Source organism: Mucilaginibacter sp. P5_A4 (genome assembly GCF_056400605.1).
The window spans coordinates 1-57,671 of the sequence record NZ_JBFUKX010000037.1 but is presented as its reverse complement, the minus strand read 5'-3'; the positions used below and the strand labels follow the sequence as shown (position 1 = coordinate 57,671).

Here is a 57,671-nt window from a genome sequence, read left to right as displayed (position 1 = left end):
GGCAGCATATGCGTTCCATTACCTATGGCCATAAACGAACTACGGAATTGCTGCCCGTCAACAGTTCCTTTAACTTTTACAAGTCCACGTGTTTTGAAAAACTCAACAGATTCGGGCCATACTACATAAGTCCAGCCACCTTTACCCGGGCTTTTTTGCAATACCGCGGTAAATTGAATGTTTAACATGGTTAAATGATAGTTTAAAATTGGTTATTCTAAAAATATGGTGTTTATGACACTTAATACCTATATCACAACGTTTTTTAAACCACTTAGCGGTATATTTGTTTATCTATTATGCTTATTAAAATATATCCCGAAAACCCGAACCCGAAAGCTATAGAACAGGTTGTTGAAGTATTGCGCAAAGGCGGATTAATCATCTATCCAACTGATACTATTTATGGCCTCGGTTGCGATATTACCAACCACAAAGCTATCGAAGCTATTTGCAGGATCAGGAATATCAAACCCGAAAAGGCAAATTTTTCCTTTATCTGTTACGACCTGAGCCATATATCCGACTATATAAAGCCGATTGATAACACCACCTTCAGGGTGCTTAAAAAAGCTTTGCCCGGGCCGTTCACTTTTATATTTAACGCCAGCCACAAAGTGCCAAAGCTATTAAGCTCCAATAAAAAAACGGTTGGGATCAGGGTGCCCGATAATGATATTGCCCGCGAAATTGTACGTGTTTTGGGTAACCCGATACTTTCAACCTCCATCCGCGATGATGACGATATTATAGAATACTCTACCGACCCCGAGCTGATCTACGAAAAATACCAGGACCTGGTTGATATAGTAATCGACGGCGGCTATGGCGATAACGTAGCCTCCACAGTGGTTGACTGCACAGCCGGCGACTTTGAGGTGATACGTGAAGGCAAAGGGGATTTGGAGTTGTATTTGTAAGCTACAATAATTAAAATATACTTAAGAAGCTGTTTAAAAACAGATAGAAGAAAAGTGTATGTGTTAAGTGGATAAAAGGCCATCGCTTTATGGCTGAATAAATACTAATTGAGAATAACCACAAACGCAATTAGTATGACAAATTATCTAAGCAATTTAAGCGATAGCCAATGGCAAGTTATGTCAAAATATTTCGATTCACAACGCAGCCGGAGATATGAATTACGGGAGATTGTAAACGCGATCTTATATTTAGCAAAGAAGGGGTATCAGTGGCGGATGCTTCCGAAAGATTTCGCGCCATGACAACTGGTATATTATTACTTCAATACATGGAAAAAGCAAGAGGTTTTTGAGTTAATTCAGGAAAGCCTTGTTTCAAACTGAGCCTTGGTATCAGCTATCTTTTTCAGACTACCGTCATCTGTGGCCAACCGTTATATAAATCCGTTATTGGCTAATAAAAACATATCGCCCATTTTGGAGATGAGTAGTATCGGTTAATATCGGGTGGTAACCAATGCCAACTATGTATCAGATCGCTATAGTCAATGTATGAAATATTGATAGTAAGATCGTCTAAGAGTAGATTCATGTTTTATTGTTAATCCCCAACCATCAAGAAACCATCTTTAGAAACATTAAATTTCGACAACAACCCTTGCCGTATAAGTTTTCCGTTTTTATCCCATATGTCACCTAAACTAGTTTTGATGAGAGACAATAGTAATTCAATATGATCCCGGTGGAGCTTAAGGTCTTCAATAAATATTTATACAAAGGCCGGTAGCTTTTTTAAACGTTGATAATTCTGCTATCTCGTCAAGTTCATTTTCTTCTATCTGAAATAGTAGGTGTTGCTTACGCAATATCTGTTAAGTGATAACAATCTAAGGGCATGATCTACAGATTTAAACGACACTTCAGTTCATATTATCTAATTAAAATAGCGAAATAAAATCAACACTGCTACTGTATGGCCATTTTATTCACAACGTAAAAATATTCATAAAGATGACTGTAATAACTAAACTTTCCTACTTCACTCCCATCGCCAAATATCCCGCCAACGCATTGATCCTCCCGGCCACAACCTCTATCTGCTGCTTAGCCTCATCCCAGCTACGTTGCTCAATAGCTTCGCGGATACCAGGAAGGGTTTTAACACCGTAACCTGTGTAAAAGCCTGGCGCGTATATGGTATGCCTGTACCAGCCTCGGCGTGGCAGACCGTCAACAGTAAGCAATTGCTGCTCGGCCTGGTAAAGGAGTTTGTTTAGTTTATCGTGGTCGCCATCTTTAAGTACGGCGGTGGCCCAATAGGTGGCAAGCTTATCCGCGCTTTTCTTTAATGAATCCAGCGCGCCGGTTAATGGTTTAAAATCTATTTGTGGCACTTCGCTTTTAGCTGCAGGGGCCTTGTACACACGGGTTGGGTCGGCAGCGAGGGTGTAGTTATTGGCTTTTATTAGCTGGTTATCTATTTTAGTGGCTTCGCGGGTATCGTCTACCAGCTTGGTAAGTTCGGTAGCATATTTGCTGATGGTAGTCTGCAGGCTGCGGAAATCAAAGGGCAGCACATCGGCATCGGCCATCCGCAAAACCGAGTGACCAGCAGTTTGCGACAAGGCCACGCCATAAGCAAAATCAGGATCTTTAAAGCGTTTGTAATCATCAAACGAATCATAAATAGAATGGTATTCGCCACCGCCGTCTTCGCCGCCAAAACCAAAATCAAGCGTAGGGATACCCAAATGTTGCAGAAACGACGAAAAATCAGATCCGGAACCCAACGCTTCCAGCTTCTCGCCCTTTCGTTCCAGGATCTCCTTTTTATCACTGGTTGATTTGGCGTTAACCAGTTCCATGGCCTTTTTACGATCGAACACACTTACTTTGGTTTGCGGGTCGGTTATGCCCCGGGTTACCTCGTCAATAAAACTTTCTAAAGCCTGTGAACCGCCGGCACCTAAAAATCCACGGCCATTACTGTCCGAGTTGATGTAAACCACGGCCTTTTGCTGTAATTCTTTATCATGATCTTCTGCAAACTCGGTAGAGCCCAACAGACCGGGTTCTTCTCCATCCCATGAGCAGTAAATAATACTCCGTTTTGGTTTCCAGCCCGTTTTTAGCAGGTCGCCAAGGGCTTTTGCTTCTTCAATCATAGCTGCTTGTCCGCTTATCGGGTCATTGGCGCCATTTACCCAGGCATCGTGGTGGTTGCCGCGCATCACCCATTCATTGGGGTAGGTGGAACCCTTAATTTTGGCTATCACATCATAGGCTGGTACCATATCCCAGTTAAATTCCATTTTAAGGTGCACCAGGGCCTTTCCGCCACCAATATGGTAAGTTATAGGCAACGAACCGGCCCAGCCAGCCGGCACCACCGGGCCATCAAGCGCAGCCAGCAGTGGTTGCGCATCATGATAGCTTACAGGCAAAACAGGTATTTTCAATATCGTGGTGGCATCTTTCCTATCAAGCCGCTTGGCATCTTTGGTAGCGCCCACACCCGGTGTAAGCGGATCGCCGGGATAGATCACCATATCCATTACCGAACCGCGCTGTACACCAAACTCATTTTTGTAAGCACCCTTAGGGTACACATCCCCCGCAGAGTAACCATCATCAGCAGGATCTGAATAAATGATACAGCCTATAGCTCCATGCTCATAGGCTACCTTGGGTTTTATACCCCGCCACGAGCGGCCATATTTAGCTATTACTATTTTACCTTTCACGTCAATACCCATAGCGGCCAGCTTTTCGTAATCATCTGGTAGGCCATAGTTAACAAATACCAGCTGGCCGTTTACGTCCCCATCGGCGCTCCAGGCATTATAGGTAGGCAGCTGATTGGGCTGGCCCGATGTGGCATCCTCCGTTAGCGCAGGCTCCTTAAGCAAAGCCGTGAAACTTGTTGGCCCTGTAAGCTCCAGCACCCTTGTTTTAGGCGTGGGGAATAATACCGTGTAAGTTTCAATATGCGCATCAAGCCCGTAACTTTTATACATGGCCAATATTTTATCGGCAACAGCCTTGCTGCCCGGCGAACCTACATTATGCGGAAACGCCGAAAGGGTTTTAATGGTTTCGCCTATGCGTTGGGCGCTCAGGGCTTCGTCAAAGGTTTTTTCGGCAGCTATTTGTTTAGCCGACGATGCCGGTGTAAAGCCGATTAATGTTTTTTGCTGCGCGAAAGTTGCTGTTGATATTGCTAATAAGCCAAGGGTAAGGATTTTCTTCATGACAAATGTTATAGTGATGTGTGTAAGATAGTAAATTTTGGCATGGGTGATATTTGATGGAATGTAAAAATGATGATGGGTTATTTCTTCCCTTTTATTAACATAGACGCTCAAATCAAATTTCTAAAATCCGAAATCTCAATTCCCAATTCTCCAAAATAACCTTAATTTCGCTTTTTCAAGAAAAGAGGAAAAGATTTTGGATTATTTACAGGGCTTAAACCCCGAACAAAGGGCAGCGGTAGAACAAACCGAAGGGCCGGTGATGATCATCGCCGGTGCCGGATCGGGCAAAACAAGGGTTATTACCTACAGGGTGGCCCACCTTATTCGTAAGGGTGTGGATTCATTTAACATACTGGTTTTAACATTTACCAACAAAGCCGCCCGCGAAATGCGCGAACGTATTACCCACGTGGTTGGCGGTGAAGCTAAAAACATCTGGATGGGTACCTTCCACTCGGTTTTTGCCAAGTTACTGCGTGTGGAAGCCGAAAAAATTGGCTACCCCAGCAACTTTACCATTTACGATACCGATGATAGCAAGAGCGTACTAAGGGCAATTATAAAAGAATTGAACCTGGATGATAAGCTATACAATGTGAATTTTGTACTTAACCGCATATCGGCCTCAAAAAATAACCTGATATCGTTTAGGGAATATAATAAAAATGAGCAGATCCAGGCCGACGATATGTCGACAGGACGTGGACAGCTGGGTAAAATTTACGAGATGTATGCCACCCGCTGCTACCGTGCCGGCGCTATGGATTTTGATGATTTGCTTTACAAAACCAACGAGCTGCTTAAACTACACCCCGATGTACTGAACAAATACCAGCACAAGTTTAAATACCTGATGGTGGATGAGTACCAGGATACCAACTTTTCGCAATACCTTATTGTAAAAAAACTGGCGGCCGTTAACGAGAATTTATGTGTTGTAGGTGATGATGCTCAAAGTATCTACGCCTTCCGTGGGGCCAATATCCAAAACATTCTCAACTTTGAAAAGGATTACCCGGATTTGAAAGTATTTAAGCTGGAGCAGAACTACCGGTCGACACAAAACATTGTGAATGTGGCCAACAGCATCATCAGCAATAATAAAGAGCAGCTTAAAAAGAACGTTTTCAGCGAGAAGGAAGCGGGTGATAAAATAAAGATAATGCGCGCCTTCAGCGACAACGAAGAAGGCAAAATGGTGGCCGAAGCCATTATGCAGGACAGGAGCCTGAAGGGTAAAAAATGGCATGATTTTGCTATCCTGTACCGTACCAACGCCCAGTCGCGCTCTATGGAGGAGGCCCTGCGTAAGCTGGGTATCCCTTATAAAATTTATGGTGGTTTGTCTTTTTACCAGCGTAAAGAGATTAAAGATCTGATAGGCTACTTTCGCCTTACATTTAACCCTAATGATGAGGAAGCGCTGAAACGCATCATCAATTACCCTAAAAGGGGAATTGGCGATACCACGGTTGACAAGATCATTGTAAGCGCCGATCATCATAAGGTTACCCCATGGGAGGTAATAGTTGATCCGGTTCAATATTTTGATGGTAAACCGTCTCCGTCTCTCAGCAACTTTGCCACCATGATCCAAAGTTTCCAGGTGCTGTCAAAAACAAAGTCGGCCTATGAATCGGCATTGTATATTGCCCAGCATTCGGGCTTACTAAAAGATCTTTACGAGGATAAATCGGTAGAAGGATTAAACCGCTACGAAAACATACAGGAGTTGCTTAATGGGATTAAGGAGTTTAGCGAGCGTGAAGACATTGAAGAAAAAGGCCTGGATATATTTATGCAGGATATTGCTTTGCTTACCAACGATGATAAAGACAAAAACCAGGATGCCGATACGGTATCACTCATGACCATTCACTCCAGCAAAGGATTGGAGTTTTCGCAGGTACATGTTGTAGGTTTGGAAGAGAACCTGTTTCCATCGCAGATGTCACTCAACTCGCGCAGCGACCTGGAAGAAGAACGCCGCCTGTTTTACGTAGCTGTTACCCGTGCAGAAAGTAAGCTCACTATAAGCTATGCTACTTCACGCTTTAAATTTGGCACACTCATCAGCTGCGAGCCAAGCCGCTTCCTGGATGAGATAGATGCTAAATACCTTGAACTTGATTACAGCGCCAAAACAACTACTACCAGTAACAACCCATTTTTTGATGATGACCGTAAGGCATGGAGCGGTGGTAAACAAGCAGATGCTTTCTCAAAACCAAAACCGGCAACATCCGCGCCTGTAAAAACCACATCTATACTTGCAAAGGCGCATGTGGTATCGGCAAATTTTAAACCATCTGATACATCAAACCTGCAGGTAGGTATGGAAGTTGAGCACGAGCGCTTTGGATTTGGTAAGGTACTTAGCTTAGAGGGGCACAAACCTGATATTAAGGCTACCATATTTTTTAAAGAAATAGGCCAAAAGCAACTGCTACTTAAATTTGCTAAATTGTATATAATCAACAATATGAACTAATAGTTAATCCACATTTCGTGGAACAGATTCCCCGTTTTTACTTAAAATATGTCAAAATGAGTCGCATTTAAAGCTAATTTAACGATGGCATAACGTTTGGATGTACTGTATTAATTAATTTACAATTAAGTAGAATCCAAAATGAGCGACATTAGTAAAAAACAAACCAACAAATTTGTTGGTAAAAACATCAGAACCTTGCGTCATCAGCATGGCTGGAGCCAGGAAGATGTGGCAAACCGCTTAGGTATTTCTATCCCTGCATTTTCAAAAATTGAAACCGGTGTAACGGATATCAACCTATCGCGATTGGAGCAAATCGCAAATATTTTTGAACTCAACGTAGTGAACCTGCTTGCACTCGATGCCGGGGAAATTGACCTTACTCCGTCAAACTTGAGTGTTGCTCAAAAGAAACTGGTTGACCGCGAAAGCGAGATTGCAAATCTGCAGCGTAAAGTGATTTTACTTTATGAGGAACTGCGCAATAAAAGTGCTATAGCTGTGTAGGTTTACAAATGTGTGTTGTAAACCTTACACATACAGGTTCATAATACACTAATTACTACACTTTTAGTAAATTATATCAGTTATATTTATTAAATATTGATTAACAATATTTAATAAAAGGAAACATTTGTAAAAATTTAAAAGTAGTAAGAACTTTATAATTTAATACTGCTTTTATTTAAATTTTTGGAGTAAAAATTGTTGCATGATTTTCATCCAGAAAAACATGTACTTATGCCAAATTACCTGATATCCATTTCAAAAAACGAGGCTTTGATGGATGGTACAATTCACGATCCACACAGCAAGCTTAAAGTTAAAGCCTTTGATATGCTGAAATCAAAGTTTAAACCCTGCAAAGGCGAAGTAAGATTTTTTGTTACCGCCGGCGATGAAGCCATTGCCTTTGAAACCCAGGGCTACAAAAAACACCGACAGCTGCTTATTTTACAGATGATATCATGGTACTGCATTTACCTGGGTCTTTGCGAGGCCCAAATACACTCCTCTTTCCCTGTACCGTTTAATATGAATTAGTTTTGGGAGAAAGGACTTTCAGACGAAGGACTTTCGGACAATGGATTTTTGGAGTAAGGATTTTTGGACAAAAGATAAAAGATAAAAAAAACGGCTGGTGAATACCGGCCGTTTTCGTTTTAGGCATCCTATGCTAAAAGCATTCAAAGTATGCCGGCTTATCATCTTCATTGGACTCTGTAGTGTCCGAAACCACCATTTTGTGCTGCATCCGAAAGTCCTTTATCCTTTGTCCGAAAGTCCTTCGTCCAAAAGTCCTTTATCCTTTGTCCAAAAATCCTTATTCCAAAAAACTACGTAGTAGTAGTCCGCGATGGGTTATGCAGCATATCGCTCATATCAATGATTTTTTCGTCGATCTCCGATACACATTTGTCCATCATCGAAATACACTCCTCCTGATCTACCAGGCCTTCTTTTTCGAGGTTAATAAGGCCGCGCAGGGTGGCTATAGGGCCCCTTATCTGGTGCGACAGGTAGGATGAATGTTCGGATAGCTTCCTGTTCTTGATCTGAAGATCTTTGGTACGCTCGTCAATGATCTCTTCCAGGTGGTGATTAATACGGTCGAGGTTGTCCTTTTGCCGGGATACTTCTCCGTTAAGTAAAGTAAGCTGTACATTGGTTTTAGCCTTGCGCTTAACGTTGCCTACCAATAGTCCTATTACAACCAATAAAAGACCGGCAACTATAGTTACGGCCCAAAACTTGGTACGGTCATATGCCTGCCGTTCTGCCACGCGCTCGTTTTCCTTTATCTGCTCTTCCTGTTTGCGGGTAGCTTCTATCAGTTTCATTTGCACCGAGGTATTGGTTTTGAAAGTTGCGCTATCTACCCGGTAAATCTCGCGTAAATAAAACAGGGCCTCGTTATAATTTTTGCGGTTATAAGCCAATTCATAATTGGTGTGCTTGTAATCATATTCAAGCTTGGGATCATTAATCAACTGCGTGTATGCAACCCCCTCTTTAACTACCTTTTCTGCCTCATCAAACCTTTTCTGGTTCATGTATAATGAAGCCAGCGTTAAATCAATACTTGCTATCGGCTCATTTAAATCAAGGTGTTTGGCGGCGCTGTTGGCCTCAAGCAGCATTGCCAAAGCTTTATCATACTCCCCTAACTTAAAGTAAACCACCCCTGTATTCTGCACGCATTGAACCAGGTTTACAGAATCCTTTAGCGTAATGAACATAGCTTTGCTTTGACCATAATATTTTAAAGCCTGCGTATAACTGTTTCTGCGGGTATAAACGTTACCTATGTTTAAATTGAGCGATGCTACTAAACCTACATTATTAATCTTATTGGCAATGGCCAGCGATTTAAAAAAATAATCAAGCGAGCGGTTGGTATCATGGTCGCGGTAAATATTACCCATGTTATTGTACACTTTTGCCTCGCCGCCTAAATTATTGGCCCTGGTAAAAAAAACCACCGCATTTAAATAACTGCTGAATGCCTTTTCGGGCTGATCCATATAAAACATAGCCAAACCCGAAACCCGGTAAGCCTCGGCAATACCGTTGTTATAGTTCATTTTACGAGCCAGATCCATTGCCCGGGTAGCATCGGTAAGCGTTTGCTGAGGTTGGGTTAAGCGGTTGTCATAAGCTTGTTTATTAATGCGTATAACTTCGCTTGTATCTGCTGTAATCGCCTCATCTAAATCCTTCGCGTATATAGTAAATACTGTGAAAAAGAATAAAAGAAAAGTAAGGGCTTTTTTCATTAAAACACTTTTACGTGATATTGAATGGGAAAGTTATAAATTATACTGAAATATACATAAAAACAACATTAAAAAGATTGTTGAAAATTATTTCATATTTAGTAATTAAAAAACTAAAAAACATATATATATTTGTCTTATTAATTAATTGATATTCAGTTAATTAATTACATATCATTGTGCATTTTATAATATTTTGGGGCATAAAAACATGTTTCAGGCTACGATTTAAGTAGTGAAAATATTAAACTGTATTATATGTTACCAATACACTACCTGATAATGAAAATAATTAAAAAGTATAACAATGTTTTTTAATTAACAATTGGATATAGTGTTTAAAATTAACAATTTATTTTATAATAACGCAAAAAAACATAATAAAACTGTAAGGTATTTCCGGCAGTTTTTGAACAAAAAAGAAAGTAAATTATAATCTAAAAAAGCTTTTACATACCGGTAAAAATACCGGAAAGTATTATTTGGCACATATGGTTAATTATTACTTAATAAAATAGAATACTAATATAAAATATTAATATATATGAAAAAATTCATTCTCTTAGCGTTGCTTGTATCGGGCACGGGAGTTTTATCATCAACGGTCTTGGTATCGCCCCAAAAAGCAGATCAGCCAATGGCCACCAACATTATAATAAACAACAATGGGTTTAAAAAAGATCTGGGCGTTGCCGACTAATATCTTTATTAAGGCGTAGCAAGCATTCAAAATCAAGACAATCCGGTATTCAAAATATTATTTAACGATCATGAAAAAGTTAATCACAATCACCTTAGCAGTTTTATTCACAGGCGCCATCTCATCATGCAAAAAAGAAAGCGTGGTTCCTGAAACCGCCACACTGCACTCTTTTGCCACCAATGTCAAAAAAGACCTGGGTACAGCTGATTGATCTTAAACATGATTTATATAAAACATTTAAAAAATTAAAAACGACATGAAAAAATTTATCATCGTAACCATTGTAAGCTTAAGTGTAGCTACTGGTATTTTATCATCACAAACCACAACAAAACAAACTGTAAAACCAGAAGTGGCAACGCTTACTTCATCAACATCTGGATTTAGAAAAGATTTAGGCCAGGCCGACTAATTACCAAACATCAACCATTTATTAACAAAATATTTATACCACCACCCTACAATATACAACAATCATGAAAAAGTCATCAATCATAGCAATATTAGCATTAAGCACTTTCCTTACATCATTTACTTCTGATACAAAAACTGATCAAAATACGGCTTTCACCGGTGGTCCGAAAAAAGATCTAGGAACTGCAGATTTCGCTTTCACAGGCGGTCCGAAAAAAGACTTAGGTACTGCTGATTTCGCTTTCACAGGTGGTCCGAAAAAAGATTTAGGTACTGCTGATTTCGCTTTCACTGGTGGTCCGAAAAAAGACTTAGGTACTGCTGACTTCGCTTTCACCGGCGGTCCGAAAAAAGATTTAGGTACTGCTGACTTCGCTTTCACTGGCGGTCCGAAAAAAGACTTGGGCACTGCTGACTTTGCCTTCACTGGCGGTCCGAAAAAAGACTTAGGCACTGCTGATTTCGCCTTCACTGGTGGTCCGAAAAAAGATTTAGGTACTGCTGACTTCGCTTTCACTGGTGGTCCGAAAAAAGACTTGGGTACTGCTGATTTCGCTTTCACCGGCGGTCCGAAAAAAGATTTAGGTACTGCTGACTTTGCTTTCACTGGCGGTCCGAAAAAAGACTTAGGTACTGCTGACTTTGCTTTCACTGGCGGTCCGAAAAAAGATTTAGGTACTGCTGATTTCGCTTTCACAGGTGGTCCGAAAAAAGATTTAGGTACTGCAGACTTTGCTTTCACTGGCGGTCCGAAAAAAGACTTAGGTACTGCTGACTTCGCTTTCACTGGTGGTCCGAAAAAAGATTTAGGTACTGCTGACTTCGCTTTCACTGGTGGCCCGAAAAAAGATTTAGGTACTGCTGACTTCGCTTTCACTGGCGGTCCGAAAAAAGACTTAGGTACTGCTGACTTTGCTTTCACTGGTGGCCCGAAAAAAGATTTAGGTACTGCTGACTTTGCTTTCACCGGTGGTCCGAAAAAAGACTTAGGTACTGCTGACTTTGCTTTCACTGGTGGCCCGAAAAAAGATTTAGGTACTGCTGACTTTGCTTTCACTGGTGGCCCGAAAAAAGATTTAGGCACTGCTGACTTTGCTTTCACTGGTGGCCCGAAAAAAGATTTAGGCACTGCTGATTTCGCTTTCACCGGCGGGCCGAAAAAAGACTTGGGTACTGCCGATTTCGCAGCATAATCAAATTATCTGCTGCCAACAATTTCAACAAAGTACTAACGCAATAACATCATGAAAAAGATCATCATCGCAATAGTCATCATATTAACTTCGGGCATAACTGCTTATTCATTAAGCACTAAAGAAAATACCAATACAAACTCAAAGGTAAAAACCGAAGCCGAGTCATTTACGGCCAAAGCGGGCCACGGCCCCAAAGCTGACCTTGGCACAGCCGATTAATTTTTAGCATATAGTAACCTGCGGGTTGATGTGTTCTTCAACCTTTTACGGACACGGGTGCGCTATCCAAGCGTTAACACCTTTCTCTCTTAACAGCCGGCAAATAAATCAAGCTCCCCCCTTGGTTTATACGTTGTTACCTTTCATGATAGAAAAATAAAACAAGCCCGCCTTTAGGGCGTTGTTTACCTATTTGAAAATTTTGCCGGTTGGCATCGTGATATCTTTAATAGCTGCGCTCATACTTAAAAAAATCGAAACCAATTAACGTAAACGCATAGATCTAAACATAATTGATTAAATATGAAAAAAGTAACGGGCCTGGGAGGCGTATTTTTTAAATGCGATGACCCAAAAGGTATGAACGAATGGTACGCCAAAAACCTTGGATTGCCTGCCAGTGAATACGGAACTACATTTGAGTGGAAGCAAGCCGATGATCCGTCGAAAACAGGATCCACATCCTGGTGCACGTTTCCGCAGGATACCAAATATTTCAATCCCTCGACTAAGCCATTTATGATTAACTACCGGGTGGAAAATATCGCTGCGCTGGTAGATGAACTAAAAAAGGACAACGTGACCATTATTGATGAGATTGCAGAATACGACTATGGCAAATTCGTCCATGTGCTCGATCCGGAAGGGAACGTTATTGAGCTTTGGGAACCAAAAGATGATTTGGATCAGGATAACGTGGCAGGATAGACCATCGTTCACCTGTCGAATATAATGATGAATTTGAACCTGGAGTGTTAAATCAATAAACATCAATATATTTGCCGCAAACTTGATAATATGCAGCACATAAAGCAATATGTTGATGAGCACAGGCAACGATTACTCGACGAATTATTTGCCCTATTGCGTTTCCCATCGGTTAGCGCCGATCCTAAATACAAAAACGATGTATTAAATACTGCCGACTATGTTGCGCAAAAACTACGCGATGCCGGTGCCGATAATGTGGAGATATGCCAAACAGCAGGCTACCCTATAGTTTATGGCGAAAAAATAATTGACGCCGGCAAACCTACCGTGTTGGTTTACGGTCACTACGATGTGCAGCCTGCAGATCCGCTGGAACTATGGAAAACTCCCCCCTTTGAACCTACCATTCGCGATGGCAAAATTTATGCCCGTGGCGCTTGTGATGATAAGGGCCAGTTTTACATGCATGTAAAGGCATTTGAACTGATGATGCAAACCGATACCCTGCCTTGCAATATCAAATTCATGATTGAAGGAGAGGAAGAAGTTGGCTCATCTAACCTTGAAATTTTTGTAAAAGCAAATAAAGAAAAGCTAAAGGCCGATGTGGTGCTGATATCTGATACATCGATGATCAGTATGGAGCATCCATCCTTAGAAACCGGCTTACGTGGTTTATCATACCTTGAGGTTGAAGTAACCGGCCCCAACAGGGATCTGCACTCGGGCGTTTATGGCGGCGCTGTGGCCAACCCCATCACCATTTTATCAAAAATGATAGCCTCTCTTCATGATGAAAACAACCACATCACCATCCCTGGTTTTTATGATAGCGTAATTGAGCTTACATCTGCCGAACGTACCGCCCTTAACAATGCGCCATACGATGAAGCAGCATACAAAACCGACCTTGATGTGGCCGAACTTTGGGGCGAAAAAGGATATACCACCTTTGAACGCACCGGTACGCGTCCTACTCTTGAGGTTAACGGTATATGGGGTGGCTACATTGGCGAAGGCGCCAAAACAGTATTGCCATCAAAGGCCCATGCCAAAATCTCGATGCGCCTGGTGCCTAATCAAACATCAGATGCCATAACCGAACTATTTACCAAACATTTCCTAAGCATAGCGCCAGCCAACGTGAAGGTAAAAGTAACCCCGCACCACAGCGGCGAACCGGCGGTAACACCAACCGACAGCGTTGCTTACCGCGCGGCCCAAAAAGCCATTACCGAATCGTTTGGTAAAGAGCCAATCCCCACCCGCGGCGGGGGCAGTATCCCTATTGTTGCCCTGTTTGAGGCTGAGCTTGGCCTTAAAACTGTATTGATGGGTTTTGGCCTGGATAGCGATGCCCTGCACTCGCCCAATGAAAAGTATGACATTTTCAACTACTATAAAGGAATTGAAACAATACCGTTGTTTCATAAGTATTTTGCGGAGCTGAGCAAGTAGTTGGCTTTGGATAAAATTTTTTTATAGGCTGTTTAAATTTAATCCAATAATATTTTTATAGGTCCGAGAAACACATATCCAACCGTCATTGCGAGGTACGAAGCAATCCCCGAATTACAGAGTAACAGTGCAAATCCGATCTGTATTTTGGGGATTGCCTCTTCGTAAAACTACTAAAGTTATTTCACGCAAAGACGCCAGGACGCAAAAAAAATAAGCAAGTTGCTTTGCGTCTGTATGTCTTTGCGTGTAAGCCACCTGCTTTCAGCAGTTTAATCGCGCCACAAATAAGGAAAAAGCAATAATGCAGTTGCTATCACGATGGCGTTTATGGCAAATAAAACACCCATGTTACCATAGCTAAAACTCCTGTCGACCCCATCCATAGCGCTTTTGCTTAACCGGATAAGGATAAGTATTACAGGTATAATAACCGGGAAGCTTAGTATGGCCATCAAGGTTCCGTTATTGCCCGCCTTTGAAGCAATGGCCGATATCATGGTAAACACCGTAGAAAAGCTGATACTCCCTATAAAAACAGCAAGGAAGTAAAATAAAGGATCGCCAAGGGGCTTCACAAAAAATATTTTATATACCAGCAATGCGAGGAAGCTGATCAGCGACATCAGCAGGATGTTGTAAATAGTTTTTGACAAGATGATAGCCTGCGGACTGGCGATGGAGTAATAATACAGCAGTCGGTTCTTGCTTTCCTGCATAAAGCTTTTGGCAATGGCGTTAACCGATGCAAATAACATAATGATCCAGAAAAGCACGTTCCATACCAGCGGATAGCTGCTGCTGCCGCTGAAACCCGGCGACAGGTTAAAGGAGATGTAACAAACAAATACGGTTGATACAACGTAGAGCAAAATCCCGTTAAAAGCATATTTTGAACGCCATTCCAGCAAAATTTCCTTTTTGAGCAGATGAATGGTTTCGTTAACAAGCTTCATGCGGCAAAGGTAATAATTTGATGTTAGTGATGGATACGCATTTGGTTGAATGTATAACTTACCTTAAGTTTGAATACAATTAGAAACCAATGCCAATAGCTTATTACCGTACACCGGTTGGTATAACCCGAATTACCCAGGATGATGATTTTATTTCGGCAATCTCTATAAGGGATGAAGAATATGAAATTACCCCAGCTCCAACCCCGCTTTTACAAATGGCTATAAACCAGCTGGAAGAATATTTTGCAGGTAAAAGAAAAACATTCGATTTCCCGATAAGGCAACCGGGCACTGCTTTTCAACAGGAGGTATGGGAAAATTTATTGCAGATTGGTTACGGCGTAACCATGAGCTACGCACAGCTATCAAACCAAATGAAAAACCCGTTGGCCATAAGGGCTATTGCTGCCGCCAACGGAAAAAATAACTTATGGATAGTAGTTCCCTGCCACCGGGTTATAGGTTCTGATGGCAGTTTAACAGGCTATGCAGGAGGCCTTTGGCGCAAGCAATGGCTGCTTGAGCATGAGGCCCGCATTATGGGTGTTGGACAAACACGACTAAACTTTTAACCTATCGGAATGCTTATAAAGTAAGCGGCTCATTTTTTCGTGCAATTGGTCGGGCAGGAAAGGTTTTGAAAGCACATCATTCATCCCTGCGGTTAAGGCTTCCTGTTGCTCGGCCCCAAATGATGCTGCCGAAAGTGATATAATAGGTATGCTTCTTTTAGGTTCCACAAAATCAACGCGAATGTTTTTAGCTGCATCATAGCCATTCATTTCGGGCATGTGGGTATCCATCAAAATAATATCATAATGTTTGGTGGCCAATTTATCAAGCACTTTGCGGCCGTTATCTACCATATCTACATCAACCTTCCAATCCTTTAACATTTTGGATAGCATAAACTGGTTCACCATATTATCTTCGGCAACCAGTACACTAATATTCAGGAACGGACTGAGCGTCTTACCCGGTTTTGACGCGCTTTTATCAGCGGGTTTTGCAGCAACAGTATGCCAGTTTATAAAACTGAACGTGCTTCCTTTACCTACCTGGCTACTCACAGTAAGTTCGCCATCCTTAAGCTCTACCAGTTTTTTCACAATAGCCAGGCCAAGCCCGGTACCACCATATTTGCTTACAGTATCGGCTTCGGCCTGCTCAAATAACTCAAATACTTTGGTCAATTTATCTGATGGAATCCCTATACCGGTATCTTCAACGCTATATTTTATCTTCACCCTATCGTTATCCCTTTGCAATACCGATACTTTTAACTTCACATATCCTCTTTCGGTAAATTTAATGGCATTGCTCAAAAGGTTCATCAGAATCTGATTAAGCCTTAACGAATCCACGATCAAATTGGCGGGCACATCGGGGTCAATCTCTAATAAAAATTCAATATTGCCTTCATTAGCCCTAAACTGCAACAGGTCAAATACCGCCTTAACAATGTCATAAACATTATTTGCAGAACGGACAATGCTGAACTTGCCGGCCTCTATCTTTGAAATATCCAATACATCGTTTATAACCCCTAAAAGCGATTTTGACGATATTTCCAACAGGTCGAGCATGCCTTTCTGCTGTTCATCAATATTGGTTTTAAGCAACATGCCGGTTATGCCAATAATACCATTAACAGGTGTACGCAATTCATGGCTCATATTGGCTAAAAAGGTTTCTTTAACCTTTTTGGTATATTCTGCCTGTTCTTTTGATTTTATCAGCTGCTCCTGGTAACTCTTTTGAGGCGATATATCACTGATGTTGATAAAGATAGTTTTGTTGTGGTAGGATGCACGGCACTCCACCCAGATCACCCGTTTATCAAATCTTTCAAACCGGCATTCAAAAGCAGAAAAATTAAGGTTATCCTTAATGATCTCACCCAGCTTTTTACGCAAGTCGGGCTGGTGCTCCTCAATAGCCAGGTTTATAATACTTTTACCCAGCAATTCTGCCGGCTTAAAACCCATAATGGACTCAACCGCCGGATTAATATTTTCTATCCGAAGGCTTTGCACATCAACAGAGCAGATAATATCGGCCGAGTTTTTCACAACCACCGAGAAATTCTGCAGTTCAACGTTCATCTGCTTAATTTCGGCTTGTGTACGGGCAAGCTGTACAAATGAATCAACCTTGGCCGAGGTAATATAAGGATCGAGCGGCTTGTACAGGTAATCAACCGCACCAGTACCCAGGCCTTTAACCGCGTATTTGGTTTCCTTTGATATAGCGGTAACAAAAATCACCATGATATCTTTAGTACGCGGGTTTGATTTGAGCATTTCTACAAGTTCAAAGCCATCCATTTCGGGCATCTGAACGTCAACCAATGCTATGGCAATGTTGGTTTCCCAGGCTATTTTAAGGGCTTCATTTGGGGATGTTGTAGAAAAAATGCGAATGTCATCACGTTTTAATAAGGCCTCAAGCGCTATTATGTTTTCTTCTCTGTCATCAACAATAAGAATATTTACAGGGGGCATGTAATATTAATTAATGTATGGTGAATTACTATGTGTTCAATAATTTAAAAATCTCTTCTGTTCGTAATATATATTCGGCAGCTCCAATATTAATTGCTGCCTGTGGCATTTCGTCCATTTCCGCGTCTTCGGGATGCTGTGCTATAGTTGTTGCTCCGCTATTCCTTAACTTTAATAAACCCTCGGCTCCATCCTGGTTTGCACCAGATAACAAAATGGCAATACAATGCTCTTTGTAAACCTCTGCAAAGCTTTCAAAAGTTACATCAATTGATGGTTTTGAGTACCAAACAGCCTCAGAAACATCAAGACTGAATATACCTTCTTTTTCGATAAGGGTGTGGTAATTTGCGGGCGCAATATAGATAGTATTCTTGTTAAGAACGTCCTTATCTGCAATTTCACGCATTAAAATACGACTATTTTCGGCAAACAGCTTTTCAATTTCACTGAAATAATTTTTTTTCCTGTGAATTATTATAATTACGGCTTTATTAAGGTTGGACGGAAATAATTTAACTATTTGGAACAGTAATTTAAATGAACCGGCAGAGCCCCCTAATAGTAGTATTTCGGCAGACTTCCAGCAATCAAGTAAATTTTTAACAGGCCCCAACTTTTTGATAGATGTTTTCTTTTTGATTAATTACTTTAAACTTCTTTTTAAAAGCATCAGAACGTATAGTTTCTTTACTGCCCAGGCATAAATAACCCAGCGGGCATAAACTTTTATAAAAAAGCTCCAGTATGCGCTCCTGCAGTTCGGTTTCAAAGTAGATGAATACGTTACGGCAGCTAATAAGCTGAAACTCGTTAAATACGCCATCCGACACCAAATTGTGTACGGAAAACAGCGTATTTTGTTTTAACTCATTGTGTATCGACGCAGCATCATACAGGATAGTAAAATGATCTGATATTGAACCCTTTAAACCGGCAAGCTGGTAATTTTCGGCATAGCTTTTTATATTGCGCAGGCTATAAATACCCTTGCGGGCCTCCTTTAATACCTCAGTGTTAATATCCGTGCCATAAATGAACGTTTTTGTGCTTAAACCGGCCTCGCGCATTAATATGGCCAGCGAATACACTTCCTCGCCGGTTGAACAGCCTGCAACCCATATTTTTGAATGCTGATAGGTTGACAGATAAGGCACAACCTGGTTGTTTACAGCTTTGTAAAAAGCAGGGTCGCGAAACATCTCGGTAACGTTAACCGTTATCTCCTCCAAAAACTCCTGGAAAAAGGGCTGATCATTCACCAATATGTGTTTCAAATCATAAAAGCTTATTTTTTTAAGCTGCATGATCCTGGTGACCCTTCGTTTTAAGGAGGCTTTGGTATACCCCGAAAAATCAAAACCGTGAACCCTTTTTACCAGATCAATCAGTTCGGTTATTTGAGGATGTGATATAATAACAGCAGTATCGGTCATAAATTAACTTTCAAGCCATAATTGCATTAATGAAATCAACCTGTCCATATCAACCGGTTTTGTAATGTAATCATTAGCCCCGGCTGCTATGCACTTTTCGCGATCATCTTTCATTGCTTTTGCAGTTAAAGCTATTACGGGTAATTTAGCCCACTTGTTTTGCTTACGAATATATTTTGTAGCCTCGTATCCATCCATTTTTGGCATCATGATATCCATGAGTACAATATCAATACCAGGCACTTCTTCAAGTTTGGCAATAGCTTCTTCGCCATCATTGGCTATTTCCACAACCAAATCATAGCCTTGCAGGGCGCTGCTTAAGGCAAAAATATTGCGCATATCGTCATCAACTATCAGCACTTTTTTACCCTTGATAGCTTCTTTTCCCTTGGTTGGTAATTTTGGTTTTGACGGGGGTATTGCTGCCTGGCTAACGGTTTCGCTGATCTTATTCAAAAACAGGTTAACTTCATCAATAAGCCTGTCGGCAGATTTATTGGTTTTAACCACCATCGCATTGGCATACTGCATCAGCCGGTTAACCGATGCCTTATCAAGCTCCATAGCTGTATTAACTATTACAGGCAATGATGCAAAGCGGTCAACCTCCTTAATCCTATCCAGCAGGTCGAGACCAGAAATATCGGGCAGGTTAAGATCCAGAATCACGCATTGGTATTCATTCTCGTGCAGCATCCTGAATGCCGACTCGCCATCAAAGGCCTGGTCAACAGTGATACCCTGTCCTTGCATCATTTCCTTCAGGGCCTGGCTTTGGGCTTTATGGTCTTCTACAAGCAATATCTGTGTAAACCTGGTACCATTGTGCAGCATAATATCTGTAAACAGTTTATCCAGTGTTTCGGTACTGATGGGCTTCTTGAGAAAGCTAATAGCGCCCTCATTACGCACGCGGTGAGCTGCAGCCTCACCAGCCGACATCAGGTGCACAGGGATATGCATAGTGGCCTCATCGGCTTTTAACTCTTTTAATATCTGCCAGCCATCTTTACCCGGCAACATAATATCCAATATTACAGCATTAGGCTTAGCCTCTTTTACTGTTTCAACTGCGCGGCTGCCTTCATGAACCATAATTGATTTGTATCCATGATCGCGGGCATAATCCTGCAAAATACTGGCAAAGTTTTTATCATCCTCCACAATTACCACCAGTGGATCATGGTTATGCTCTTTTACTACAGCCTCAGATGGTTTTAAAAAGTTGCTTTCGGTTTTAAAAGTTTGGGTAGTTGATAGCAGGTCATCATCAGCTACCGGTACTATTTTGGCTTCAAAAGGTATGGTGAGTACAAATTCGCTGCCCAGACCAGGCTCACTATTGAGCGTTATGCTGCCGCCAAGTAAAAAAGTTAGCTCACGGCTTATTGAAAGTCCTAAACCTGTACCACCGTATTTACGGCTGGTTGAACCATCGGCCTGTTGAAAGGCCTCAAATATGAGGCGCTGTTTTTCTACAGGGATACCAATGCCCGAATCTTTTATGGCAAAGCTCACTGTTTTATCTTTTGCACCTGGGCTTACCGTGATGGATATTGATCCGTTTTCGGGTGTGAACTTAAACGCGTTCGAGAGCAGGTTTTTAATAACCTGTTCAACCCTTACCTTATCGGTAAACAGGGTTGCAGGTAAATTTTTGGCTATATTGGTTGTAAAGTTGATTTTTTTGTGGCTGGCAACCTCTGTAAACAGCATATCCATATCGCCCAGAATTTCGGTGATCCGGATATCCTCATTTTGCATTTCAAGCTTACCCGATTCAATTTTCGACAGGTCGAGTATATCATTGATCAATGTAAGCAAGTCATTACCGGCATTAAATATCACACTGGCGTATTTAACCTGGTCTTCCGAAAGGTTATGTGGTTTATTATCCCTCAGGATGCGGGCCAGTACCAGGATGCTATTTAGCGGGGTACGCAGTTCGTGGCTCATATTGGCTAAAAACTCCGATTTATACTTACCCGTTGTTTCCAGTTCCTCAACTTTGAGGTTGATGGCCGTGCGGGCTTCTTCAATTGCCTGGTTCTTTTCTTCCAGCAGGCTGGCTTTTTCTTCAAGCTCTGCATTTATGGTACGCAGCTCCTCCTGTTGTACGCGCAACTCTTCTTCTGATGCCTGCAACATTTCTGTTTTGTTCACCAGCTCTTCGTTGGTAACACGCATCTCTTCCTGTTGTGCTTCCAATTCTTCGGCCTGCTGCTGGGTTTCCTCAAAAAGATCGTGCATAATGGTACGCGCCTGTGCAGTATTAACAGCTATACCAATATCATTTGCTATGGCAAGAATATAATCACGATCACGACCGCCTAACTCGCCACTAAAGGCTATCTCCATAACACCCTTTAGCTTCTTATCAAAAAAGAAGGGAATAATAAATGTTTCGGTTAAAAGTTCTTTCACTACCGATGATGAGAGCTCAAGCCTGTCGTTTAGTTTTCCTTTTACAACAGCGGCCTTTTCATCCTCGGCAACCTGGCCCAGCCATCCTTCTGAGAGCTTAACAGATTTTTTTAACAGCTCGGGATTATGAAAAGCGTACGAGGCGTACAGGTCAAGTCGTTGCTCTCTTTCATCATATAAATAAAATGTACCCGCAGCAGCTTTACTATGACTGCAAACTTCGGCCAGTATGTTTTTAGCTAACTCTTTTTCACTTTGCTGGCCCTGCATTTTTTCGTTAAGGGTACCCGTGCCGGTGAGCAGCCAGTTTTTAGCTTCGTTTTCGGCAAGTACTTTGGCCAGCTCAATATTGGTTACATTAATTTCATTCTCAATTTTTTTCTGCTGATCAAAAGTAGATAGTATGTAAAAGAATAAAAACACGATAATGACCAGGAATATCACCGAACCACAAACAATGATGATAACGGTGAGGTCTGAAGCTTTTTCTGTTTTGTTTTTACGAACATTAAGCAACTTGTTTTCATTATCAATAACACCGGCAACAAGCTTGCGTATCGTATCCATATTTTGCTTGCCTTTAACAAATATGTTATTTGCAACCATATATTCAAGCCCTTTGCTATCTCGGATTTCAATATTTTCTTTTAAAATGTTACGCTGGGCGGCGACCAAAGAAACTAATGAATCGAGCCGTTTTTGTTGGCCGTGGTTATCTTCGGTGAGCGATTTTAGTTCCTGCAGATCGCCATCAATAAGCGGCAATGCTTCGTTATATGGATCAAGGAATGTTTTTTTTCCGGTTGCTCCATAACCACGGGTACCCGTTTCAGCATCTATCATATGCTGCAGTAAACCGTTTGATGATTTAATAACATTTTGGGTATGGTCAACCATCGTGTTATCCTCCTCTAACTGGCGGATGCTTAAATAGGCCAATACCCCTACCACCAAAACCAATATAATGGATATAACAAAACCGGCAAATACCTGCCCGCGAAAAGAGAATTTTAACATTTAAAACTTATTTAACTGATACAAATATGTTTAAAAAAAAGTGTCCCTGTATGAGGTTCAGCTAATAAACATTCCATTTGAAGAATAAATTGTTTTAATCAAATTACTTCCGGTGGTTTTACATACCCCTTAGGCTTGCTGCTTAAAGCCCCGGCTAATGCCAGTACAGCACCGGCAAATAATACCCACCACCCCCATTTAAATTTAATATGCCTGGTTAAAAACGCATCAAACTTTTTAAATGGAATAAAACTGAAAGCAGTATGTACTTTAAAAATAGCAGCCAATAGTAAAACAATCACCAAAGCCAATGATAGCCAGGCTGTGATTCGCATAAGTTTGGGCTGGTTCAAAAACGATACAACCACACCAATAACGGCCACAAATAAAAGTATCATACCATATGGCTGGCTAAGCTGGTAAACATCCCAGTTAAATAAACCAAGCGGACGCAACAAAGGGCAGTAAGTACCCGCAAAAAGCAGTACAAAGCCTGCAAATGATAAAATTGAGCTAAGGCGCATATAATTTAGTGAATGTGGGGAGCGGTGAACAGTGAGTGGTGAGCAGCGAATAGTAAATATTTAATTTGACCATCCAAACTTACTATTCACCACTCATTACTGACCGCTCACCATATTTATGTGGTGAGTGGTGAATAGCGAATAGTAAATATTTAATTTGACTATCCAAACTTGCTATTCACTACTCACCACTGACCACTCACCATATTTATTGTTTAATTTCCATTTTATCGGCAAAGTGGGCACAATAATCGCGCAGGTCTTCTACAATGTTTTTTTCGCCTGTTGCGCGTAAAAAGCTATCACCCATGGTTTGCAGCGTTTCGTAAAAAAAACGTTTCATCTCATCAACCGGCATATCTTTTGTCCAGAGATCAATGCGCAGGGTATTTTTATAATGCTGATCCCACAGTGCCAGCATGAATGATTTTACTGGTAATGCTTCTTTTGAGGCAGAATCGGTTGATTCCCACATGATGGTTTCAGGAACATTATTATCGTCAAGGGTAACAGTCAGCTTTATTTCAGCAGTTTTCATTTGTATGGATTATTAAAGTCGCAAAAGTATGCTATTTTAATGCGATGGGATTATAATGAATTTGTAATTTTCTGCGGGAACGCAATTTATTAAACACCTGATTCTTACTTAACCATCAAAAATATAACAACCACCAAAGCCATAAAGCATAGCTCAATGACCCATAATTTTTTAAGCTCGGCAAAAAAGTTACGAAAAATAAGATCGAGAAAAAAAACAACCACCGCAAACAGCAAAAATATCCAGCTGATGGTGCCACTCCAGGTTTCCAGCGGCCGGCCGGCAATGCCCGCCCCATAGATCCATATATAAACGGCTACCGCCAAAAAAAATGTGGTAGCAAAATTTAACGGGGTAATACGCAATTTCATTTCTGGAATATATTGGGTTTTTAAGGTTTATTAACGCTTTTTACGTGATGACGATGACCTGCTTTTGCCGCCTGCAGCTTTATAGGCTTTTCCAAATTTCGCCTTGTTTTTAGCCTCATCGAATTTTTTATGCTGATTAAGGGTTTTCTTTTCGTGAAAGGCGCCCTTAAAATCAGGATCGTCCTTACGCTTTTGCATATCAATTTCTTTGGCAATCTCCTGGCGTTCGTCGTACCCGGTTTCTTCAACAAACACATCACCAGGAATAGCCGACACGGGGATGGTTTGCTTGATAAGCTTCTCAATCTTTTTGAGATAATACTCCTCTGCCGGGCCGCAAAATGTAATGGCCTCGCCCGATTGCAGGGCACGACCTGTACGGCCTATCCGGTGCACATAATCTTCAATAACCACCGGTACATCAAAATTTATCACATGGCTCACGTCGCTCACATCAATGCCGCGCGATGCCACATCTGTAGCCACTAATATTTTCACCTCATCGTTCTTAAACGAATTGATGGAATTAATGCGTGTATTTTGACCTTTGTTGGCATGCAAAACTTTAACCCCGCCTTCGCCAAATTTACGCAGCAGGAATTTATAAACATCATCTGCCACTACGCGGGTTTTGCAAAATATCATCAGCTTGGTAATATCCCCTTCGGCCTCCAGTAGTTTTCTGAGCAGGTTTATTTTGGTTTTCACGTTGGGCACGTGGTACAGATGCTGGTTAACCGTTTGCGCCGGTGTAGCCTGCGGGGTAACTTCAATAATGGTGGGATACTCCAAAAAGTTATTAGATAACTCGTGGATTTTATCGCTCATAGTAGCCGAAAACAGCAGGTTTTGCCTTTTTACAGGTACAACTTCCAGTATGCGGTTTATCTGGGGCATAAAGCCCATGTCCATCATTTTATCCGCCTCGTCCAATACCAGCACCTGCAGGGTTTTGGTTACTATATGCCCTGCCAGGTAAATATCCATAAAACGGCCCGGAGTAGCCACAATAATATCAACACCTTTATTGATCTGCTCTATCTGTGTTTTAGGGCCAAGGCCGCCATAAAGTACTACAACGCGTAAATCGGTATTGGCGGCAAAGGTTTTTACGTTCTCCTCAATTTGCATCGCCAGCTCACGCGTTGGCGAAATAATAAGCGCGCGGGCATTATCGCCCTGGGCATATTTAAGCTTCATGATGATGGGTAATACATAGGCCGCGGTTTTACCGGTACCGGTTTGCGCTATACCCATTACATCCTGCCCGTTCATTATAGGCGGAATAGCTTTTTGCTGAATAGGCGTAGCTTCGGTATAACCGGCATCGGCTATCGCATTTAAAATTTGCCGGTTAAAATTAAAATCTTCAAAAGTTACAGCCATGCCGCAAAGATAGGCTTTTTGTTGATTAGGGGCATTGTTAGTTAAGCACCCCTAACCTTAACCACAACTTTTCCGTTTAAAAGACGGGAAAAGAGGGGTGGGAAACCAGGTACAAGATACCAGATTTAGCATATCATTCTTGTTTACTGGCCCTTACAACTTGTTCTAGCATCTAAAAACCTATAACACTAACTAATGAAAAAACATCTATTTATGCTCCTGTTTTTAATTACGGCCGCCGGCGCGGCAAACGCTCAAATTGGTAAAGGCCACTATTATATTGGTGGCAACTTTAACTACAATTACGATGGGTATGGCTACACCAACACCTACACTTACACAACCGGAACCACGGTTTACACCAACCATGGTATCTCTAACCTGCAAATAAATCCCGATTTTGGATTTTTCCTGTCGAACAAATGGTCCGTTGGAATCCAGCCAGGTTACTCACGCGTTGGCGGAACCGAAACATCGGTTTATACAGCTTTGAATAACAGCGGCACCAACAGCTACACCTATGATCATAAATATCATTCAGATGCCCTGTCATTAGGGATTCACTTTCGTTATTATTGCATGCTAACCGATAAAATAGGCGTGTTTCCGCAGTTTGGGGTTACTTCGGCTCATGATGTAAATAACTTCAAATCGGGTTCGCTTACCGTCGGCGGTAATCCTAATATTGTATTTTTTGCTACGCCTAAGCTTGCTGTAAACCTTGGTTTTGGTAACCTGCAATATGTTCATGATTACCAAACAAAAAGCAACTCATTTAATCTTGGCTTAAACACCAATATCAACTTTGGGGTAAATTATTACTGGGGTAAGAAATAGGCGAAGGACTTTCGGACAAAGGACTTTCAGACAAAGGAGCAAGGACTTATGGAAAAAGGACTTGCAGACAAAGGATAAAGGACTAATGGAGGAAGGACTTTTTTTAGGAAAGCCGCACTGTAAAATTACAGGGCGGCTTTCTTAGTTCAGGGGCGGCTTATCCGTTATACTTTTCTGCAAACTCCTTGGCAAATGTTTCCAGGTTTATTTTGCCGGGGGTGGCGGGTTTATGCAAATCGTAGTCTTCCCATAACTTTCCGCTACGCAGGGCTGCTCCCATCTCTACAAAGTTTTTGGCCATTTCTTCGGGTAAGCCGGCCTGTAGCATTCCATTCAAAGCCTGCTCATCACTAAACTCTATCCATGGCAGTCCCGGTTTACCAATGGCATTACCTAAAACTGTGGCAACTTCGCCGGTGCTGCGTTCGTCACTTACAATATAACGCACACTTTTGCCCGTAAAGTCCGTCTGAATTTCTTCGGCAATAGCGGCAGCTATGTCATTTGGGTGAACCATGATCAGCCTCATACCTGCCGGATAATTTGAGCCGATGATACCCTGGTGTTTAATCAGTTCGATATCATTATAAAAATTCACATAAAAGAAAGGTGCGCGAATAAATTTCACAGCAACGTTTTCCAGTTTATTCAATATACCTTCCACATCGTGGATGCCCTTTATGGGTCCGGTGCCGGCATCAAGATGCGCACCAATGCTGCTTAAGCCAACAACCCGTTTTACGCCAGCCTTCCTGATAGCCCCGGCATAACTTTTACCGGCATCGTTCATATACTGCCTCAGGTTTTCGGCCCCATAATTTGGCGGAACCATGGCATATACCACATCTGCCCCGCTAAATGTTTTTGCCAGGAAATCCGCATCAGTTACCGAGCCAATGGCTGCCGTGGCGCCTAATGCTTCTATGGCTGCTATCTTGTCTGCCTTACTGCTGATGACAGTTACCTGGTGACCAGCCCCTACCAGTTGTTTTGCAAGCGGCTTGCCTATATTTCCTAATGAACCAGTGATGATGATTTTCATAATTTTATATTTTGAATTTGTTGAGGACAAAGCTACATTTGTACTTACTTTTATACAAGTACTTACCCTAAAGTATGTATCAACATGACCCAGATTAAAGCAGCATCAACCATACAGGAAAACAAGCAGGCAGCCTTTAAAGATTGCCCGGTAACCTATGTTATGGAGCGTATAGGCGGATATTGGAAACCAATTATATTGTTTCACCTGTTAACAGGCAGTAAGCGGTATAGCGAATTAAAAAAAGCCATCCCAGCTATTACCGAAAAGGTCCTTATTCAGCACCTGAAACAACTGGAGGCAGATAACCTGGTGATCAGGGAAGCAAGACCTGTAGTACCTCCTTATGTTACCTATAGCCTTAGCGAATCGGGCATGGGCTTAAGGCCGGTAATGTATGCCATGGCTAACTGGGCTGTTGAAGATAGTGAAGCCAACGGCATACCAATTTATAAAGGCCTGGGCGACTTTCCGGGCGTGGCCCAATTTGTGGAGGTGTAGATCTTTTCTTTAATTTGTTGAAGACGCAGGTGATATCGCCCTAAATCCTAAATTTGCCCATCAATAAATCCGAAATCGAACATCCAAAACCCAAATAAAGAATGGCTACTATCCTCATAAAATCTGCTGCAATAGTTAATGAAAATAAGCAATACGTTGCAGATGTACTGGTGAAGGATGGCTTTATCGACCGGATAGACGCACAGATAGATACCCAGGCGGATAAAGAAATCAACGCCGAAGGATTATACCTGTTGCCAGGCTGTATAGACGACCAGGTGCATTTTCGCGAGCCGGGACTAACTTACAAAGCCGATATTCATTCAGAGTCGCGCGCGGCGGTTGCCGGTGGCATCACCTCATTTATGGAGATGCCCAATACAGTCCCCAATACTTTAACCAGGCAATTGCTTGAAGATAAGTACGAGATAGCATCGCGTAACTCGCTGGCCAACTACTCGTTCTTCATGGGTGCATCCAACGATAACCTGGATGAAGTACTGCGCACCGATACAGCCAATGTTTGCGGCATCAAGGTGTTCATGGGTTCATCAACCGGGAACATGCTGGTAGATAACCCGCAAACCCTGGATAACCTTTTTGCAAATTCACCCATGCTCATCGCGGTGCATTGCGAGGATGAGGCTACCATTAAAAGCAACCTGAACCATTACAAACAGTTATTAGGCGAAAACATACCTATACAGCTGCACCCAAAGATAAGAAGTGCCGAGGCTTGCTACCTGTCATCATCATTAGCGGTTGAGCTGGCTAAAAAGCACAATACCCGCCTGCATATTTTACATATCTCCACCGCGCTCGAAACACATCTTTTTGATAATACCACACCACTAAAAGATAAGCGCATAACCGCCGAGGCCTGCGTGCACCACCTGTGGTTTACCGATGCGGATTACGAGACTAAAGGCAACCTGATTAAATGGAACCCTGCCGTTAAAACCATGGCCGACAGGGACGCCATTTTGCAGGCTGTGCTGGATGGCAAAATTGATGTTATAGCAACCGACCATGCACCGCATACCATGGAGGAAAAAGCATTACCCTACCTGCAGGCCCCATCCGGCGGCCCGTTGGTACAGCATGCCCTGCCCGCCATGCTGGAGCTTTATCACCATGGCAAAATAAGCCTGGAGCAAATAGCCGAAAAAATGGCGCATAACGTTGCCACCTGTTTCCAGGTAGATAAGCGCGGTTTCATCCGTGAAGGCTACTGGGCCGACCTGGTGCTTGTTGATCTGAATAACCCATGGAACGTGAACAAGAACAATATCTTATACAAATGCGGCTGGAGCCCATTTGAAAATACTACCTTTCGCTCAAAAATAGCTTATACCCTGGTATCAGGCAATGTAGCCTATGCTAACGGTAGCTTAGTTGAAGGTAACGCCGGTAAACGGCTGAATTTTAACAGGTAAACCAGGTTGAAATTTAGAGAATTTGAGCATTACAGAATTTTCTTTACATAAAATAATCGTCATAGCTGTAAAGGTTTGTCATCCTGAACGCAGTGAAGGATCTATTCGCAGACTGTACAGGGCGAAAAGGCATAGCGAATAATAGATGCTTCACTACGTTCAGCATGACAAAAAGATTTAATTGCAAACACGTCATAGGTAGGCAATGACGCATGGAAAAGGCTATTTCACTCCCACATAAATCTCCACCTCGGCATCCTCAGGATTTTGCGCTTTGGCTCCCCAAACATCAAAATCAGCAATGTATGTGCGGTTGAGACTACTGCCCCATACCTGCTGCCAGGTTTCGGCTACACAATCCGGCAGACGGCCTTTGGCCAGGTATTTTACATAGTTGGCATGGGGCACGGTAAGGCTGATTAGCCCTTCGGGGATGTTATCCGGTGAACTTACCTTGCAGCCTAACACCGCGGTATAAAAGCCGGTATAGTCAGTTTCATAATCTGTATAAACGCAGTAGATCTCGTCGGTGAGGCGGTCTTCAATTTGCAGCAGTACATTATCCTCCATAAACCTCCCCCAAAGCTCCCCAATATCCTTTGCCGACTGGCCGTTTTCATTCGTCGTCCGCACCGGAATCCCTTCTAAAAAGAAACCATTTATATCTACATTACCTATTATTTCTGTCATTACTATTTGTTATACTGATATATAATTAACTTTTAATCAATTTTTTATACATATTAATTAAAGTAAATGTGCAGGTGTGCAGATTTCAGATGTGCAAATGAAACTTCAATGTGCATTCAAAAATCTGCACATCTGAAATTTGAAATCTGCACATCTGAAATCTGCACATCTATAATCTGCACATCTACTCTATCATCTTTTTTAAACCATCAAAAACGCCCTGCCAGTTTTGTTCCGAATGTTCTTTGGCGGCCTCGTCTTTTACATTATCCTGCGTAATGGCAAGCGTTGTTACGCCATCTTTTTCGGTCAGCTTGTAGGTTATGTTGGCGTAGTTTTCGGGCTTATCTTCGGTGCCGCCCATGCTGCTCCAATAGCTGTACTTTAAAAACTTACCCGGATCTATTTCAAGGATGGTGCCTTTATCCTGGTATTTATTCCCTTCCCACTCGCCGCTAAATGTAATAGACTCCCCTACCTTCCAGCTCGACTCTAAATTGGTACCAAAAAAATATTCTTTTACCATTGCCGGGTCGGTAAGGCCCTGCCATACTTTAGCAGCGGGCGCTTTAAATTTAATTTCGGTGTTCACTGTTAACTTTGTCATAATGTAAAATTTTTTATTGGTTATTATTATTTACAGGTATTGGTTCATCATTAATCATGTGCTGTTTTATCAGCTCAAAATCGTGCCCTTTTATTTCAAAATAACCAAACCTGAACGGATATCCCCATGATTTTTTATTGGGCATAAAACTTAGCTCATTTACCAGCGGAACAATAGGTGTTTCCTCACATTGATAGTAGGTAACATTGCGGCGGTACGGGATAAAATCCTCGCTCATTTTATGCTGATAAATCTCATCCCCGGCAACTTTTCCTATAGCCGTAAAAGCCTGTAACGGTTCGGTTCCATCCATTGTTTGCCTGGGCGAGTAGATGATCACCCAATCGCCGGTAGCCATGCTTGTAAGCGGCCCTTGTTTGCCATGATTAGCCTGTATAAAACCACCGGCTACGCCGCGGCTAATATGATCTTTTGAAACTACGGTTATCCAATATTTCATAGTGTTGCAGATTAATTACAAGCAAAAACATAGCCACAACAGGGCATTGTTTTTTGATTGCAGTACAAAGAAATAACCGGGGAGTGACAGCAGTATGTCAGTAGAGATCTGTTTCCTGCAAATTTCTTTGACTAATGGCCATGATGATTGCACAAACCCTATCTTTTAAGGAATCCGGTTTGATGATTTCGGCTCTATCACCAAACATCATGAACCAGCGGGCAAAACCTTCAATTGACGTGGTTAAAAACGTCATCTCGATTTTGTTGCCGATGGTTTTCTCGGATACAAAGCCGCTGTAATACTTTTGATGATCCAGGTAGTTATAAATCTCCTTATCCACCTTAATCACCACCATTTCCAGTTGCTTTTCTTTAGCGGTTTGAGCTATATAAGCCTTTAAGGTTGGATGTTTGCTTTTGTTATAGGTTGTATCGGTAACTACCAGTTTACGAATCCTGTCTATCCTAAAATCACGGTAATCATTACGGAGCCGGCAAAAGGCTATCAGGTGCCAGTAGCTATCAAGGTAAACTACGCCAACCGGCTCAATATCGCGCTGGGTAAATTCCTGGCTGTGCCAGGCAAAGTAATCAATGCATAAAACCTTTTTATTAATAATGCTATCCAGTATGGTTTGGATATGATCATTATTATTTCCTGTGCGTTTCTGGCTACTCTTCATTACCTCAATGCTGCCATCAAGGTTCTCCAACGCGTCTTTTTCGGTTGTTTTTAGTATCGCCCTCACCTTGTACATGGCCGATTGGTATTGCGCGTTTGTTGTGGCATCGGTGAGTTTTTCAACAAATTTTTCGGCAGTTAAAAACGCGGTGGCCTCCTCGCGGGTAAACATTACAGGCGGCAGGCGGTAGCCATCCATAATAGAATAGCCAACACCGGCCTCACCAATGAGCGGGATTCCGGCCTCTTCAAGCGTTCTGATATCCCGGTAAACCGTACGCAGGCTGATGTTGAAGCGTTCGGCAATATCACCGGCTTTTACTACCCTGCGCGATTGTAACTGGATTAAAATAGCCGAAATACGGTCGATGCGGTTCATAGTATCAAATTAAGCAAAAAACACGCTACATTTGTATAATTATTTCATTTACCATTATGGCAGCCGAACAAAACGATAAGATTATAACATTTGAGAATTATTATGATGTTATGCTGGCGCATATTATACGCACCAAACTGGAGGATAATGGCATTCCCTGCTTTATTGCCGATGAAAATACCATTACCGCAAACCCTATTTACAACCAGGCGATTGGCGGTATTAAACTAAAAATATTTGAACGCGACCTTGAACGTTGCCGCGCTATACTGGCTGCCGAGGGCGATTTGCACGACCAGGATCGTATTGAGATAGACGAAGAAACCAACAATGCGGTTATTTGCCCGTTCTGTGCCTCAACCAACGTTGGCCCCACCGATCCGGGTAAGTTTGCATCGCTTATTTCGGCGATATTGCCCTTTGTTAACGATAAAGCCTGGCATTGTTTTAACTGCCAGCAGGATTTTGAGTAAGAGCCCCAGGCCTGCACTCCCTGAGGATTGATAAGGCTATCGGTCTTTAGGCTTCTATTGTATCAAAACACCTACAATCGCTTTATTTTTTACCCGATTTAACTATATTAGCGGTATGTATAACCGCCGCGAATTCATCAAAATATCAGCTGCAGGCGCCTCACTGGCAGCAATTTCAAACTCAGCCATAGCAGAAACTATTTCATTAAAACCCAATCCTGCTTTACCTATAGTTATATCTACCTGGGATTTCGGGATTTATGCCAATAAAGAGGCCTGGAAAACTTTAGAAAAAGGTGGCCGCGCGCTTGATGCCATAGAGGCCGGTGCCCGCATACCCGAGCAGACCGACATCAGCAGCCATACCGTTGGCCGTACCGGTTTGCCCGATCGCGACGGGCATGTAACGCTGGATTCGTGTATCATGGATGAATTTGGCAACTGCGGTTCTGTAGCTGCGATGGAAGACATAGCCCACCCCATATCGGTAGCCCGTTTGGTGATGGAAAAAACCCCGCACGTAATGCTGGTTGGCGAAGGCGCTACCCAGTTTGCAGTTGAGCATGGTATGAAAAAAGAAAAATTGTTAACGCCGGAATCTGAAAAGATCTGGAAAGAATGGCTTAAAACAGCCAAATACAGCCCGGTAATGAATATTGAGAACGGCCATAAAGCCGGCGATAAATACAACCACGATACCATTGGCATGCTGGCCATTGATGCCAAAGGCAATATATCCGGCGGTTGTACTACCAGTGGCATGGCCTTTAAGCTGCATGGCCGTGTTGGCGACAGCCCCATTATTGGTGCTGGTTTATACGTTGATAACGAAGTTGGCGGCGCTACATCAACAGGTGTTGGCGAAGAAGTGATCCGTAACGTAGGCAGTTTCCTGGTGGTTGAACTGATGCGCCAGGGCTTATCGCCCGAGGATGCCTGCAAAGAGGCTGTTCACCGCATTATTAAAAAGAAACCTGATACCGCGAAGCAGATCCAGGTAGGCTTTTTAGCCATCAATAAAAAAGGCGAGTATGGTGCTTATGCTATACAAAGCGGCTTCTCGTTTGCCGTTTGTAACGCTAAACAACAGGATTTATTAATACCGGGCAAGAGTTATTACCCCGCTACAAAATAGTATTACATGTCCAAAACCAAAAATCAGGAGTCTAAACCCCTCAATCGCGTTTCGCTTGAAGTTTGTGCCAATTCTGCTACATCGGCAGTGGCGGCCCAGGAGGGTGGCGCAGTGCGGGTTGAACTTTGCGAAAATTTAAAGGAAGGCGGTACTACCCCATCGCACGGACAAATCCTGGTGGCCCGTAAGCTGCTCCATATAAAACTTTATGTATTGATACGACCAAGAGCCGGTGATTTTTTATATACCGACCTTGAATATGATATAATGATGGCCGAAATACGGTACTGTATTGAAGCAGGCTGCGACGGTGTTGTAATTGGCATACTTAAGCCCGATGGTACCGTTGATAAAGAACGCTGCCTCGAAATGGTACGCCTGGCCAAACAATCGGGTCTGGGCGTTACCTTCCACCGGGCTTTTGACATGTGTAACGACCTGTACCAGGCCCTTGAAGACATTATTGAGATAGGTTGCGACCGGATACTTACCTCGGGCGGAAAAAGCTCGGCTATAGAGGGCGTTAACGTTTTAAACCACCTGGTAGAAAAGGCGGCAGGGCGCATCAGCATTATGCCCGGCGCCGGCGTAAGCGAAAGCAACGTTGCCGACCTGGTTCATTTTACCAAGGTTACCGAAGTGCATTCATCGGCCCGAGTGTCCGTTCACAGTAAAATGCAATACCAAAACGATCATATCCTGATGAGCAACGCCTCTGCCGATGAGTTTACCACCGATGTTACTGATGTGGGCAGGGTGAAGAAATTGATTGAACTGGCTAATAGTTAGGAAACAACAACGACAACAACCATGTCATTGCGAGCGCAGCGCGGCAATCGCGAACGGTGCAGGTTCGCTCTGTATAGCATGCGATTGCTTCGTGCCTCGCAATGACATAGATTAGGTTAAAAAAAAGCACTGACTATCAGCGATTTGCAAACACGTCATTATAAAACACGAAGCAATGACGGTGTGGAGTGTATCTTGATTTTATCTCTGGATTCCTAAAAAAACGTTACCGGTAAAACCAGCTCTATCCTGTTCCTGCCGGTTCCGCCAAAAAAATCTTCATCCAGCAGACGGCTATACCTTATGCCGAAAGATATGCTGTTCTGGTTAAAAAACTTGGTATCAAAAAACAGCGTTCCTCCTGCCGAGCGGAAGTTTTGCTTAAAGCTGCTGCCATCGGTATAAAAATTATCGGATGAGGCGTGGGTATAATCAAAAAACAAAGCACCGCGCATGCGCAGCAGGTACACAACATTGCCAAAACCGGCATCGGGATAGGCTATCGGAAAATGGTAGGCAAGCCCTGCCTTATTCATATCATCTAAATTTTGAGCGGTATAGCCTTTACTAAACGGAAAATCATTGGAGTAACTGATCACATTATCCTTGCCCTTTTGCTGGTGCGCAAGGCTAATCACAAAACTGTGGTTGGTTACCAGGCCCGGGAAGTAAAATGTACCCGATGCCAAAAACTGCGTAGCGCTGGCTCCCGCAATTGCCGTTTTATAGTTTACACTAATGTTTTGCGCAAACATGGGGTATATATTTTTTTTAGCCCGCTGGGTTTGGTTACCAAATGAAACGTAATTGTTTAAATAAGTATAGCTTCTGTCGGCAAATTGAGCCGCGTAGGGCTGCTGAAAACTGGTACGGTTAAAATACAGGTCGCTGCCTAAAGTGAGGCCGGTAAAGTGTTTACCTGCCGAAAAAGTGAGCGGCACCTGCAAACCGCCATGCAACTGGGTTTCGTTCCAGTACACGTAGTTGCCTTTGGTAAACCCGCGCCTGTCTAAAGTATAATCAACCCCGGCAGACAGGTAAGGGAACAGCGCCCCATACACGGCTGCAAAGCCTAATTGCTTATAACCCTCATTGCTGTTATAATCAAAAGAAATCTCGGATTGGAGGGTATTTAAAACGTTCTGGCCGGTAATGGCAAAGGAATAGTTGGGATCGCTGATGTTGGGGATCAGGCTGTGAAAATTGAACAGTCCATGCGCTTTGGAATAACCGGTAACCGGCAGCGGTTTATCAACCACCGTAGCCAACATATTGGCCGATGAATCTTTGGTTAAAGCCGTAATACCAAATCCGGGCAGGCTTGTGTTTGCGTATAAATCCCCTGCGTCAATCCATTTCAGGTCTTTTTTATTTGCTTCGGTTATTTGATACCCCGCAGCTGTAAAACCCACCCAGGCCATTTTATGGGCAGATACAGCAGGCTGATAGTTGCCTATTGCCAAACTGCTGGCAGCTGGCAGTAATTCGAAAAGCCTGTTGCTGTTTATCATCAGGGCAAATAACCTGTCCTGGGTATTAACTACGTTTGTAAAATATACCGTATCCCCTTTAACCGCTAAAAAACCTATCGGCTTAAAAGTGAAGGGCAATAAATACCGGGCATCCCCTGTTTCCTTATTAATAAGGGCCAGACTCATTTTGCCTTCGGGGTTCCTCACTGCAGAAATCAGCTTATCATCTGTATAAAACTTCGGATAGGTATAAAATAGCTTTTGCGGGTTTGGTACCGTTTTAAGCAAGTTACCGTCAGTGTTTAATATATGCAGTTGGCTTGCACCCGATGGACTAACCTGTACTGCTACTATACTTTTACCGTCGGCACTAAAAGCAGGCGCAAAGTATTTGGCTTTTTGGGTAATGCGGCGCTCCTGGCCGGTATTAGCATCAAGCAGCATCAGCTCACTATAATCGCGATAACCCCAGCGCAGGTCTGAACGGTAGGAGGCATATACTATTTTACCATCGTGGTAATCAAAGTAATTATCGATCGAGTAAGAACGCGTACTGATCTTACGTTCACTATTACCCGTTTTTACTACAAATGCGGGGATCTCATCATAGCTACTTTTCATGTAGATGAGCGTACTGTCGTTCACAAAGGCCGGGTATTCCCTGTTGGCATCAAAATGTTTAGGGATTTTTACACCAGGTTCGGCATTTATGTTCTGGGCATCGTCCTGTAACCGGGCTTTAAAACTATCAAATGCCAGGCTGGTAAATGCTTTAAAGCTTGTACCGGTATACTTTTTTACCGCCCTTTGAAAAGGATAGAACCCGGTGTAAAAACCTGCCGCGTCATGTGTAACATTCTTCCAGATGTTATCACCATACTTTTCGCGCCCGTAGGCTACCAGCATATAACCCAGCGGATAATGATCGGGCAAATAATCGCGGTACGAGCCATTGCGCAGCTTCATATAGCTATAATTTTTACCCGCAGCCCATAAAGCCCTGTAACCATTAAAAAAGTAAGGTAAACGCCCCCGGCCCTGCGGACTTACGTGGGTTTCGTTAAATACGGCATCGCCCTCAAAAAACCAGTTGGGAACCGATAGATCATTACCCAAAGCCTGCCCGCCCTCGCCAAACAGGATATGCAGAAAACGCGACAGACCCACATTAAAATTATTATACTGCTGCACATGCCTGTACTCGTGAATGGCCAGCTGAGCCGTCCAGGGCAGGCTGCCAATATCAAAACTGTTTTGTTCGGGGGTTAAAAAAAACTCGCTCCTGAAAGGCGCCAGCCCAACATAGGCGTTGGCAATGGTGGTTTGATTTTGCAAAACAATACTGATCTGCTTTTGCTTATAGCCAATGGTTGGCTTTACCAGCCCATTCATCTGCTGTACAATATTGGCCACTTTTATACCCGCCGAATCCATCCCCGCAGGGAAAATAACCTTAGCTGCGGGTGTATTTACCTGTTTCCATTTAATTGATGGCGGGTTGCCGCCAAACTCCTGGGCACCGGCAAAGCTTGCTGTTAAAAGCAATAAAGGCAACAGTAGCTTTTGTAAATTTTTACAGGCAGCGGGGTATTTGTTCATCGGGGGATGAAAGTAGGTACAATTTGCAATTTAAACAACAGTGGCGTGCCCCGGAGAGCAATGCCAAGGTTTTCGCGCAAAGACGCAGAGACGCAAAGGGATTTGCTTATTTCTTCTGACGGCCTTATTTCAGCAAGTCCGAATATATGCCGCAATTCTCATCATCAAAACAAACAAAAGTTACCTGTTTAATGCTTTGGTTCTCTGCCAAAAAATCCCGAACGGTTTTTATGGCGATAGCGGCAGCCTCCTCTTTGGGAAAGTGATAGATGCCTGTGCTGATATTGGGAAAAGCAATAGTTTCCACATGGTTTTCGGCCGCCAGTTTCAGGCTGTTTAAATAGGCCGAAGCCAGCAAAGCATCTTCGCCCTTACCGCCATTGTTATAAACCGGCCCAACCGTATGGATCACATATTTGGCTGGCAGGTTGCCACCGGTAGTAATTACGGCCTCGCCGGTTTTGCAGCCACCCTGCCGGTTACGGATTTGGATACACTCCTCCAATATAGTTTTACCGCCCGCGCGATGTATGGCGCCATCCACACCTCCGCCGCCTAATAGTGAGGTATTGGCAGCATTCACTATGGCATCAGCCTTAATTTTGGTGATATCGCCCTGTACCAGTTTTATTCTTTCTTCGGTCATGACGATAAGATCTTATTCTGCAGCTTCTTCGCCTTTTGAGCCAAGCTCAACAATATCCCCTTTCTGAAACAGGATGGCTTTTAAAGTGGTACGCCATACCGGTTTTTTGCGCAGTAAAAATTCAAGGTCCATACCAAAATGTTTAAACTCTTCCTGCTGTGCATTTTGCATAATGGCTTTGGCGTCTTTGTCGGTTTCAACAGCAATACGCTGCTCGTACCAATTAATGGCTTCGGCTTCTTCGGTAAGGGATACAATCATCCGGGCAAAGGTGCGGGTTTCGGCAGATAATTCGTTTACGGGTTCGTGGTATTGATCAAATGACATAATGCTTTTTTTATTAATAAAAACATGATGTACTGGTTTTGTTTGGGTGGATGGATATTTTCGTCCCCTCAGGGTCTCTCCAATGCTATTAAGTTAAGGAAAATATTAAAATTTTAGTTTCGCGCAAAGACGCCAAGACGCTAAGAAAAAATAAGCAAATCACTTTGCGCATCTGCGTCTTTGCGCGAAAAACCTCTTAACTTAATAGCATTGGAGAGACCCTGAGGAGACAAAAAGTTTGCCCTGTTATTTCCTTTCATAAAAAGAAATTGTAGCCAATGTTCCCGGATAGTCCCTTACTTCAGTATCGGTATAATATCCCGAGCGATCTGCGGCAAAGCCTATCCCTTCGCCTTGCGGTTCGTTATTAAAATAAGGAGCATATTGCGTTTTGTAAGTAAACCGGCCGATATTGAGGTGCCGGGAGATAATTTCCAATACCAGATAGCTTCTTTGTTTCGGAGCAAAATTTCGGTTCCGTCGGCAGCAATATCACCACCTGTAGCTTTATTAAACAACAATTTAACTATCGGAGTTAACGTAGTTATTGCGGTGGTATTTTGGGGATACCTTGCAGTATAAATTTTTGAAACATTATTTTCTTTACTTGCTATGTAAAGATCTTTTGTTTGCGGATCAACCATCAATGTTTCAGCATTACGGGGGCCGTCGGGATATTTTAATTCTATCTTATCAACATCATTTATATCTATGGAAACCGGCAAACTCTTTCCTGTTAAATCGGGTTCAGGAAAACGGTAGATGAGTATGGTTTTGTATTTAGCATCATTATCGCCAATATCGGCCACGTAAACGTAGCTTTTCCCGGCAACTGGGCCAGGGCCAACGGCAATGTCTTCCCAATCCCGGTTACTTTCCTGTGTTAAAGTCAGTGTCCCTTTATCTGCTCCGGCCCCATCAGTAAGATACACCTGGTTAGGGTTGCCGCTGTCATTATGGATATACAACAATCCCGGATTTGCCCTGCTTGCCGCTATCCCGGATATCTCTACCAAATCTGTCCTGAAAAGATGATTAGTTACCGGCACCGGGTTAAATAGCTTAGTGGTATCCAGCGACGCCGGATCATAGGCAGGAGATAAAAAAGTAACCAGTGTTACAGGTGGCTTTATGGCTGCGGTATCCCGGGTAGCCACCATTGTATTAGCCGCTTTTTTACATGCAGCCGCAACAAGTATTAAAAAACAAAACAACCCGCATTTAATGTATTTTGTTATACTGTTTACATTAAATGGGGTTGTCATATTAAGCTTTATTTAAAATATGCGATTAGTGATGATTACCGGTGCCATCTGCCTGGTAGCAACCAATATCTTTTCCTGGCGGCGTTATTTCGCTTGAACCGAAGTTAGGATTAACAGGAACATTTGTTATGGCAGTAAAACCTGTATAACCTTTGCCAATTGCCGGGGAACCCGACTGCAGATGAAAATCGAAACCGTCAACAGATGCCTGGTTTACAAAATTTAAATTTGGAAGCGGATAGTTTACAAACGATGGATTGTTTTTCCCTACTAATGATGATCCATCATATTTGAAACCAAATATGTATGATGCACCTAAAAAGGCTTTCATATTTGGAATATCAGTTGCTTGCGGATGTGTAACTACAGCCTGGGCTATGTTGGTAGGTACAAACTGACCGGCAATGGCTGCGTTATCTGCATAATAAAAGTTGTAACCGTAGGCCGTTTTGGTTATAGGGCCATCAGCGTGCGTTAATGTATCGGCTAGGTATACTTTAGCTGTAACATTATTACCACCCGCTATGCGTACGCCAAAATCGCAATCAACAATTAAGTTATTGTAAGCCAAAGCCCTTGAGTTGTTTTCTACTTCAACAGATCCGCTACGGGCACCATAAACACCATGGTTTCTGAAACCGCCATTTACATAGGTATTGTTGTACATGGCTATCTGGCACTGAATTGATGATTTTGCACCATCATTTGCAGATTTTGTTCCATTGGTAGCTCCGCCGATGATCAGGTTATAGGCCATGTTACCCTGGGTACCGCCTTTGGCATTAAAGCCGTCGCCGCCAAGGCCGCCACATTTTTCTAACGTGTTTCTCATCATGTTGATGTGGCCACCGTAAAAACGTACAGCATCATCAGGTGTACCATATATCCATGAATCTTCTAAAATGAAGTTTCCGTTCGGGTTTTGCCAGTAAATGGCATATTGGTCGCCTGTAGATGGGCCGGTGAACGGAGGAGATTTTAAACCTGCACCTGCAAAATCAAGGTGGGTCCATTTAATTACCAATAAGTTACAGGTTACATCGGCGTATATACCACCCCAGCCACCCGCATAGGCAGAATCTGTTGCTGCCGTTGAATTACCTGTAGTTTTGGATCTGCGCGGATCAGTTATAGTAACCGGAGCATCTTTTGTACCTAAACTAACCAACGTGCCTTTTACAATAAACGTAGCCGAATTGGTAACATTTACTTTAACACCCTTTTGAATTAAAAGTGTATCAGTAGCATTAATGGTAACATCGCCGGATATGGTATATGTTTTGCCTGCAAGCATAGTTCCTTTGATTGAACCTGACAAAGGAGCTGTATTGCTTACGGCCTGCCCTACCTGTAAAAGAGGAACCGATATCACGGCGTTATCTTTACTTTTGCTGCAAGCTGCGAGTGCCAATACGGATAGGCAAACCAGTGCATTTCTTAAATTTTTCATAATTAATCGGTTATTGTTATTTGTTTTAAAATTTGAATCTGAAACCAAGTGTATACCTGGCATAGTATTTTGCATTTTCGATGGTAGCATAATCCGGGCTATTCTGCATCGGCAACTTATAATTGCCGCTATATCCCCTGTTAGTTTGTTTCACTATTAATTGATATGGGGTATTCAATAAATTATTCGCCTTTATATAAATGATATAATGTTTGCCAAACTCCTTTTGTCCGGAAAAATCGAGGTTGACAGTGGCCTTTTCCCAATTGTCTAAATCCTTGTATTTAGAAAGGGTATTTATTCTTTCACCCGTATAAACCAAGGCTAACTGTGCATCTATGCTATGTCTTGTATCCTTATATAGCAATGAAAAATTACCAACATTGGCAGACTGCCCCTGCAATGGTCGTGGAAGGTTGACAAACGTTTTGTGAAAACTATTGTCTGCCGGATCGGTATAATCAAATTCTTTAACCGAGCTAATGCGCGAATGTGTATAGGTATAATTACCGGCCACTCCAAACACACCAAAAAACTTTCTGAAAACCATCTCGAGGCCGTAATTATGGGCTGTACCATAATTCTCCGGAATTAACAGCAAATCGGCCGCATAACTATTTTGCGTTAATCCATATTCAATAGGATCAACAATTCTTTTATAAAACGCGCCCACCATGAACTGATCAAGTCCGTTTGGGAATACCTCGTAACGAAAGTCGTAATTATCAACAACCGTATGCTGCAGATTAGGATTACCCGATGTAGTGAAGTTATCAGATTCAGTTTTGCTTGGATAAGTTACCAGATCGGCATAAGCAGGACGAAAAATTGATTTAAAATAGGAAAGGCGAAGCGCCTGCGTGTTGGAAAGTGAATATTTGGCGTTTAGGCTTGGTAAATAATCAACGTAGTTTATAGTGCCCGATTTGCCGGCAAAAGTTGCAGGTAACGAGGAATCGAAATGTTGGCGCGTGGTTTCTACTCTTAAACCTAATACAACGTCGATACGATCATTAATAAAATATTTTTCCTGTATATAGCCTGCACGTACATTTTCTGTAAATGTATAAACCCCGGCATTACTTAACGAGTTTCCGAATGCGTCGGTATAAGGCGCAAATGTAAATTGAGATGCAGGGATTGAAACGTATTTTTGGTAACTTGAATCACGATCATTCAGCGCACTTAATTTATATATATTATCATAGTTATCCCTGCTTTTATGCCTGAACATTGCTCCAAACCCTAAAATAGATTTATGCCCCGCTATAGGTTTATCGTAATGAAAGTTTAAATAGCCTGCAAGGTCCTTATCTGTATTATGTGACCATTCCCTTGTTTGCGGACGCGTTTCCACCGGTCCATAAGCAAGCGAGGTAGCTGTACCGGATGAATTAGGGCTAATTTCTTGAGTTGTGTTAAACGATGCTATATCCGGCAGCTCCTGCTTTGCCTGCGAAAGCACTAATGACCAGTCGGTAGTTAAAAAATTGGCTAATTTATTGTTCCCGTGTAGTATTGTGCTGTAAATACTTTGCAGAGTTTGCCTTGTTTCCGTTTCATAACTTTGCTGAAAACCACCGGTATAGCCGTTATACGAGTAATTGCCTAACAGTAAATCATTAGTAAGTCTTACCCTGTTTTCGTTTAATTGCAGGTAGGTACCAAATAGGCTGATTGAATTATCGTGATCAAACTTATAATCGATAGTTGAGATAAGTCCCAGCCTGTTTGTAAGCAAGGAGTATTTTCTATCGAGGTACTCCGGAAAAACCTGGATCATTTCGGCATTAGCGCCGGCAGCCGGGGCCAATGTGGCGTTTTCAACCAAACGGAATGTGTTATTACCAGCATAAGTGTTTTGGTAAGTGCCTGAAAAAATAACGCCCAGTTTTTTATTCAAAAACCTGTTTCCTATTGTTAAGCTTACATTGGTATTTACAGGAGTATTCTTATTAGTGGTAATCAGGTTTTGATACGGAAAGTCAGAAATGTTGGCTGCGGTACCCGTTCCCCTTAATTCGGCAGGCGATTTTTCATTTACTGAAGATGTGTTAAACCCTTTAAATGACCGGTCACTAAATAATTGACTATAGCCCGCTCCAACATTACCCTCCACCCTCAGTTCGTCGGGTGCTGTTTTCATAACCAGGTTAATCGATCCGCCGGTTGCGTCGCCTTCCATATCCGGCGTTAATGATTTTGCAATTTCAATGCGTTCAACCAGGTCGGCCGGGAAAATATCCAGCGGTACATAGCGGTTCTTATTATCCGGGCTGGGAATTTTCACACCGTTTACTAAAGTGGTGTTGTATTTTTTATCCATTCCCCGGATAATGGCATATTGGCCATCGCCGCTATTACCCCGTTCGACAGAAACACCCGGAACACGTGCCAGCACATTGGCTACGGTAATATCGGGCGAAATGGCAATTGAATTGGCCGAAACTATGTTAACCAGGTTATCGGCCCTTTGCTCGGCCCTTTTTGCGTACCTGTCAGATTCTCTGCTGCCATTTGCCGAAATTGTTACCGTTTTTAGGCTGGATGTATTTGAAACGAGGTAAAAGTTTAGCTTTAAATCTACATTATCGCCAACTTGTACAGTTGTATCAATGGGTAAATACCCTATATAAGAAACTCTTACCCTATAACTTCCGGCTTTGATGTTATTTAGGGCGTATTTTCCATTAAGCATGGAAACCGATTTAATAGTGCCTGGTTTTAAGGCTACTGTAGCTCCTACAAGTTGTTCATTAACTACTTTATCAAAAACATACCCGGTTATAGTTGAAGCATAAGAAGATGGAATGAAGAAAAAAAGAATTAAAGCGGTGTAAATTTGTTTCATTAACGCATTATTTTGCGCAAATAAACCCTATCAAATCTGTAGCAATTCTGAATTTTTACACGTTTAGAATTTGTTAACTAAATGGTGTTTTTAACTTAACAAACACATTAACACTTCATCAAAAGCACATTTTTTACTAACAATAAATAAACACCGCAAAGCAGTAACTTAACATCAGCTAAATATATTTTTTGGCTTACTGACCGATAAGTTCGCCCCGAAGTACAAAACAATTGATGGTGAATGCCCACAAATGGAAGTGAGTTGTTTTATAATTGTTTTGCCGATTTTTCAAAGCCGTCAATTTTTCGTAAATTTGCATAGCAAACAGCCCGGTTATCTTTATAGAATAACCGGGCTGTTTTGGCAAAAAAGCTCCTTGAAATATTGAAAATCTCTACTTTTTAATTAACAAACTTAAAATAAGCTTATTGATATTTTTTCAATCTAAATAAATCTCATTTTTTCAAATACTTTTCTGCTATTTAATACAGATTTTTCTTAATATTTCTCGATTTTTTAATGATTTTTAAGTATAAACCAGGTTTTATAGCATTTAATTATCCAGGTGTTTTTTGATGCTGATAAACACCAGTTTTGAGGTGGGCGTATTGCTTTTCTCGGCCACGCTATCAATCGGGATCAGCACATTGGCTTCGGGGTAGTAAGTCGCGGTGTTGCCTTCAGGGATGTTGTAGGGAACCACCACAAACAGGCGGGCCACACGCTCAACCCCGCCAAAATTATTGTAAAGGTCTACATGCTCCCCTTCCTTGAAACCGGCTTTGGCAATGTCCTTCTCATTCATGAATATCACCCGGCGCTCGTTGTGGATTCCGCGGTAGCGGTCGTTCAGCCCGTAAATGGTAGTATTAAACTGGTCATGGCTGCGGATAGTGGCCATCCGGTATTCCCCTGCGGCCATTTGGTGTTGGGGCAGACCGGCAATATTAAAGCCTATTTTATCACCATACTGCACACTTTTAAACTTACCCACACGCGGGCCATTGGGCAGGTAAAAACCCGCGGGGATGCGCACCTTTTGGTTATAGTCCTCAAAACCAGGGATTACTTTGGCAATTATATCGCGCACAGCATCATAGCTATTTGCATAGGTATCCCAGTCGACAACCGAGCGGCTGCCCAACGTAGCTTTAGCCAGGCGGCAAGCTATCTGGTTCTCGTTCAGCAGATCTTTAGAAACAGGTTTAAGCATACCTTTTGACATCTGGACCACACCCATCGAGTTTTCACAGCTGATGAACTGGGCTTCGCCCCCAACCATATCCCTATCACTACGGGACAGGGTTGGCAATATGAGCGCTTCATCGCCATGTACCAAATGGCTGCGGTTAAGCTTGGTTGATACGTGGACCGACATTTCCAGTTTGCGCATAGCCTCGGCCGTGTAAGTAGTATCCGGCGTAGCCGAAAGAAAGTTACCGCCCATGGCGAAAAAGACTTTAAGCTTACCCCTATGCATGGCCTGTATGGTTTCAACCACATCATAACCATGCCTGCGCGGGGGCTCAAAGCCAAAAACCTCTTTAAGCTTATCCAGTTGCCGGGGCTGCGGTTTATCAAATATCATCATTGTGCGGTTGCCCTGTACATTGCTATGCCCGCGTACCGGGCATAAACCCGCACCGGGCTTACCTATGGCGCCTTTCAGAATAGCAAGATTGACTATCTCCTTTACGGTATCTACCCCGTTTTTATGTTGCGTAACGCCCATAGCCCAGCAAATAATAATGCGGCTTTTGTTCTTCAGCATGTCGGCAGCCTGCTGAAGCTGATCCAGGGGGACACCAGCCTCATTGGCTAAATGGTTTATATCAAATTGATTAAGGTGATCCAGGAATACTTCATAACCTTGGGTGCTGTTCTTTATAAATTCATGATCAAACACCTTACCGGGGCTTTCCAGCTCGGCTTTGTACAGCAGTTTTTCTATAGCTTTCAGCAGGGCCATATCGCCATTGATCTTTACCTGCAGGTACAAATCGGCCAGTTGGGTGGTTATTCCCAGGAAACCTTTTACTGTTTGCGGGTTTTTAAACCCCATCAGCCCGGCCTCGTGCAAGGGGTTTACCGCAATTATTTTAGATCCGTTCTTTTTGGCCTTTTCCAGCGCAGTAAGCATCCTTGGGTGGTTGGTGCCCGGGTTTTGGCCTATGATGATGATCACATCGGTATCATAAAAATCATTAAGGGTAACTGTGCCCTTGCCTATACCTATCGCCTCGGCCAAACCAACACCGGTAGATTCATGGCACATGTTTGAGCAATCGGGCAGGTTATTGGTGCCAAACTCCCTTACAAATAACTGGTAGGTAAAAGAGGCCTCGTTGCTGGTGCGACCAGAGGTATAAAACGCGGCTTCATTTGGTGAGGCAAGGCTATTGAGCTTAGCGGCTATCTTCTTAAAAGCGTCGTCCCAGCTAACAGGTTGATAATGAGTGGCTCCTTTTGACAGGTACATGGGTTGTGCTATCCGCCCTTTTTTACCTATCTCGTAGTCATTCAATTTAGCCAGATCGGCAACAGCGTTTTGCGCGAAGAATTCAGCTGTGAGTTTTTTGGTTGTAGCTTCCTCTGCAAGGGCTTTTGCCCCGTTCTCGCAATATTCGGCAATGGGCGACCGGTCGTCGTCCGGATCGGGCCAGGCACAGCCAGAGCAGTCAAAGCCATCCTTCTTGTTCATTTTAAACAGGCCTTCCATACCGCGCACAAAGCCCGATTCCTGCAAAATATCAACCATAGCAACAGTTACCGCGGGAATGCCGGCTGCCCATACTTTTGGCTTGCTGATTTTCAGGTCGAGCAACTCTTCAGGGTTTTCTGCCGACGGCTGTTCTTTAGCATCCTTATTCATCACTTTTTATCGGCTAAAGGATTGGGGTAGTTGTCGCTCTGATCTTCGGCCACATTATCAAGGCAGGTAAAATCTTTCTCTACCAGTAAGTGTAGGCTGCCGTGTTTACCCTCAAAACCAACCTTATCCGTTTCCGCAAGCGCTCTGATCACATCATTGGGTACAAACAGGATAATGGTATTCTCCCTGAATATCGACGATAGGTGATCATCCTCAACCACTTTAATGGCATAATATAACTGCTGGCTGCCAAAGTCGACTTCTTCCTGCAAGTGGCCTTCCTCTGCCAGTTGCACTACATCGCTTTTGGTAAGCCTGTATCTTAATGAATTGCCTTTAATACGTATTTTCATAATTTGGTATCAATACGCGGTGTGCCGCGGTGTAAATATTAAAACGCTCGTCGCGCAGGAAACCTATCAGGGTAATATTAAATTCTTCGGCTAATTGTACGGCCAGGCTTGACGGAGCGCCTACTGCCGCAATGATATTAATCCCGGCCATAACCGCCTTTTGTACCAGCTCAAAACTTGCCCTGCCGCTTAAAAGCAGTATAGTTTGCTGCAGGGGGAGCCAGCCATAACCAAGGGCCGCCCCTATTAATTTATCCAGCGCGTTGTGCCTGCCTACGTCCTCGCGCAATAATAATAATTCGCCTTGCGTGGTGAATAAAGCCGACGCATGCAAACCGCCGGTATCAGCAAATATCCGTTGATTCCTTTGTAAAATAAGGGGCAGCCGGTATAAAATATCCGCAGCAACGGCATCCTGATCTGCTACCAGGCCGCTAAAATTGCTTACCGTACGAATGGCATCAATAGAGCCCTTGCCGCATACCCCGCAGCTTGATGTGGTATAAAAATTACGCCTGCTATTTTGCAGGAGCGGTACAACACCGGGATTTAAGGTAACCTGGATTACATTTTCCTTGTTTTCTGCACAGGCAATAAAGCAATGAGCGGTGGACGTAATATCATCCGCATTTTTTATAATACCTTCTGTAAATAAAAAACCGTTCGCAAGTTCGGCATCGTGCCCCGGCGTACGCATGGTAACCGAAATATTCTGTACCTGCTGTTGCCCTTCCTTTCCATACTCCAGCCTTATCTCCAGGGGTTCTTCAATAGCAAGCGCATCGGTTGCCCGGATGTTGGTTGCAGCTGTAACTTTAACAACAGGTATTTGATGTGTGGATTTAACGGCCATATGTAAATATACAATTTAGCATACAAGTTGTTTAGTTCGCCGGCTTGCTAAAGGGTGAGTTTTTGAATATCAATTATTTATAATTCTATGGTATATTATATCTCTTTTTGCCCTAATTTTGAGAGATGAAGATCAATGTGCTGGCATTTGGTGTAACAAAGGAGATATTCGGAAGTTCGCTGGTAAGTTTGGAATTAACAAATGACGCTACCATTTACAATTTAAAGTATGTACTTGAGCAGCAATATCCACGCTTAAAGCAATTGGCATCGTATATGGTTGCCGTAAATAACGAGTATGCTTTACCCGGCGATACTATCCACGAACGCGACGAAATAGCTATTATTCCGCCGGTAAGCGGGGGATAGTTTTTTTGGACAAAGGATTTTTGGACAAAAGAGCAAGGACTTATTTTCTGTTCGTTTAAACATATACAAGATTTCTTTATCCTTGTTCGTTCAATCCTTGCTCCTTGTTCTTTCAATCCTTATTCCTTCAATCTTTTATCATAAAAAAATGAGTATCAGAAGAGCCACTTTGGCCGATCAGCCTGCTATATCAAACTTACTGGATCAATTGGGTTATCCGGGTACGGAAGCTTTTTTAGCGGAGAACCTGGAACAGATGCTTAGTCAGCCACAATCGGAAGCTTTGGTTTATGAATTGGATGGGCAGGTTGCAGGCTTTATTGCTTTTGATTTTTTAACACAATTGGTAGTTAAAGGCAGTTTTGCAAGGATAAGTTGTTTTGCCGTAGACGAGAATGCCCGCAGCAAAGGAGTTGGAAAATTATTGGAGGAACATTTTACAAATTTGGCCACGGAAAAAAAATGCGACCGGATAGAGGTGCATTGCCACTCGCGCCGGGTTGACGCGCATCGTTTTTATGGGCGCCAGGGTTACCATGAGTCGCCGAAGTATTTGATGAAATCGTTAATTGATTAAGCAATCCATGAACAATATACAAGTATTACTTTCTGCGGAAAGCCTGAATGCACAATCCTGTATTGACTGGGTGATGTCGCCGGAATCTGGCGGAATAGATGTATTTATTGGTACCGTACGCAATGCCACCAAAGGCAAAGCTGTTTTAAAACTCGATTTTGAAGCTTATGAGCCTATGGCAATAAGCGAAATGGAAAAGATAGCCAACCAGGCCTTTGAAAAATGGCCGGTACAGAAAGTATTGATCCACCACCGTACAGGGGCCTTACAAGTTGGCGAAATACCGGTGATCATAGCTGTATCTGCCGCGCACCGGGATGCTGCATTTGATGCCTGCCGCTATATTATAGATACCCTGAAACAAACCGTACCCATCTGGAAAAAGGAGGCTTTTGAAGATGGCGAGGTCTGGGTGGCAGCACATCCTTGATTTATTTCGGATTTGCGATTTACGATTTCGGATTTTATAAGAAAACGGATAGTATTTTACCCGCAGGAAACATATCATCTGCCTATTCTGTATATGAACTCAATCCACCTTCCAGCGATAATACATCAGCCTCGGGAATCCTTTTCAGGATCAGCTTTACCGCTTCGGCGCTTCTTTTGCCGGTTGAGCAATACAACACTTTAGTATTGGTACTGGTAAAGTATGGCATATCTTCTTCCAGCTCATCTAATGGAATATGGGTGCCGCCGATATCATAGGCATCACGTTCCTGAATTGTACGTACATCAATCAGTTCAATAGTATCATCTTCCTGCATGCGTTTTTTAAGTTCTTCTGCAGATATGGTTAAAAAAGTAACCGTAGCAGCCAAATGCCTGATATGCGTTTTGGTAACCAACCCAATTTTAATAATGCGGCTCTGCATGCTTTGGGCATCAAAGATCAATACTTTACCGGCAAGCAGTTCGCCGGTTTTGGTAATGTATTTAATTACTTCGTTGGCCTGCATACTGCCTATAATACCCGCCAATGTAGGGATCACACCACCTTCTGTACAATTAGGAATCTGGGTGGCATCCACCTCGGGGAAAAGATCGCGGTAATTGGGTGACCATTGCCCATCCTTATTAAGTACATTCCATACAGCTACCTGGCCTTCAAACTGGTAAATAGCTCCATAAACCAGGGGCTTCCCACTTAAAACACAGGCATCATTTAATAAATAACGGGTCTCGAAGTTGTCGGTGCCATCAACTACAATATCGTACCGGCTTACAATCTCTAAAACATTTGCCGAAGTGATCTTATCCCTATGAGGCACCAGCTTTATACCCGGATTTTGTTTTTGCAAACGATGGCAGGCAAGCATGGTTTTTTCCTTTCCAATATCGCCGGGCGTATACAAAACCTGGCGATGCAGATTACTTACAGAAACCACATCAAAATCGGCGATGCCTATAGTACCAACTCCTGTTGATGTTAGGTACTGTGCAGCCGGGCAACCCAGCCCTCCTGCTCCTACTATCAGTACTTTTGCCTGCTGCAATAGCTGCTGTATGGCTTCGCTGAAACCAGGCAGGGCAATTTGGCAGCTATATCTCAGATCATCGGTATCCATTAGCTTGTGGCTGTTTTTTGATGTATAACCCGTTTTATTCTCTCCAGTTCATCGGGCGTGTTCACATTGGTTAATGCCTCCGGCTCTGGCGGGTTTAATAGTGTGATATCGGTATTGATGAGCACCTTGCGCGGACAAGAATACCCCTGCGCCAAATAAGATAATAACACAGGATAACTTTTTGGCTCCCAAATAGCAATAAGCGGTTCAGGAAATTCTGTAACAGGACTATGGTAGGCTGTTGCGATGGAAGAACTGTTACGCCAGGCCACTAAATTACGCAGGGTGCCCTCATCCATCAAAGGCAGATCGCAGGCGATAACCAGCCAGGCGCTATCCGGTTGTTCCCTGAATGCAGATAATATCGCCCCAAAGGGACCAAGCCCCGTAAAGGTGTCTTCCAGCGATGGGTATTGCTTATCTATTTCGCCTTGCTGACCGGGCCTGCAGGAAATAAAAACCTCGTTGCAGAAAGGCTTTAGCATATCAGCCATGTAGTAGCGCTGGGCCTTGCCATGCCAGTTTACGTTCCCTTTATCAAACCCCATGCGCAGGCTTTGCCCACCTGCCAAAACCAATCCGTTTAATACAGGCCTTACCTGCAGTAAATTGGTTTCAAAAAAAGCTATAATCCTTTCCCTGTCCGCTATTTTATAAACGGGGATCTGTTGCCAGTTGGGAATAGCCTCCTTTATAAAATCAAAAGGCTCGTCGCTGTATTCGGCTAATAAAAACAGCTGTACGTTGGTTAACTGTTCAACCCGTTTTTGTAGTGACGCCTTTTTATTAATATCGATAATAACAACCTGCGCGTTTGCCTGCTGGTGGTTACCGTTCACCAGTACCAGGTCGGCATTGGCAAATTGCTGTTTAAGCTGGTAAGGCATCAGCGGGTTTTGAAAGTTAAATTGCTGGTAGTTTACCTGGTCGGTATAATCCACAATAGCGCCACTTGCCAACCGGCCTGGCACCTGTGTAATATCATGATTGTGTGCAGTATCGGCATAAGCACATTTATAGCTTGCGGATAAAGCAGCTATTACATCATCGGCCAGTAATTTTATTACTGTACACGGCCCGCCAACAATTGCCCACTCGTTTCTTCCAAAATTCCCGGTGGAAGGCCTTGCCAGTTTGGCGTGTTTTTTATGCTTGCCTTCGGGATTATGCTCTTTTAAAATCACGTTTACCTCCTGTTTTTGCTATCAGTTTGGTTTCTTTTATCACAATATCATGGCTCATGGCCTTGCACATATCATAAACGGTAAGCGCCGCTACAGAGGCCCCAACAAGTGCTTCCATCTCGATACCCGTTTTGGCAGTAATGCTCGCGGTACATTCAATCACAATTTCCTGTTGCTCATTCACTTCAACAGTAACCTGGCAATTATCCATACCCAAAGGGTGACAAAGCGGAATCAGCTCGCCGGTTTTTTTGGCCGCCATGATGCCAGCAATTATCGCTGTTTGAAAAACAGGTCCTTTTTTGCTCATCAGGTCACCATCTGCCAGGTATTGTAACACCTCATCGGGCAAAACAACAATGCTGCGTGCCGTTGCGGTACGATGAGTTACCTGCTTTGCAGATACATCAACCATTGATGGGTTGCCTTGTTTATCTATATGGGTTAACATTATAATTTTATCTGAACTCGAATTAAACGAATTTTTAGAATTAAAGAATTGCTTTGCAGACGGTAATTTATAATTGCGGAAATAATTCAGCAAATCCTATAAATTCCTGAAATTCCGGTTCAGACAAACTTCCATATCCTAAACACCTCTCCCTGCTTAAAATCATCCCTTTCCATAGGTAATTCTAAAAAAGCTTCGGTATCTGCTAAGTTAGCAAAATCGCCTGAACCATTTCCTTCTACAGGCGATGCCATTAATTGTCCCTGCAAATTACTGTTCAGTTTCACCTGCAAATAATATTGCAAAGGGGGCTGAAACTTAAAATCCTTATCTAAAACAGCATAAACGGGCGATTGTTCTGCCAAACCTAAGGTTGCATTTAACCAGGTTAAAAAATACCGGTGCAGGCACATGAATGTGGCTACCGGGTTACCGGGAAAGGCAAAAACCAGCGCTTTATCCTGGTACCTGCCAAACCAAAATGGCTTACCGGGGCGCTGTGCCACTTTATGGAAAATTTTCTCGGCCCGCAAATCTTCCAATGCCTGGGGGATATAATCAAATTTGCCCATAGAAATACCGCCGCTTAGCAGCAGTACATCATAACTTAACAGGCATTGCTGAATTTGTGTCTTCGTAATTTCAGGATCATCCGGGATATGTACGATATCCGGCTGCAGGCCATGCTGCTGCAAAACCGCTTTAACCGTGTAGCTGTTTGATTTACGGATCTGGTATGGCGAAGGCGTTTCATGCACATCTACCAGTTCATCGCCCGATGATATAATGACTACTTTGGGCATTTTTTTTACCAGCAAATGAGTTTTACCAACCGATGCAGCCAGGCTAATGATAGCCGGTGTAACCAACTGGCCCGATGGTGCCAATATCTCGTGCTGTTTTTTATCGGCGCCTTGTACATGAACATTTTGCCCTTGCTTAATCCCCTCCACTTTAATACCGGCTAAACCTGCCCTCATCTCCAGATCCTCGTAACGGATAACCGTATTGACCGACAACGGCAAAACCGCCCCGGTCATAATCTCGATACACTCGTTGTGGTCGCTAATTTCAACAGGTCCATCGCCCGCGGCCTGGGTTGCCTTTATATGAAATGTGCTGATGCCATTTTCAACAGCCTGGTAATTAATGGCAATGCCATCCATAGTTACCCGGTTAAAGGGCGGCAGGTCGCGGTCGGCCTTTATCGGTTCGGCCAAAACTTTACCCAGTGCCAGTTCAAAGGGTACAGTTTCATCACCATAATCTTTTATTTGGGCAAGTATTAGTTTTTCAGCTTGTTCAACAGTTGTCATAGTTTTAGCTAAAAGCTAAAGGCAGAAAGCCTAAAGCGTTTTCCTTGATCTTAGCAGTGTATAAATATAAGAGCCCTCATTGCATCGGCTTTCTGCTTTTAGCTTTTAGCCTTAAGCTTACTACCCCCCGATAGAGGCCATTGATTCATGAAGCCCGGGGTGTATCACGCGCGACTTCTCGGCTTCCCAGCCATCTGCAGCGCGGTTGCCAAAAGCATCCAGCAAAACCGATCGCAATTCATCATCGCTGGCACCGTTGCGTATCAAATCCTTAATATTAAGCCCGCCATCATCATATAAACAGGTTTTTAATTCGCCCTGCGGGGTTATCCTGATCCGGTTACAGGTACCACAAAACGTGCGCGAATAGGCTGCTATGATACCAATTGTACCTTTATGCGCCGGTATTTGATAATTATATGATGTGGAGTAAGCCGGATCGGTTAGTTTTTGGATCTGCGGATATTTATTTTTAATCTCATCCAGTATGCGCACATAATCCCACTGCAAACCGGTATAAATGTGTCCATCGCCATTAAAAGGCATTTCTTCTATAAACCTTACACTTACGGGCAAATCTTTGGTCATTTCAACCAACGGAATAATATCCTGCGTGTTTTTGCCGTCCATTACTACCGCGTTTATTTTCACCTCGATATCATGCTGYAGCAAAGCCTCTAAAGCGGCCATAACATTGGCAAATTCGTCCCGGCGGGTAATGGTGAAAAAACGATTGGCGTCCAGTGTATCTAAACTAAGATTTACCGATCGCACGCCTATTTTTTTAAGTTCGGGCACAAAAGGCGCGGTTAAAACCCCATTTGTTGTAATACTCAGGTCCTGTAATCCATCCAATTGCGAAATAGAGGTAAGCAGGGTCATAATATCCTTGCGTACAAATGGCTCGCCGCCGGTAATACGGATTTTTTGGATGCCCATTTTTACCAGCAGGGAACAGGTGTGCAGCATTTCCTCGTAGCTCATCAGTTCCTTACGGGATAGCCAGTTGAGGCCATGCTCGGGCATACAATAAAAACAGCGCAGATTGCACCTGTCGGTCACCGCAAGGCGAAGGTAATTGATGTTTCGGCCGTGATTATCTATTAACAAGTTATAAAATTTACAGTGTACACAATTTAATCAACAAATCTGTGGTTTTTAAGTTTAATGAACGTTAATGTAAAAATAAAAATTACAAATTTGAACATTGTGGTTTAAATGTACTTTTTTATAGCTTAGACATGATAACATTAATTTATAAAGCAGGGAATCCTGCTTGCGCCACGATATTCGCAAAATTTACCATATCACCCCGTGAAAGAATTAAAAGACATAGTAAACGCCTTTGATAAGGCTGATAAAAGCGGATTACAAACGGCCTTAGCCACCGTTGTGCATGTAGAAGGCTCATCATACCGCCGTGCCGGCGCTCGCATGCTGATTACCGAAGACGGGCAGCTTACGGGCGCTATAAGTGGTGGCTGCCTTGAAGGTGACGCCCTGCGTAAAGCCCGACTGGTAATGGCCCAAAACAAGCCCATGCTGGTTACTTATGATACCACCGATGATGACGATGCCAAACTGGGCGTTGGTTTGGGTTGCAATGGAATTATCCATATACTGATTGAACCCATTTTTGCCGGTAAACTGAATAATCCCATCCAACTTTTTAAGCAGTTTTTAAGCAAACGCGAACCGGTTGTACTTGTTACCCTTTTTACCATGAACAACAAGCAGGCTGCCCAACCCGGTACATGCTTATTGCTTGATAAAAACGAAGTGATAACAGGAGATTTTCCCGACGAAGATATCAAAGACGCGTTATTAGCCGATGCCAAAAATGTTTTAGTAAATGGCAATTCGGTAACCAAAACTTATTTATACGGCGACAAATTCACCTGCTTTATTGAGTTGTTGCAGCCTGCGGTTTCGCTGATAATAGTTGGCGCAGGTAATGATGCCATACCATTGATGCAAATAGCAGCGACACTCGGCTGGCAGATCTATATTGTTGATGGCCGGTTGAACTACGCCATTGCCGAAAGGTTCCCGCTTGCCAAAAAAATCATTGTTTCAAAACCGGAAAACGTGTTGTCGCAAATAATTATTGACGAACGTACATTAATTGTCCTCATGACACACAACTATAATTACGATCAATGCGTATTAAAGCAACTGCTGCCGCTCAGTCTCTCTTACATCGGGGTACTGGGACCAAAAAAACGTTTGCAAAGAATGTTGGATGAATTTGCCCAGGAGGGCATAAAAATCACTCCAAAGCACTTAGAAAGCGTATTTGGACCGGCGGGTTTGGATATAGGATCAGAAAATGCCGATGAAATTGCGCTCTCCATCATTGCCGAAATGCAGGCAGTGCTAAAAAAAAGAGCAGGTACTTCATTACGTTATAAAACCAGTATCCATAGCCGCGAACCGGAGCAGATTATACAGCAGCCTATGCACTAACAGTAATTAACAAACGCATGACCGGGATAATCATACTTGCCGCGGGCTCATCAAGCCGCTTTGGATCGCCAAAACAAAACCTTGTTTACCAGGGGAAAACATTATTACAAAGAGCTATACAAACGGCACTAACTTCTGCCAGTTGCGAAACTGTGCTGGTAGTACTGGGAGCCAATGAAGACGAGATTAGACCAAACATATCCGACCAACAGGTGAACATTGCTTATAATCCGCAATGGGAAGAAGGTATGGCTTCATCTATCAGGTTAGGGGTAGCAGAGCTGCAAAAGCTTGAACCGTTAACAACATCGGCCATATTGATGCTATGCGATCAACCTTTTGTTGACTCCTGGCTTATTTACCAGTTAACAGAACGAAAAGCAGAAAACGATAGCGGTATTGTTGCATGTGAATACAAAAACACCTTTGGCGTACCCGCTTTATTTGATAAAAAGCACTTCGGCGAGCTGAAGAGTTTAACGGGGAACGAAGGCGCTAAAAAGCTGATTGGCCTATATCCCGACGATGTGGCAACAGTCCCCTTTGCCCTGGGAGCTATTGATATTGATACCATTGAAGATTACGAACGGTTGAATAACCGGGCTTGAAGGAGAAGTTCTGAGTCAGTAGTCTTAAGTCGGAAGTCCTGAGTCAAAATTAACCTACGATTTTAGACTTCTGACTTAAGGCTTGGGACTTAAGACTTCGAACTTAAAAACTTACGCCGTTGCAACAAGCTTATTCACGCTCCTGTAAACATATTCGTTATAAATATGCCTGCGGGCAAACCTCCCTGGCGAATCGGCATTGATCAGCTTTATATAAACCGCCTTTGGTACATCAAAATACTCGTAAGCGTTACCATCTAAAAATGTAATTTTTAGTACCTGCGATTTGTATTCAAAATCGGCAATGTTTGATGACGAAGTTGTAAGTGTATATTCGTTTAAACTCTGACCGCGGGTTTCGGGGGCAATGCTTACCAAAAAATGGTAGGCTTCAATAATGGTTTTGCTTTTCTCTTCGGCCTCAACCCTGCTCTCATCCTGGAATTTATCCGGATGCCAGGTTTTCATCATATTGCGGTAGTTGGTTTTTAATTCCTGTAGTTCGGCAGCCTCGTTTACGCCCAAAAGCTTCCTGTAGTCGACAATTTTTTTCATGCTATTAATTTTATTTATTGTCGTTGAAGCAGAAAGCATTGAAATTAAGCGCTTTGTTTTCAAGAAAATAATGGCGCAAAGTTACACTTTTTAAGCCATTATTTATAGGCCGGGTTACGAAATGATTTAAGAGATGTTTTGTTGTTAACATTTACTTAAAATGCAAAGCCGCAAATGCCGGATTTGCCCCCAGCGTAGGCGCATATTTACGTCTCCAACTGTACAGGGTAACAGCATAAACTCAGAAGACTTGCATGCGTGAGACTTTTGACTAATAGGGCAATGCCTGCGGCCCGGGCTCATATCTTTATATTTATATAAATCAGAATAAAAGGAGGCACTTTGCGCCCGGGCATGACACGTAGTAATTATGATGTTGACGGTATAGGGTTATCCTCCTTTTTTATTTCTTAAAGTCAGAACAGTACCTATTGACAGGTTTCGCACCTGATCAGCTATTAACATGAGCAAAGACTTAAAAGAGGTTCCTGATGATAACTATAATTTGTAAAAGCATGAAGAATTTAAAGTATTAGTATT

General features: G+C 42.8%; 56 protein-coding genes (1 of these 56 running past the window's edge). 24 read left to right on the top strand and 32 right to left on the bottom strand.

Annotated elements, in window-relative coordinates; translation table 11 throughout:
* A protein-coding gene (locus AC1DQW_RS19675) for a DUF1905 domain-containing protein (RefSeq protein ID WP_477455629.1) crosses the window boundary here: on the bottom strand, nucleotides 1-188 show its 5' portion. It extends 85 nt beyond the left edge of the window; 188 of the gene's 273 nt are visible here — the first part of the coding sequence; the start codon lies at nucleotides 186-188; the stop codon falls past the left edge of the window.
* A gap of 111 nt (nucleotides 189-299) precedes the next feature.
* Between AC1DQW_RS19675 and AC1DQW_RS19670 the strand changes: the two genes are divergently transcribed.
* Both AC1DQW_RS19670 and AC1DQW_RS19665 read left to right on the top strand, forming a co-directional pair.
* Nucleotides 300-920: an L-threonylcarbamoyladenylate synthase gene (locus tag AC1DQW_RS19670; protein WP_477455628.1), complete on the top strand. Its 621-nt coding sequence runs from the start codon at nucleotides 300-302 to the stop codon at nucleotides 918-920.
* A gap of 135 nt (nucleotides 921-1,055) precedes the next feature.
* Nucleotides 1,056-1,226: a transposase gene (locus AC1DQW_RS19665; RefSeq protein WP_477455627.1), complete on the top strand. Its 171-nt coding sequence runs from the start codon at nucleotides 1,056-1,058 to the stop codon at nucleotides 1,224-1,226.
* A 731-nt stretch (nucleotides 1,227-1,957) separates the two neighbouring features.
* On the opposite strand, the gene AC1DQW_RS19660 is transcribed toward AC1DQW_RS19665, so the two are convergent.
* A complete protein-coding gene (locus AC1DQW_RS19660) occupies nucleotides 1,958-4,174 on the bottom strand; it encodes a transferrin receptor-like dimerization domain-containing protein (RefSeq protein WP_477455626.1) in 2,217 nt (738 codons plus the stop codon).
* A gap of 199 nt (nucleotides 4,175-4,373) precedes the next feature.
* Here AC1DQW_RS19660 and AC1DQW_RS19655 point away from each other — a divergent pair, with 199 nt between their 5' ends.
* The 3 genes from AC1DQW_RS19655 to AC1DQW_RS19645 all read left to right on the top strand — a co-directional run bounded on the left by AC1DQW_RS19655 (nucleotide 4,374) and on the right by AC1DQW_RS19645 (nucleotide 7,718).
* Nucleotides 4,374-6,671, top strand: coding sequence for an ATP-dependent helicase (locus AC1DQW_RS19655; RefSeq protein ID WP_477455625.1), 2,298 nt, complete (start codon nucleotides 4,374-4,376; stop codon nucleotides 6,669-6,671).
* A gap of 141 nt (nucleotides 6,672-6,812) precedes the next feature.
* Complete coding sequence (locus AC1DQW_RS19650; RefSeq protein WP_477455624.1) at nucleotides 6,813-7,181, top strand: helix-turn-helix domain-containing protein; 369 nt, start codon at nucleotides 6,813-6,815, stop codon at nucleotides 7,179-7,181.
* Nucleotides 7,182-7,415: 234 nt separating this feature from the next.
* On the top strand, nucleotides 7,416-7,718 hold the full coding sequence (locus AC1DQW_RS19645; RefSeq protein WP_477407688.1) for a hypothetical protein: 303 nt from the start codon (nucleotides 7,416-7,418) through the stop codon (nucleotides 7,716-7,718).
* Nucleotides 7,719-8,011: 293 nt separating this feature from the next.
* Here the strand turns inward: AC1DQW_RS19645 and AC1DQW_RS19640 are convergent, their stop codons facing one another.
* Complete coding sequence (locus AC1DQW_RS19640; RefSeq protein WP_477455623.1) at nucleotides 8,012-9,451, bottom strand: tetratricopeptide repeat protein; 1,440 nt, start codon at nucleotides 9,449-9,451, stop codon at nucleotides 8,012-8,014.
* 544 nt (nucleotides 9,452-9,995) lie between these two features.
* Here AC1DQW_RS19640 and AC1DQW_RS19635 point away from each other — a divergent pair.
* From AC1DQW_RS19635 to AC1DQW_RS19605, 7 genes are all read left to right on the top strand, one after another.
* Nucleotides 9,996-10,151, top strand: a complete 156-nt coding sequence (locus AC1DQW_RS19635; RefSeq protein WP_477455622.1) for a hypothetical protein — start codon at nucleotides 9,996-9,998, stop codon at nucleotides 10,149-10,151.
* 70 nt (nucleotides 10,152-10,221) lie between these two features.
* Nucleotides 10,222-10,365, top strand: coding sequence for a hypothetical protein (locus AC1DQW_RS19630; RefSeq protein ID WP_477455621.1), 144 nt, complete (start codon nucleotides 10,222-10,224; stop codon nucleotides 10,363-10,365).
* Nucleotides 10,366-10,410: 45 nt separating this feature from the next.
* Nucleotides 10,411-10,566, top strand: a complete 156-nt coding sequence (locus tag AC1DQW_RS19625) for a hypothetical protein (RefSeq protein WP_477407695.1) — start codon at nucleotides 10,411-10,413, stop codon at nucleotides 10,564-10,566.
* Nucleotides 10,567-10,630: 64 nt separating this feature from the next.
* Nucleotides 10,631-11,761 carry a hypothetical protein gene (locus AC1DQW_RS19620; RefSeq protein ID WP_477455620.1) on the top strand — a complete coding sequence of 377 codons (1,131 nt, stop codon included), beginning with the start codon at nucleotides 10,631-10,633 and terminating at the stop codon, nucleotides 11,759-11,761.
* A 51-nt stretch (nucleotides 11,762-11,812) separates the two neighbouring features.
* Complete coding sequence (locus AC1DQW_RS19615) at nucleotides 11,813-11,983, top strand: hypothetical protein (RefSeq protein WP_477408050.1); 171 nt, start codon at nucleotides 11,813-11,815, stop codon at nucleotides 11,981-11,983.
* Nucleotides 11,984-12,286: 303 nt separating this feature from the next.
* Nucleotides 12,287-12,691 (top strand): VOC family protein, encoded by a 405-nt coding sequence (locus AC1DQW_RS19610; protein WP_477455619.1) that lies wholly within the window; start codon nucleotides 12,287-12,289, stop codon nucleotides 12,689-12,691.
* Nucleotides 12,692-12,781: 90 nt separating this feature from the next.
* Nucleotides 12,782-14,152 (top strand): dipeptidase, encoded by a 1,371-nt coding sequence (locus tag AC1DQW_RS19605; protein ID WP_477455618.1) that lies wholly within the window; start codon nucleotides 12,782-12,784, stop codon nucleotides 14,150-14,152.
* 272 nt (nucleotides 14,153-14,424) lie between these two features.
* On the opposite strand, the gene AC1DQW_RS19600 is transcribed toward AC1DQW_RS19605, so the two are convergent.
* Nucleotides 14,425-15,108 (bottom strand): heme exporter protein CcmB, encoded by a 684-nt coding sequence (locus AC1DQW_RS19600; protein ID WP_477405362.1) that lies wholly within the window; start codon nucleotides 15,106-15,108, stop codon nucleotides 14,425-14,427.
* An 89-nt stretch (nucleotides 15,109-15,197) separates the two neighbouring features.
* On the opposite strand from AC1DQW_RS19600, the gene AC1DQW_RS19595 reads away from it, so the two are divergent.
* Nucleotides 15,198-15,683 (top strand): methylated-DNA--[protein]-cysteine S-methyltransferase, encoded by a 486-nt coding sequence (locus AC1DQW_RS19595; protein ID WP_477455617.1) that lies wholly within the window; start codon nucleotides 15,198-15,200, stop codon nucleotides 15,681-15,683.
* On the opposite strand, the gene AC1DQW_RS19590 is transcribed toward AC1DQW_RS19595, so the two are convergent.
* The 8 genes from AC1DQW_RS19590 to AC1DQW_RS19555 form a co-directional block, all read right to left on the bottom strand.
* A complete protein-coding gene (locus AC1DQW_RS19590) occupies nucleotides 15,672-17,615 on the bottom strand; it encodes a hybrid sensor histidine kinase/response regulator (protein WP_477455616.1) in 1,944 nt (647 codons plus the stop codon). The genes AC1DQW_RS19595 and AC1DQW_RS19590 overlap by 12 nt on opposite strands.
* A gap of 28 nt (nucleotides 17,616-17,643) precedes the next feature.
* Nucleotides 17,644-18,231, bottom strand: a complete 588-nt coding sequence (locus AC1DQW_RS19585) for a chemotaxis protein CheB (protein WP_477455615.1) — start codon at nucleotides 18,229-18,231, stop codon at nucleotides 17,644-17,646.
* The gene (locus tag AC1DQW_RS19580) at nucleotides 18,218-19,051 is read right to left on the bottom strand and encodes a CheR family methyltransferase (protein WP_477455614.1); all 834 of its coding nucleotides are present in this window, start codon (nucleotides 19,049-19,051) and stop codon (nucleotides 18,218-18,220) included. Before AC1DQW_RS19580 ends, AC1DQW_RS19585 begins: the two co-directional genes overlap by 14 nt.
* 3 nt (nucleotides 19,052-19,054) lie before the next feature.
* A complete protein-coding gene (locus AC1DQW_RS19575; protein ID WP_477455613.1) occupies nucleotides 19,055-22,495 on the bottom strand; it encodes a response regulator in 3,441 nt (1,146 codons plus the stop codon).
* Between the two features lie 98 nt (nucleotides 22,496-22,593).
* A complete protein-coding gene (locus AC1DQW_RS19570; RefSeq protein WP_477455612.1) occupies nucleotides 22,594-23,019 on the bottom strand; it encodes a hypothetical protein in 426 nt (141 codons plus the stop codon).
* Nucleotides 23,020-23,227: 208 nt separating this feature from the next.
* Complete coding sequence (gene gldC / locus AC1DQW_RS19565) at nucleotides 23,228-23,557, bottom strand: gliding motility protein GldC (RefSeq protein WP_477406327.1); 330 nt, start codon at nucleotides 23,555-23,557, stop codon at nucleotides 23,228-23,230.
* A 104-nt stretch (nucleotides 23,558-23,661) separates the two neighbouring features.
* Nucleotides 23,662-23,928: a hypothetical protein gene (locus tag AC1DQW_RS19560; RefSeq protein WP_477455611.1), complete on the bottom strand. Its 267-nt coding sequence runs from the start codon at nucleotides 23,926-23,928 to the stop codon at nucleotides 23,662-23,664.
* Nucleotides 23,929-23,958: 30 nt separating this feature from the next.
* Nucleotides 23,959-25,314: a DEAD/DEAH box helicase gene (locus AC1DQW_RS19555; protein ID WP_477415261.1), complete on the bottom strand. Its 1,356-nt coding sequence runs from the start codon at nucleotides 25,312-25,314 to the stop codon at nucleotides 23,959-23,961.
* Between the two features lie 195 nt (nucleotides 25,315-25,509).
* Here AC1DQW_RS19555 and AC1DQW_RS19550 point away from each other — a divergent pair, with 195 nt between their 5' ends.
* Nucleotides 25,510-26,151 carry a hypothetical protein gene (locus tag AC1DQW_RS19550; RefSeq protein WP_477455610.1) on the top strand — a complete coding sequence of 214 codons (642 nt, stop codon included), beginning with the start codon at nucleotides 25,510-25,512 and terminating at the stop codon, nucleotides 26,149-26,151.
* A gap of 157 nt (nucleotides 26,152-26,308) precedes the next feature.
* Here AC1DQW_RS19550 and AC1DQW_RS19545 read toward each other — a convergent pair whose 3' ends face one another.
* Nucleotides 26,309-27,193 (bottom strand): NAD(P)H-binding protein, encoded by an 885-nt coding sequence (locus AC1DQW_RS19545; RefSeq protein ID WP_477455609.1) that lies wholly within the window; start codon nucleotides 27,191-27,193, stop codon nucleotides 26,309-26,311.
* An 84-nt stretch (nucleotides 27,194-27,277) separates the two neighbouring features.
* On the opposite strand from AC1DQW_RS19545, the gene AC1DQW_RS19540 reads away from it, so the two are divergent.
* Together AC1DQW_RS19540 and AC1DQW_RS19535 are read left to right on the top strand one after the other, a co-directional pair.
* The gene (locus AC1DQW_RS19540; RefSeq protein ID WP_477455608.1) at nucleotides 27,278-27,694 is read left to right on the top strand and encodes a winged helix-turn-helix transcriptional regulator; all 417 of its coding nucleotides are present in this window, start codon (nucleotides 27,278-27,280) and stop codon (nucleotides 27,692-27,694) included.
* A gap of 101 nt (nucleotides 27,695-27,795) precedes the next feature.
* Complete coding sequence (locus AC1DQW_RS19535) at nucleotides 27,796-29,130, top strand: dihydroorotase (RefSeq protein WP_477455607.1); 1,335 nt, start codon at nucleotides 27,796-27,798, stop codon at nucleotides 29,128-29,130.
* A gap of 222 nt (nucleotides 29,131-29,352) precedes the next feature.
* On the opposite strand, the gene AC1DQW_RS19530 is transcribed toward AC1DQW_RS19535, so the two are convergent.
* The 4 genes from AC1DQW_RS19530 to AC1DQW_RS19515 all read right to left on the bottom strand — a co-directional run bounded on the left by AC1DQW_RS19530 (nucleotide 29,353) and on the right by AC1DQW_RS19515 (nucleotide 31,950).
* Entirely contained in the window at nucleotides 29,353-29,820 is a 468-nt protein-coding gene (locus tag AC1DQW_RS19530; protein ID WP_477455606.1) for a GyrI-like domain-containing protein, read from the bottom strand.
* 184 nt (nucleotides 29,821-30,004) lie between these two features.
* The gene (locus AC1DQW_RS19525) at nucleotides 30,005-30,427 is read right to left on the bottom strand and encodes an SRPBCC family protein (protein WP_477455605.1); all 423 of its coding nucleotides are present in this window, start codon (nucleotides 30,425-30,427) and stop codon (nucleotides 30,005-30,007) included.
* Nucleotides 30,428-30,440: 13 nt separating this feature from the next.
* Nucleotides 30,441-30,887: an EVE domain-containing protein gene (locus tag AC1DQW_RS19520; RefSeq protein WP_477404325.1), complete on the bottom strand. Its 447-nt coding sequence runs from the start codon at nucleotides 30,885-30,887 to the stop codon at nucleotides 30,441-30,443.
* A 97-nt stretch (nucleotides 30,888-30,984) separates the two neighbouring features.
* Complete coding sequence (locus AC1DQW_RS19515) at nucleotides 30,985-31,950, bottom strand: helix-turn-helix transcriptional regulator (RefSeq protein WP_477455604.1); 966 nt, start codon at nucleotides 31,948-31,950, stop codon at nucleotides 30,985-30,987.
* 56 nt (nucleotides 31,951-32,006) lie between these two features.
* Here AC1DQW_RS19515 and AC1DQW_RS19510 point away from each other — a divergent pair, with 56 nt between their 5' ends.
* From AC1DQW_RS19510 to AC1DQW_RS19500, 3 genes are all read left to right on the top strand, one after another.
* A complete protein-coding gene (locus AC1DQW_RS19510) occupies nucleotides 32,007-32,423 on the top strand; it encodes a putative signal transducing protein (protein WP_477404329.1) in 417 nt (138 codons plus the stop codon).
* 115 nt (nucleotides 32,424-32,538) lie between these two features.
* Nucleotides 32,539-33,558, top strand: coding sequence for a glycosylasparaginase (locus AC1DQW_RS19505; protein WP_477455603.1), 1,020 nt, complete (start codon nucleotides 32,539-32,541; stop codon nucleotides 33,556-33,558).
* Between the two features lie 6 nt (nucleotides 33,559-33,564).
* Entirely contained in the window at nucleotides 33,565-34,347 is a 783-nt protein-coding gene (locus AC1DQW_RS19500; RefSeq protein ID WP_477455602.1) for a copper homeostasis protein CutC, read from the top strand.
* A 215-nt stretch (nucleotides 34,348-34,562) separates the two neighbouring features.
* On the opposite strand, the gene AC1DQW_RS19495 is transcribed toward AC1DQW_RS19500, so the two are convergent.
* The 9 genes from AC1DQW_RS19495 to fdhD all read right to left on the bottom strand — a co-directional run bounded on the left by AC1DQW_RS19495 (nucleotide 34,563) and on the right by fdhD (nucleotide 48,038).
* Nucleotides 34,563-37,418, bottom strand: a complete 2,856-nt coding sequence (locus tag AC1DQW_RS19495; RefSeq protein ID WP_477455601.1) for a hypothetical protein — start codon at nucleotides 37,416-37,418, stop codon at nucleotides 34,563-34,565.
* Between the two features lie 124 nt (nucleotides 37,419-37,542).
* The gene (locus tag AC1DQW_RS19490) at nucleotides 37,543-38,064 is read right to left on the bottom strand and encodes an O-acetyl-ADP-ribose deacetylase (RefSeq protein ID WP_477455600.1); all 522 of its coding nucleotides are present in this window, start codon (nucleotides 38,062-38,064) and stop codon (nucleotides 37,543-37,545) included.
* A 12-nt stretch (nucleotides 38,065-38,076) separates the two neighbouring features.
* Nucleotides 38,077-38,391, bottom strand: coding sequence for a ferritin family protein (locus AC1DQW_RS19485; protein ID WP_477455599.1), 315 nt, complete (start codon nucleotides 38,389-38,391; stop codon nucleotides 38,077-38,079).
* 341 nt (nucleotides 38,392-38,732) lie between these two features.
* Nucleotides 38,733-39,656 (bottom strand): hypothetical protein, encoded by a 924-nt coding sequence (locus AC1DQW_RS19480; protein WP_477455598.1) that lies wholly within the window; start codon nucleotides 39,654-39,656, stop codon nucleotides 38,733-38,735.
* 25 nt (nucleotides 39,657-39,681) lie between these two features.
* Nucleotides 39,682-41,106: a hypothetical protein gene (locus AC1DQW_RS19475; RefSeq protein WP_477455597.1), complete on the bottom strand. Its 1,425-nt coding sequence runs from the start codon at nucleotides 41,104-41,106 to the stop codon at nucleotides 39,682-39,684.
* Nucleotides 41,107-41,131: 25 nt separating this feature from the next.
* The gene (locus AC1DQW_RS19470) at nucleotides 41,132-43,957 is read right to left on the bottom strand and encodes a TonB-dependent receptor (protein ID WP_477455596.1); all 2,826 of its coding nucleotides are present in this window, start codon (nucleotides 43,955-43,957) and stop codon (nucleotides 41,132-41,134) included.
* 556 nt (nucleotides 43,958-44,513) lie between these two features.
* Entirely contained in the window at nucleotides 44,514-46,832 is a 2,319-nt protein-coding gene (locus AC1DQW_RS19465) for an FdhF/YdeP family oxidoreductase (RefSeq protein WP_477455595.1), read from the bottom strand.
* Complete coding sequence (locus AC1DQW_RS19460) at nucleotides 46,832-47,185, bottom strand: DUF7009 family protein (RefSeq protein ID WP_477455594.1); 354 nt, start codon at nucleotides 47,183-47,185, stop codon at nucleotides 46,832-46,834. The genes AC1DQW_RS19465 and AC1DQW_RS19460 overlap by 1 nt, the downstream gene beginning before the upstream one ends.
* Complete coding sequence (gene fdhD, locus AC1DQW_RS19455; protein WP_477455593.1) at nucleotides 47,169-48,038, bottom strand: formate dehydrogenase accessory sulfurtransferase FdhD; 870 nt, start codon at nucleotides 48,036-48,038, stop codon at nucleotides 47,169-47,171. Before fdhD ends, AC1DQW_RS19460 begins: the two co-directional genes overlap by 17 nt.
* 125 nt (nucleotides 48,039-48,163) lie before the next feature.
* Between fdhD and AC1DQW_RS19450 the strand changes: the two genes are divergently transcribed.
* The 3 genes from AC1DQW_RS19450 (at nucleotide 48,164) to AC1DQW_RS19440 (ending at nucleotide 49,413) form a co-directional block, all read left to right on the top strand.
* On the top strand, nucleotides 48,164-48,406 hold the full coding sequence (locus AC1DQW_RS19450; protein ID WP_090649787.1) for a MoaD/ThiS family protein: 243 nt from the start codon (nucleotides 48,164-48,166) through the stop codon (nucleotides 48,404-48,406).
* Nucleotides 48,407-48,554: 148 nt separating this feature from the next.
* The gene (locus AC1DQW_RS19445; protein WP_477415303.1) at nucleotides 48,555-48,983 is read left to right on the top strand and encodes a GNAT family N-acetyltransferase; all 429 of its coding nucleotides are present in this window, start codon (nucleotides 48,555-48,557) and stop codon (nucleotides 48,981-48,983) included.
* A gap of 7 nt (nucleotides 48,984-48,990) precedes the next feature.
* The gene (locus tag AC1DQW_RS19440; RefSeq protein ID WP_477455592.1) at nucleotides 48,991-49,413 is read left to right on the top strand and encodes a molybdenum cofactor biosynthesis protein MoaE; all 423 of its coding nucleotides are present in this window, start codon (nucleotides 48,991-48,993) and stop codon (nucleotides 49,411-49,413) included.
* A gap of 82 nt (nucleotides 49,414-49,495) precedes the next feature.
* Here AC1DQW_RS19440 and AC1DQW_RS19435 read toward each other — a convergent pair whose 3' ends face one another.
* The 5 genes from AC1DQW_RS19435 to moaA all read right to left on the bottom strand — a co-directional run bounded on the left by AC1DQW_RS19435 (nucleotide 49,496) and on the right by moaA (nucleotide 54,612).
* Nucleotides 49,496-50,551: a ThiF family adenylyltransferase gene (locus AC1DQW_RS19435; RefSeq protein WP_477455591.1), complete on the bottom strand. Its 1,056-nt coding sequence runs from the start codon at nucleotides 50,549-50,551 to the stop codon at nucleotides 49,496-49,498.
* Nucleotides 50,551-51,735, bottom strand: a complete 1,185-nt coding sequence (locus AC1DQW_RS19430) for an NTP transferase domain-containing protein (RefSeq protein WP_477455590.1) — start codon at nucleotides 51,733-51,735, stop codon at nucleotides 50,551-50,553. Before AC1DQW_RS19430 ends, AC1DQW_RS19435 begins: the two co-directional genes overlap by 1 nt.
* Nucleotides 51,716-52,186, bottom strand: coding sequence for a cyclic pyranopterin monophosphate synthase MoaC (gene moaC, locus AC1DQW_RS19425; protein WP_477455589.1), 471 nt, complete (start codon nucleotides 52,184-52,186; stop codon nucleotides 51,716-51,718). Before moaC ends, AC1DQW_RS19430 begins: the two co-directional genes overlap by 20 nt.
* A gap of 119 nt (nucleotides 52,187-52,305) precedes the next feature.
* On the bottom strand, nucleotides 52,306-53,502 hold the full coding sequence (locus AC1DQW_RS19420) for a molybdopterin molybdotransferase MoeA (protein WP_477455588.1): 1,197 nt from the start codon (nucleotides 53,500-53,502) through the stop codon (nucleotides 52,306-52,308).
* 120 nt (nucleotides 53,503-53,622) lie between these two features.
* Nucleotides 53,623-54,612 (bottom strand): GTP 3',8-cyclase MoaA, encoded by a 990-nt coding sequence (gene moaA / locus AC1DQW_RS19415; protein ID WP_477455587.1) that lies wholly within the window; start codon nucleotides 54,610-54,612, stop codon nucleotides 53,623-53,625.
* A 204-nt stretch (nucleotides 54,613-54,816) separates the two neighbouring features.
* On the opposite strand from moaA, the gene AC1DQW_RS19410 reads away from it, so the two are divergent.
* The gene (locus AC1DQW_RS19410) at nucleotides 54,817-55,968 is read left to right on the top strand and encodes an XdhC family protein (RefSeq protein ID WP_477455586.1); all 1,152 of its coding nucleotides are present in this window, start codon (nucleotides 54,817-54,819) and stop codon (nucleotides 55,966-55,968) included.
* Nucleotides 55,969-55,985: 17 nt separating this feature from the next.
* Nucleotides 55,986-56,576 (top strand): nucleotidyltransferase family protein, encoded by a 591-nt coding sequence (locus AC1DQW_RS19405; RefSeq protein ID WP_477405232.1) that lies wholly within the window; start codon nucleotides 55,986-55,988, stop codon nucleotides 56,574-56,576.
* A gap of 111 nt (nucleotides 56,577-56,687) precedes the next feature.
* Here AC1DQW_RS19405 and AC1DQW_RS19400 read toward each other — a convergent pair whose 3' ends face one another.
* On the bottom strand, nucleotides 56,688-57,131 hold the full coding sequence (locus AC1DQW_RS19400; protein WP_477405234.1) for a KTSC domain-containing protein: 444 nt from the start codon (nucleotides 57,129-57,131) through the stop codon (nucleotides 56,688-56,690).
* Between the last annotated feature and the right edge of the window lie 540 nt (nucleotides 57,132-57,671).

Bases quoted from the DNA above. Each gene is read 5' to 3' on its own strand.
- AC1DQW_RS19670 (WP_477455628.1), top strand. From the start codon at position 300: ATGCTTATTAAAATATATCCCGAAAACCCGAACCCGAAAGCTATAGAA.
- AC1DQW_RS19665 (WP_477455627.1), top strand. From the start codon at position 1,056: ATGACAAATTATCTAAGCAATTTAAGCGATAGCCAATGGCAAGTTATG.
- AC1DQW_RS19660 (WP_477455626.1), bottom strand. From the start codon at position 4,174: ATGAAGAAAATCCTTACCCTTGGCTTATTAGCAATATCAACAGCAACT.
- AC1DQW_RS19650 (WP_477455624.1), top strand. From the start codon at position 6,813: ATGAGCGACATTAGTAAAAAACAAACCAACAAATTTGTTGGTAAAAAC.
- AC1DQW_RS19645 (WP_477407688.1), top strand. From the start codon at position 7,416: ATGCCAAATTACCTGATATCCATTTCAAAAAACGAGGCTTTGATGGAT.
- AC1DQW_RS19640 (WP_477455623.1), bottom strand. From the start codon at position 9,451: ATGAAAAAAGCCCTTACTTTTCTTTTATTCTTTTTCACAGTATTTACT.
- AC1DQW_RS19635 (WP_477455622.1), top strand. From the start codon at position 9,996: ATGAAAAAATTCATTCTCTTAGCGTTGCTTGTATCGGGCACGGGAGTT.
- AC1DQW_RS19630 (WP_477455621.1), top strand. From the start codon at position 10,222: ATGAAAAAGTTAATCACAATCACCTTAGCAGTTTTATTCACAGGCGCC.
- AC1DQW_RS19625 (WP_477407695.1), top strand. From the start codon at position 10,411: ATGAAAAAATTTATCATCGTAACCATTGTAAGCTTAAGTGTAGCTACT.
- AC1DQW_RS19620 (WP_477455620.1), top strand. From the start codon at position 10,631: ATGAAAAAGTCATCAATCATAGCAATATTAGCATTAAGCACTTTCCTT.
- AC1DQW_RS19615 (WP_477408050.1), top strand. From the start codon at position 11,813: ATGAAAAAGATCATCATCGCAATAGTCATCATATTAACTTCGGGCATA.
- AC1DQW_RS19610 (WP_477455619.1), top strand. From the start codon at position 12,287: ATGAAAAAAGTAACGGGCCTGGGAGGCGTATTTTTTAAATGCGATGAC.
- AC1DQW_RS19605 (WP_477455618.1), top strand. From the start codon at position 12,782: ATGCAGCACATAAAGCAATATGTTGATGAGCACAGGCAACGATTACTC.
- AC1DQW_RS19600 (WP_477405362.1), bottom strand. From the start codon at position 15,108: ATGAAGCTTGTTAACGAAACCATTCATCTGCTCAAAAAGGAAATTTTG.
- AC1DQW_RS19595 (WP_477455617.1), top strand. From the start codon at position 15,198: ATGCCAATAGCTTATTACCGTACACCGGTTGGTATAACCCGAATTACC.
- AC1DQW_RS19590 (WP_477455616.1), bottom strand. From the start codon at position 17,615: ATGCCCCCTGTAAATATTCTTATTGTTGATGACAGAGAAGAAAACATA.
- AC1DQW_RS19580 (WP_477455614.1), bottom strand. From the start codon at position 19,051: ATGACCGATACTGCTGTTATTATATCACATCCTCAAATAACCGAACTG.
- AC1DQW_RS19575 (WP_477455613.1), bottom strand. From the start codon at position 22,495: ATGTTAAAATTCTCTTTTCGCGGGCAGGTATTTGCCGGTTTTGTTATA.
- AC1DQW_RS19570 (WP_477455612.1), bottom strand. From the start codon at position 23,019: ATGCGCCTTAGCTCAATTTTATCATTTGCAGGCTTTGTACTGCTTTTT.
- gldC (WP_477406327.1), bottom strand. From the start codon at position 23,557: ATGAAAACTGCTGAAATAAAGCTGACTGTTACCCTTGACGATAATAAT.
- AC1DQW_RS19560 (WP_477455611.1), bottom strand. From the start codon at position 23,928: ATGAAATTGCGTATTACCCCGTTAAATTTTGCTACCACATTTTTTTTG.
- AC1DQW_RS19555 (WP_477415261.1), bottom strand. From the start codon at position 25,314: ATGGCTGTAACTTTTGAAGATTTTAATTTTAACCGGCAAATTTTAAAT.
- AC1DQW_RS19550 (WP_477455610.1), top strand. From the start codon at position 25,510: ATGAAAAAACATCTATTTATGCTCCTGTTTTTAATTACGGCCGCCGGC.
- AC1DQW_RS19545 (WP_477455609.1), bottom strand. From the start codon at position 27,193: ATGAAAATCATCATCACTGGTTCATTAGGAAATATAGGCAAGCCGCTT.
- AC1DQW_RS19540 (WP_477455608.1), top strand. From the start codon at position 27,278: ATGACCCAGATTAAAGCAGCATCAACCATACAGGAAAACAAGCAGGCA.
- AC1DQW_RS19535 (WP_477455607.1), top strand. From the start codon at position 27,796: ATGGCTACTATCCTCATAAAATCTGCTGCAATAGTTAATGAAAATAAG.
- AC1DQW_RS19530 (WP_477455606.1), bottom strand. From the start codon at position 29,820: ATGACAGAAATAATAGGTAATGTAGATATAAATGGTTTCTTTTTAGAA.
- AC1DQW_RS19525 (WP_477455605.1), bottom strand. From the start codon at position 30,427: ATGACAAAGTTAACAGTGAACACCGAAATTAAATTTAAAGCGCCCGCT.
- AC1DQW_RS19520 (WP_477404325.1), bottom strand. From the start codon at position 30,887: ATGAAATATTGGATAACCGTAGTTTCAAAAGATCATATTAGCCGCGGC.
- AC1DQW_RS19515 (WP_477455604.1), bottom strand. From the start codon at position 31,950: ATGAACCGCATCGACCGTATTTCGGCTATTTTAATCCAGTTACAATCG.
- AC1DQW_RS19510 (WP_477404329.1), top strand. From the start codon at position 32,007: ATGGCAGCCGAACAAAACGATAAGATTATAACATTTGAGAATTATTAT.
- AC1DQW_RS19505 (WP_477455603.1), top strand. From the start codon at position 32,539: ATGTATAACCGCCGCGAATTCATCAAAATATCAGCTGCAGGCGCCTCA.
- AC1DQW_RS19500 (WP_477455602.1), top strand. From the start codon at position 33,565: ATGTCCAAAACCAAAAATCAGGAGTCTAAACCCCTCAATCGCGTTTCG.
- AC1DQW_RS19495 (WP_477455601.1), bottom strand. From the start codon at position 37,418: ATGAACAAATACCCCGCTGCCTGTAAAAATTTACAAAAGCTACTGTTG.
- AC1DQW_RS19490 (WP_477455600.1), bottom strand. From the start codon at position 38,064: ATGACCGAAGAAAGAATAAAACTGGTACAGGGCGATATCACCAAAATT.
- AC1DQW_RS19485 (WP_477455599.1), bottom strand. From the start codon at position 38,391: ATGTCATTTGATCAATACCACGAACCCGTAAACGAATTATCTGCCGAA.
- AC1DQW_RS19480 (WP_477455598.1), bottom strand. From the start codon at position 39,656: ATGACAACCCCATTTAATGTAAACAGTATAACAAAATACATTAAATGC.
- AC1DQW_RS19475 (WP_477455597.1), bottom strand. From the start codon at position 41,106: ATGAAAAATTTAAGAAATGCACTGGTTTGCCTATCCGTATTGGCACTC.
- AC1DQW_RS19470 (WP_477455596.1), bottom strand. From the start codon at position 43,957: ATGAAACAAATTTACACCGCTTTAATTCTTTTTTTCTTCATTCCATCT.
- AC1DQW_RS19465 (WP_477455595.1), bottom strand. From the start codon at position 46,832: ATGAATAAGGATGCTAAAGAACAGCCGTCGGCAGAAAACCCTGAAGAG.
- AC1DQW_RS19460 (WP_477455594.1), bottom strand. From the start codon at position 47,185: ATGAAAATACGTATTAAAGGCAATTCATTAAGATACAGGCTTACCAAA.
- fdhD (WP_477455593.1), bottom strand. From the start codon at position 48,038: ATGGCCGTTAAATCCACACATCAAATACCTGTTGTTAAAGTTACAGCT.
- AC1DQW_RS19450 (WP_090649787.1), top strand. From the start codon at position 48,164: ATGAAGATCAATGTGCTGGCATTTGGTGTAACAAAGGAGATATTCGGA.
- AC1DQW_RS19445 (WP_477415303.1), top strand. From the start codon at position 48,555: ATGAGTATCAGAAGAGCCACTTTGGCCGATCAGCCTGCTATATCAAAC.
- AC1DQW_RS19440 (WP_477455592.1), top strand. From the start codon at position 48,991: ATGAACAATATACAAGTATTACTTTCTGCGGAAAGCCTGAATGCACAA.
- AC1DQW_RS19435 (WP_477455591.1), bottom strand. From the start codon at position 50,551: ATGGATACCGATGATCTGAGATATAGCTGCCAAATTGCCCTGCCTGGT.
- moaC (WP_477455589.1), bottom strand. From the start codon at position 52,186: ATGTTAACCCATATAGATAAACAAGGCAACCCATCAATGGTTGATGTA.
- AC1DQW_RS19420 (WP_477455588.1), bottom strand. From the start codon at position 53,502: ATGACAACTGTTGAACAAGCTGAAAAACTAATACTTGCCCAAATAAAA.
- AC1DQW_RS19405 (WP_477405232.1), top strand. From the start codon at position 55,986: ATGACCGGGATAATCATACTTGCCGCGGGCTCATCAAGCCGCTTTGGA.
- AC1DQW_RS19400 (WP_477405234.1), bottom strand. From the start codon at position 57,131: ATGAAAAAAATTGTCGACTACAGGAAGCTTTTGGGCGTAAACGAGGCT.